The sequence below is a fragment of the uncultured Sphingomonas sp. genome (assembly GCF_913777625.1).
Lineage (GTDB): Bacteria > Pseudomonadota > Alphaproteobacteria > Sphingomonadales > Sphingomonadaceae > Sphingomonas.
Map to the genome: position 1 here is coordinate 1 of NZ_CAJYTI010000011.1, position 55,128 is coordinate 55,128.

At 68.5% G+C, this 55,128-nt stretch carries 60 protein-coding genes and 1 tRNA gene (1 of these 61 only partly in view); 40 read left to right on the top strand and 21 right to left on the bottom strand.

Going from position 1 to position 55,128, the window contains the following annotated elements:
• Positions 1-1,728 (top strand): phosphoribosylformylglycinamidine synthase subunit PurL (purL, locus tag QZ814_RS07305; RefSeq protein ID WP_294330500.1); only part of this gene is annotated, 1,728 nt, incomplete at its 5' end.
• 248 nt (positions 1,729-1,976) lie between these two features.
• A complete protein-coding gene (locus QZ814_RS07310; RefSeq protein ID WP_294330501.1) occupies positions 1,977-3,545 on the top strand; it encodes a PAS domain-containing sensor histidine kinase in 1,569 nt (522 codons plus the stop codon).
• Between the two features lie 43 nt (positions 3,546-3,588).
• Here the strand turns inward: QZ814_RS07310 and QZ814_RS07315 are convergent, their stop codons facing one another.
• The 3 genes from QZ814_RS07315 to QZ814_RS07325 form a co-directional block, all read right to left on the bottom strand.
• A complete protein-coding gene (locus tag QZ814_RS07315) occupies positions 3,589-3,924 on the bottom strand; it encodes a response regulator (RefSeq protein ID WP_294330502.1) in 336 nt (111 codons plus the stop codon).
• A gap of 120 nt (positions 3,925-4,044) precedes the next feature.
• The gene (locus tag QZ814_RS07320) at positions 4,045-4,689 is read right to left on the bottom strand and encodes a response regulator (RefSeq protein ID WP_294330503.1); all 645 of its coding nucleotides are present in this window, start codon (positions 4,687-4,689) and stop codon (positions 4,045-4,047) included.
• 92 nt (positions 4,690-4,781) lie between these two features.
• Positions 4,782-6,335, bottom strand: a complete 1,554-nt coding sequence (locus tag QZ814_RS07325) for a hypothetical protein (RefSeq protein WP_294330504.1) — start codon at positions 6,333-6,335, stop codon at positions 4,782-4,784.
• 177 nt (positions 6,336-6,512) lie between these two features.
• Here QZ814_RS07325 and QZ814_RS07330 point away from each other — a divergent pair, with 177 nt between their 5' ends.
• From QZ814_RS07330 to QZ814_RS07340, 3 genes are all read left to right on the top strand, one after another.
• Complete coding sequence (locus tag QZ814_RS07330) at positions 6,513-9,218, top strand: transferrin-binding protein-like solute binding protein (RefSeq protein ID WP_294330505.1); 2,706 nt, start codon at positions 6,513-6,515, stop codon at positions 9,216-9,218.
• Positions 9,215-10,528: a surface lipoprotein assembly modifier gene (locus tag QZ814_RS07335; RefSeq protein ID WP_294330506.1), complete on the top strand. Its 1,314-nt coding sequence runs from the start codon at positions 9,215-9,217 to the stop codon at positions 10,526-10,528. The genes QZ814_RS07330 and QZ814_RS07335 overlap by 4 nt, the downstream gene beginning before the upstream one ends.
• 125 nt (positions 10,529-10,653) lie before the next feature.
• Positions 10,654-12,030 carry a globin-coupled sensor protein gene (locus QZ814_RS07340; RefSeq protein ID WP_294330507.1) on the top strand — a complete coding sequence of 459 codons (1,377 nt, stop codon included), beginning with the start codon at positions 10,654-10,656 and terminating at the stop codon, positions 12,028-12,030.
• Positions 12,031-12,215: 185 nt separating this feature from the next.
• Here the strand turns inward: QZ814_RS07340 and QZ814_RS07345 are convergent, their stop codons facing one another.
• Positions 12,216-12,443, bottom strand: coding sequence for a hypothetical protein (locus QZ814_RS07345; protein WP_294330508.1), 228 nt, complete (start codon positions 12,441-12,443; stop codon positions 12,216-12,218).
• Positions 12,444-12,685: 242 nt separating this feature from the next.
• Between QZ814_RS07345 and uvrA the strand changes: the two genes are divergently transcribed.
• The 8 genes from uvrA (at position 12,686) to QZ814_RS07385 (ending at position 21,281) form a co-directional block, all read left to right on the top strand.
• Positions 12,686-15,682, top strand: coding sequence for an excinuclease ABC subunit UvrA (gene uvrA, locus QZ814_RS07350; protein WP_294330509.1), 2,997 nt, complete (start codon positions 12,686-12,688; stop codon positions 15,680-15,682).
• 37 nt (positions 15,683-15,719) lie between these two features.
• Positions 15,720-16,820 carry a hypothetical protein gene (locus QZ814_RS07355; protein ID WP_294330510.1) on the top strand — a complete coding sequence of 367 codons (1,101 nt, stop codon included), beginning with the start codon at positions 15,720-15,722 and terminating at the stop codon, positions 16,818-16,820.
• A 451-nt stretch (positions 16,821-17,271) separates the two neighbouring features.
• A complete protein-coding gene (locus tag QZ814_RS07360; RefSeq protein ID WP_294330511.1) occupies positions 17,272-17,454 on the top strand; it encodes a stability determinant in 183 nt (60 codons plus the stop codon).
• Positions 17,455-17,637: 183 nt separating this feature from the next.
• Positions 17,638-17,856, top strand: a complete 219-nt coding sequence (locus QZ814_RS19190) for a hypothetical protein (protein ID WP_365898298.1) — start codon at positions 17,638-17,640, stop codon at positions 17,854-17,856.
• A 254-nt stretch (positions 17,857-18,110) separates the two neighbouring features.
• On the top strand, positions 18,111-19,445 hold the full coding sequence (locus QZ814_RS07370) for a hypothetical protein (protein ID WP_294330512.1): 1,335 nt from the start codon (positions 18,111-18,113) through the stop codon (positions 19,443-19,445).
• A 205-nt stretch (positions 19,446-19,650) separates the two neighbouring features.
• Positions 19,651-20,607 carry a right-handed parallel beta-helix repeat-containing protein gene (locus QZ814_RS07375; protein WP_294330513.1) on the top strand — a complete coding sequence of 319 codons (957 nt, stop codon included), beginning with the start codon at positions 19,651-19,653 and terminating at the stop codon, positions 20,605-20,607.
• 188 nt (positions 20,608-20,795) lie between these two features.
• Entirely contained in the window at positions 20,796-21,008 is a 213-nt protein-coding gene (locus QZ814_RS07380; protein WP_010544313.1) for a cold-shock protein, read from the top strand.
• Positions 21,009-21,083: 75 nt separating this feature from the next.
• The gene (locus QZ814_RS07385; RefSeq protein WP_121074401.1) at positions 21,084-21,281 is read left to right on the top strand and encodes a hypothetical protein; all 198 of its coding nucleotides are present in this window, start codon (positions 21,084-21,086) and stop codon (positions 21,279-21,281) included.
• On the opposite strand, the gene QZ814_RS07390 is transcribed toward QZ814_RS07385, so the two are convergent.
• The 4 genes from QZ814_RS07390 to QZ814_RS07405 form a co-directional block, all read right to left on the bottom strand.
• Positions 21,282-21,725 carry a DUF1003 domain-containing protein gene (locus tag QZ814_RS07390; RefSeq protein WP_294330516.1) on the bottom strand — a complete coding sequence of 148 codons (444 nt, stop codon included), beginning with the start codon at positions 21,723-21,725 and terminating at the stop codon, positions 21,282-21,284.
• A 254-nt stretch (positions 21,726-21,979) separates the two neighbouring features.
• Positions 21,980-22,537 carry a nucleotide exchange factor GrpE gene (gene grpE, locus QZ814_RS07395; protein WP_294330518.1) on the bottom strand — a complete coding sequence of 186 codons (558 nt, stop codon included), beginning with the start codon at positions 22,535-22,537 and terminating at the stop codon, positions 21,980-21,982.
• A 15-nt stretch (positions 22,538-22,552) separates the two neighbouring features.
• Positions 22,553-23,596, bottom strand: a complete 1,044-nt coding sequence (hrcA, locus tag QZ814_RS07400) for a heat-inducible transcriptional repressor HrcA (RefSeq protein WP_294330520.1) — start codon at positions 23,594-23,596, stop codon at positions 22,553-22,555.
• Positions 23,597-23,631: 35 nt separating this feature from the next.
• The gene (locus tag QZ814_RS07405) at positions 23,632-24,084 is read right to left on the bottom strand and encodes a DUF6438 domain-containing protein (protein WP_294330521.1); all 453 of its coding nucleotides are present in this window, start codon (positions 24,082-24,084) and stop codon (positions 23,632-23,634) included.
• A 213-nt stretch (positions 24,085-24,297) separates the two neighbouring features.
• On the opposite strand from QZ814_RS07405, the gene rph reads away from it, so the two are divergent.
• From rph to QZ814_RS07425, 4 genes are all read left to right on the top strand, one after another.
• Positions 24,298-25,011: a ribonuclease PH gene (gene rph / locus QZ814_RS07410; protein WP_294330523.1), complete on the top strand. Its 714-nt coding sequence runs from the start codon at positions 24,298-24,300 to the stop codon at positions 25,009-25,011.
• Positions 25,008-25,679 carry an RdgB/HAM1 family non-canonical purine NTP pyrophosphatase gene (rdgB, locus tag QZ814_RS07415; protein ID WP_294330525.1) on the top strand — a complete coding sequence of 224 codons (672 nt, stop codon included), beginning with the start codon at positions 25,008-25,010 and terminating at the stop codon, positions 25,677-25,679. Before rph ends, rdgB begins: the two co-directional genes overlap by 4 nt.
• A gap of 109 nt (positions 25,680-25,788) precedes the next feature.
• The gene (locus QZ814_RS07420; protein ID WP_294330527.1) at positions 25,789-26,280 is read left to right on the top strand and encodes a transcriptional regulator; all 492 of its coding nucleotides are present in this window, start codon (positions 25,789-25,791) and stop codon (positions 26,278-26,280) included.
• 322 nt (positions 26,281-26,602) lie between these two features.
• Entirely contained in the window at positions 26,603-26,806 is a 204-nt protein-coding gene (locus QZ814_RS07425; RefSeq protein WP_294330529.1) for a hypothetical protein, read from the top strand.
• A 134-nt stretch (positions 26,807-26,940) separates the two neighbouring features.
• Here the strand turns inward: QZ814_RS07425 and QZ814_RS07430 are convergent.
• Positions 26,941-27,027, bottom strand: a tRNA-Tyr gene (locus QZ814_RS07430).
• Between the two features lie 120 nt (positions 27,028-27,147).
• On the opposite strand from QZ814_RS07430, the gene QZ814_RS07435 reads away from it, so the two are divergent.
• From QZ814_RS07435 to QZ814_RS07445, 3 genes are read left to right on the top strand one after another with little or no spacing between them, the layout of a single operon-like run.
• On the top strand, positions 27,148-28,755 hold the full coding sequence (locus tag QZ814_RS07435; RefSeq protein ID WP_294330530.1) for a M20/M25/M40 family metallo-hydrolase: 1,608 nt from the start codon (positions 27,148-27,150) through the stop codon (positions 28,753-28,755).
• Entirely contained in the window at positions 28,755-29,501 is a 747-nt protein-coding gene (gene rlmB / locus QZ814_RS07440) for a 23S rRNA (guanosine(2251)-2'-O)-methyltransferase RlmB (RefSeq protein ID WP_294330532.1), read from the top strand. The genes QZ814_RS07435 and rlmB overlap by 1 nt, the downstream gene beginning before the upstream one ends.
• Before the next feature lie 19 nt (positions 29,502-29,520).
• Complete coding sequence (locus QZ814_RS07445) at positions 29,521-30,294, top strand: hypothetical protein (protein WP_294330533.1); 774 nt, start codon at positions 29,521-29,523, stop codon at positions 30,292-30,294.
• A 192-nt stretch (positions 30,295-30,486) separates the two neighbouring features.
• On the opposite strand, the gene QZ814_RS07450 is transcribed toward QZ814_RS07445, so the two are convergent.
• Together QZ814_RS07450 and QZ814_RS07455 are read right to left on the bottom strand one after the other, a co-directional pair.
• A complete protein-coding gene (locus QZ814_RS07450; RefSeq protein ID WP_294330535.1) occupies positions 30,487-30,870 on the bottom strand; it encodes a VOC family protein in 384 nt (127 codons plus the stop codon).
• Between the two features lie 14 nt (positions 30,871-30,884).
• A complete protein-coding gene (locus tag QZ814_RS07455) occupies positions 30,885-33,632 on the bottom strand; it encodes a [protein-PII] uridylyltransferase (RefSeq protein WP_294330537.1) in 2,748 nt (915 codons plus the stop codon).
• Positions 33,633-33,791: 159 nt separating this feature from the next.
• Here QZ814_RS07455 and QZ814_RS07460 point away from each other — a divergent pair, with 159 nt between their 5' ends.
• The 4 genes from QZ814_RS07460 (at position 33,792) to QZ814_RS07475 (ending at position 35,799) form a co-directional block, all read left to right on the top strand.
• The gene (locus QZ814_RS07460) at positions 33,792-34,253 is read left to right on the top strand and encodes a hypothetical protein (protein ID WP_294330539.1); all 462 of its coding nucleotides are present in this window, start codon (positions 33,792-33,794) and stop codon (positions 34,251-34,253) included.
• A 68-nt stretch (positions 34,254-34,321) separates the two neighbouring features.
• Entirely contained in the window at positions 34,322-34,816 is a 495-nt protein-coding gene (locus QZ814_RS07465; protein WP_294330540.1) for a hypothetical protein, read from the top strand.
• Between the two features lie 84 nt (positions 34,817-34,900).
• Entirely contained in the window at positions 34,901-35,317 is a 417-nt protein-coding gene (locus QZ814_RS07470) for a glycine zipper 2TM domain-containing protein (protein WP_294330542.1), read from the top strand.
• A gap of 56 nt (positions 35,318-35,373) precedes the next feature.
• Entirely contained in the window at positions 35,374-35,799 is a 426-nt protein-coding gene (locus QZ814_RS07475) for an OsmC family protein (RefSeq protein WP_294330543.1), read from the top strand.
• A 392-nt stretch (positions 35,800-36,191) separates the two neighbouring features.
• On the opposite strand, the gene QZ814_RS07480 is transcribed toward QZ814_RS07475, so the two are convergent.
• Complete coding sequence (locus tag QZ814_RS07480) at positions 36,192-36,623, bottom strand: cupin domain-containing protein (protein WP_294330544.1); 432 nt, start codon at positions 36,621-36,623, stop codon at positions 36,192-36,194.
• 110 nt (positions 36,624-36,733) lie between these two features.
• On the opposite strand from QZ814_RS07480, the gene QZ814_RS07485 reads away from it, so the two are divergent.
• From QZ814_RS07485 to QZ814_RS07505, 5 genes are all read left to right on the top strand, one after another.
• A complete protein-coding gene (locus tag QZ814_RS07485) occupies positions 36,734-37,102 on the top strand; it encodes a glycine zipper 2TM domain-containing protein (protein WP_294330546.1) in 369 nt (122 codons plus the stop codon).
• Between the two features lie 41 nt (positions 37,103-37,143).
• Complete coding sequence (locus QZ814_RS07490; RefSeq protein WP_294330548.1) at positions 37,144-38,322, top strand: glycosyltransferase; 1,179 nt, start codon at positions 37,144-37,146, stop codon at positions 38,320-38,322.
• A gap of 47 nt (positions 38,323-38,369) precedes the next feature.
• Entirely contained in the window at positions 38,370-38,525 is a 156-nt protein-coding gene (locus QZ814_RS07495) for a hypothetical protein (protein WP_294330550.1), read from the top strand.
• A 72-nt stretch (positions 38,526-38,597) separates the two neighbouring features.
• A complete protein-coding gene (locus QZ814_RS07500) occupies positions 38,598-39,065 on the top strand; it encodes a hypothetical protein (RefSeq protein WP_294330552.1) in 468 nt (155 codons plus the stop codon).
• Positions 39,066-39,107: 42 nt separating this feature from the next.
• Positions 39,108-39,743, top strand: coding sequence for a TMEM175 family protein (locus QZ814_RS07505; protein ID WP_294330554.1), 636 nt, complete (start codon positions 39,108-39,110; stop codon positions 39,741-39,743).
• A gap of 231 nt (positions 39,744-39,974) precedes the next feature.
• Here QZ814_RS07505 and QZ814_RS07510 read toward each other — a convergent pair whose 3' ends face one another.
• From QZ814_RS07510 to QZ814_RS07520, 3 genes are all read right to left on the bottom strand, one after another.
• Positions 39,975-40,304, bottom strand: a complete 330-nt coding sequence (locus QZ814_RS07510; protein WP_294330556.1) for a hypothetical protein — start codon at positions 40,302-40,304, stop codon at positions 39,975-39,977.
• Positions 40,305-40,436: 132 nt separating this feature from the next.
• Positions 40,437-42,098: a DNA repair protein RecN gene (gene recN, locus QZ814_RS07515; protein WP_294330558.1), complete on the bottom strand. Its 1,662-nt coding sequence runs from the start codon at positions 42,096-42,098 to the stop codon at positions 40,437-40,439.
• A 44-nt stretch (positions 42,099-42,142) separates the two neighbouring features.
• Positions 42,143-42,967: an outer membrane protein assembly factor BamD gene (locus QZ814_RS07520; RefSeq protein WP_294330560.1), complete on the bottom strand. Its 825-nt coding sequence runs from the start codon at positions 42,965-42,967 to the stop codon at positions 42,143-42,145.
• A 124-nt stretch (positions 42,968-43,091) separates the two neighbouring features.
• On the opposite strand from QZ814_RS07520, the gene QZ814_RS07525 reads away from it, so the two are divergent.
• Both QZ814_RS07525 and QZ814_RS07530 read left to right on the top strand, forming a co-directional pair.
• Positions 43,092-43,934: a class I mannose-6-phosphate isomerase gene (locus QZ814_RS07525; RefSeq protein WP_294330561.1), complete on the top strand. Its 843-nt coding sequence runs from the start codon at positions 43,092-43,094 to the stop codon at positions 43,932-43,934.
• Between the two features lie 82 nt (positions 43,935-44,016).
• Positions 44,017-44,529 carry a glycine zipper 2TM domain-containing protein gene (locus QZ814_RS07530; RefSeq protein ID WP_294330563.1) on the top strand — a complete coding sequence of 171 codons (513 nt, stop codon included), beginning with the start codon at positions 44,017-44,019 and terminating at the stop codon, positions 44,527-44,529.
• Between the two features lie 233 nt (positions 44,530-44,762).
• Here QZ814_RS07530 and QZ814_RS07535 read toward each other — a convergent pair whose 3' ends face one another.
• Positions 44,763-44,990 carry a hypothetical protein gene (locus tag QZ814_RS07535; protein WP_121079160.1) on the bottom strand — a complete coding sequence of 76 codons (228 nt, stop codon included), beginning with the start codon at positions 44,988-44,990 and terminating at the stop codon, positions 44,763-44,765.
• 174 nt (positions 44,991-45,164) lie between these two features.
• Between QZ814_RS07535 and QZ814_RS07540 the strand changes: the two genes are divergently transcribed.
• Positions 45,165-45,458 carry a hypothetical protein gene (locus QZ814_RS07540; protein ID WP_294330567.1) on the top strand — a complete coding sequence of 98 codons (294 nt, stop codon included), beginning with the start codon at positions 45,165-45,167 and terminating at the stop codon, positions 45,456-45,458.
• Between the two features lie 30 nt (positions 45,459-45,488).
• Here the strand turns inward: QZ814_RS07540 and QZ814_RS07545 are convergent, their stop codons facing one another.
• Entirely contained in the window at positions 45,489-45,998 is a 510-nt protein-coding gene (locus tag QZ814_RS07545; protein WP_294330569.1) for a hypothetical protein, read from the bottom strand.
• 442 nt (positions 45,999-46,440) lie between these two features.
• On the opposite strand from QZ814_RS07545, the gene crcB reads away from it, so the two are divergent.
• The 5 genes from crcB (at position 46,441) to QZ814_RS07570 (ending at position 49,618) form a co-directional block, all read left to right on the top strand.
• On the top strand, positions 46,441-46,821 hold the full coding sequence (crcB, locus tag QZ814_RS07550; RefSeq protein WP_294330570.1) for a fluoride efflux transporter CrcB: 381 nt from the start codon (positions 46,441-46,443) through the stop codon (positions 46,819-46,821).
• A complete protein-coding gene (locus tag QZ814_RS07555; RefSeq protein WP_294330572.1) occupies positions 46,818-47,924 on the top strand; it encodes an RluA family pseudouridine synthase in 1,107 nt (368 codons plus the stop codon). Before crcB ends, QZ814_RS07555 begins: the two co-directional genes overlap by 4 nt.
• A 142-nt stretch (positions 47,925-48,066) precedes the next feature.
• Entirely contained in the window at positions 48,067-48,726 is a 660-nt protein-coding gene (locus QZ814_RS07560) for an HAD-IA family hydrolase (protein ID WP_294330573.1), read from the top strand.
• Positions 48,723-48,944 (top strand): hypothetical protein, encoded by a 222-nt coding sequence (locus QZ814_RS07565; RefSeq protein ID WP_294330575.1) that lies wholly within the window; start codon positions 48,723-48,725, stop codon positions 48,942-48,944. The genes QZ814_RS07560 and QZ814_RS07565 overlap by 4 nt, the downstream gene beginning before the upstream one ends.
• Positions 48,941-49,618, top strand: a complete 678-nt coding sequence (locus tag QZ814_RS07570; protein ID WP_294330577.1) for an ATP12 family protein — start codon at positions 48,941-48,943, stop codon at positions 49,616-49,618. The genes QZ814_RS07565 and QZ814_RS07570 overlap by 4 nt, the downstream gene beginning before the upstream one ends.
• A gap of 6 nt (positions 49,619-49,624) precedes the next feature.
• Here the strand turns inward: QZ814_RS07570 and gmk are convergent, their stop codons facing one another.
• The 3 genes from gmk to fumC form a co-directional block, all read right to left on the bottom strand.
• On the bottom strand, positions 49,625-50,308 hold the full coding sequence (gmk, locus tag QZ814_RS07575; RefSeq protein WP_294330578.1) for a guanylate kinase: 684 nt from the start codon (positions 50,306-50,308) through the stop codon (positions 49,625-49,627).
• Positions 50,309-50,362: 54 nt separating this feature from the next.
• Positions 50,363-50,581, bottom strand: a complete 219-nt coding sequence (locus tag QZ814_RS07580; RefSeq protein ID WP_294330580.1) for a hypothetical protein — start codon at positions 50,579-50,581, stop codon at positions 50,363-50,365.
• Between the two features lie 65 nt (positions 50,582-50,646).
• Positions 50,647-52,038, bottom strand: a complete 1,392-nt coding sequence (gene fumC, locus QZ814_RS07585; RefSeq protein ID WP_294330582.1) for a class II fumarate hydratase — start codon at positions 52,036-52,038, stop codon at positions 50,647-50,649.
• 191 nt (positions 52,039-52,229) lie between these two features.
• Between fumC and QZ814_RS07590 the strand changes: the two genes are divergently transcribed.
• Together QZ814_RS07590 and QZ814_RS07595 are read left to right on the top strand one after the other, a co-directional pair.
• Positions 52,230-52,652 carry a hypothetical protein gene (locus QZ814_RS07590; RefSeq protein ID WP_294330583.1) on the top strand — a complete coding sequence of 141 codons (423 nt, stop codon included), beginning with the start codon at positions 52,230-52,232 and terminating at the stop codon, positions 52,650-52,652.
• Positions 52,652-53,392 (top strand): TorF family putative porin, encoded by a 741-nt coding sequence (locus tag QZ814_RS07595; protein WP_294330586.1) that lies wholly within the window; start codon positions 52,652-52,654, stop codon positions 53,390-53,392. The genes QZ814_RS07590 and QZ814_RS07595 overlap by 1 nt, the downstream gene beginning before the upstream one ends.
• Positions 53,393-53,554: 162 nt before the next feature.
• Here the strand turns inward: QZ814_RS07595 and QZ814_RS07600 are convergent, their stop codons facing one another.
• Positions 53,555-53,992: a copper chaperone PCu(A)C gene (locus QZ814_RS07600; protein WP_294330587.1), complete on the bottom strand. Its 438-nt coding sequence runs from the start codon at positions 53,990-53,992 to the stop codon at positions 53,555-53,557.
• A 177-nt stretch (positions 53,993-54,169) separates the two neighbouring features.
• Between QZ814_RS07600 and dnaK the strand changes: the two genes are divergently transcribed.
• A protein-coding gene (gene dnaK, locus QZ814_RS07605; protein ID WP_294330589.1) for a molecular chaperone DnaK crosses the window boundary here: on the top strand, positions 54,170-55,128 show its 5' portion. 955 nt of this gene lie beyond the right edge of the window; only the first 959 of its 1,914 coding nucleotides appear in the window; the start codon lies at positions 54,170-54,172; its stop codon lies beyond the right edge, outside the window.

The following is a 55,128-nucleotide window of genomic DNA, read 5'->3' on the forward strand; positions in this document are numbered from 1 at the left end:
GAGGTGAACTTCCACCCGGCCTATGACGGCAACATCCTGGTCAACGCGATGACCGTCGGCATCGCCGATACCGACAAGATCTTCTATTCGGCGGCCTCGGGCGTCGGCAACCCGATCGTCTATGTCGGCTCGAAGACCGGCCGCGACGGCATCCACGGCGCGACCATGGCGAGCGCCGATTTCGGCGAGGATTCGGAGGAGAAGCGCCCCACCGTCCAGGTCGGCGATCCGTTCACCGAGAAGCTGCTGATCGAAGCCTGCCTCGAGCTGATGGCCTCGGACGCGATCGTCGCGATCCAGGACATGGGCGCCGCCGGCCTCACCTCGTCGAGCGTCGAGATGGCGTCCAAGGGCGGCGTCGGCATCGAGCTGATCATGGACGACGTGCCCCAGCGCGAAACCGGCATGACGCCGTACGAGATGATGCTCTCCGAAAGCCAGGAGCGCATGCTGATGGTGCTCAAGCCCGGCCGCGAGGATTTCGCGGAAGCGATCTTCCGCAAGTGGGAGCTTGATTTCGCGGTGATCGGCCATGTCACCGACACCGGCCGCATGGTGCTCAAGTGGAAGGGCGATGTGGTGTGCGACATCCCGCTCGCCCCGCTCGCCGACGACGCCCCCCTCTACGATCGCCCGCACGTCCCCACGCCCAAGCAGCCCGAGCTGCAGAACGTGCCGGAATGCACCGATCCCGCCGCGGACCTCGTCAAGCTGATGGGTTCGCCGGACATCGCCAGCCGCCGCTGGATCTGGGAGCAGTATGACCACATGGTCGGCGGCGACACCGTGCAGCGCCCGGGCGGCGACGCCGCGGTCGTCCGCGTCCACGGCACCGACAAGGGCTTGGCGATCACCACCGACTGCACCCCGCGCTACTGCTTCGCGGACCCGGTCGAGGGCGGCAAGCAGGCCATCGCGGAAGCATGGCGCAACCTCTCCGCGGTGGGCGCCACTCCGCTGGCGGTGACCAACTGCCTCAACTTCGCCAACCCGCAGCGCCCCGAGATCATGGGCCAGATCGTCGGCGCGCTCGAAGGCATGAGCGAGGCGTGCCGCGCGCTCGACTTCCCGATCGTCTCGGGCAATGTCAGCCTCTACAACGAGAGCAAGGCGACCGGCGGCGGCTCGGCGATCCTGCCGACGCCGGCGATCGGCGCGATCGGCCTGCTCAAGGACTGGCAGAAGAACTGCACCATCGCCTTCAAGGGCACCGGCGACGTGATCATCGCGGTCGGCGAGCGCGGCGGCCATCTCGGCCAGTCGATCTGGCTGCGCGAGATCTGCGGCCGCGAGGAAGGCCCGCCCCCGCCCGTCGACCTGATGATGGAGCGCCGCACCGGCGCGTTCATCCGCTCGGCGATCTGCGGCGGCGCGGTCACCGCCTGCCATGACGTGTCGGACGGCGGCCTTGCGGTGGCGGTGGCCGAGATGGCGCTGGCGTCGAACATCGGCGCGATCCTCGACCAGCCCCAGCCCTTTGGGGTGGCGGGAAGCTGGTTCGGCGAGGACCAGGGCCTGTACGTGGTGACCGTCAAGGACGAGGCGCTGGCCGACTTCCTGGTCGCCGCCGACAAGGCCGGCCTCGCCGCCGATCCGATCGGCCGCACCATCGCCAACCGCATCATCTTCGAGATGGAAGAAGGCGATTTCTGCGTGAGCCTGGATGACCTGCGCACCGCGCATGAGGGCTTCTTCCCCGCGCTGATGGGATCGGCCGAGGCGGTCTGAGCGGTACCGGGTCGACAGGGGCCCGGCACCACCCCGCCAACCGTCATCCCCGCGAAGGCGGGGATCCGTTGGCGCAGGTGGCACGGCTCTATCCCCAGCGTCCTGGCAAATGGATTCCCGCCTTCGCGGGAATGATGTCTGTAGTGGGACGCGCGCCCCTCTCCCGCCCCTACAACCCCCAAATGGGGGGTAGCCTGCGGCTCGCCTTGGGCTGGTGACATCACTGTCTCCGCGCCATCCTGCCCCCCATGTCGAGGTTCGGGGATGGGGTCGGCGGCGGGGCGATGGCCTGGCCGCGCGGCGTGGCGCTGGGCCAGCTGCCGGGGAGCGCCCAGCTGCGCCTGCTCGCCGCCGGACTGCTCGCCACCGCCGTCTTCGCCGCCGATACCTTCACCCGCTTCCACAGTGCGATCGCCACGCTCTACGTGCTCGTCCTGCTGATCGCCGGACGCTGGGCGGCGCGCGGCAATCTGATCGGCTGGTCGCTGGCATGCGCTGTCCTGACCACGGGCAGCTTCTGGATCGCGCATGGTGCCGCGCCCAGCCTCGACTCGGCGCTCCGCCTGTTGGTCAGCCTCGCCGCCAACGCGGTCACCACCGCGCTGCTGCTCCACCGCGCCGCGCTCGACACGCGCATGGTGCGGGAGGAGCGCCGCTACCAGACCATGACCGACACGCTGGCGATCGCGATCTGGGAACATGACTTCCGCCCCGTGGCGGACGCCCTGGCAGAGCTGAGAGCGCGCGGCGTGACCGACCTGCCCGGCTATCTGCGCGCCCATCCCGACTTCGTCGCCGATATCCGCCGCCAGGTGCGCATCACCGACGTCAACCGGACCGCGCTCGACATGATGGGCGTGGCCAGCAAGGCGGCGTTCTTCCGCCACCTCGGCGACTTCCTGCCGGAAACCGACGCAAGCTTTGCCGACTGCATCCTCGCGATCGACGAACGGCGCCCGATGTTCCAGGCCGAGACCCAGGTGATCGCCGCCGACGGCACGCCGATCGACATCCTCGTCGCGTTCGGCCTGGGGCCCGATGCGTGCCTTGCCCACGTGCCCGGCAGCATCCTCGACATCCGCCAGCGCAAGCGGCTGGAGGGCACGATCGAGCGCACCCGGATCGAGCTGGAGCGGGTGCAGCGCACCGCCGCGATCGGCGCCATGTCCGCCTCGATCGCGCACGAGATCAACCAGCCTATCTCCGCCGTGCAGAGCTATGCCGACGCCGCAGAACGCTGGCTGGCCCGGCCGGAACCGGATCTGGGCGAAGTGCGGTCCGCGCTGGCCGGGCTCCACCAGGCGGTGGCGAACGTCCATGCGGTGATCCGGCGGGTGCGCGCGCTCGTCGGCGGCGCGCAGGGCGAGCTGGTGAAGCTGGGCCTGGGCACGCTGGTGCGCGACACGCTCGCCCTTGCCGCACGCGATCTGGATGCGCACGACACCCGGCTCCACTTCACCGGCGACGGCGACCCGGCGGTGCTCGGCGACGGCATCCTCCTCCAGCACCTGCTGCTCAACCTGATCACCAATGCGCTGCAGGCGATGGAAGATGCCGGCGTCCGCGATCGGCGGATCGACCTCACGCTGACCAGCGATACGGTGCAGGCGACGCTGGCGCTGCGCGACCATGGCCCCGGCCTCGATCCCGGGCTCGACCAGCCGTTCGAGACCTTCGCCACCACCAAGCCCGGCGGCATGGGGCTCGGCCTGTCGATCTGCCGCTCGATCCTCGATCTGCATGGCGGGCGGATCGGGTTGAGCAACCATCCCGAAGGCGGCGCGCTCGCCACGATCGAGGTGCCGCTGGCGGCGTGATGTCGCCCGCTATCGGTCCCGCCCGCACAGGCGCCGGCGCGCCTTAGCCCAGCGCAGCGGCAATGGCGTCGCTCAGCAATGCCGGATCCACCGGCTTGTCGAGCAGCGCGACGAGCCCCAGCGCGGCGGCGCGGGCGCGCAGTTCGTCGGTGGGATAGGCGGTCATCAGGATCACCGGCACCTGCGATCCCCGTTCGCGCAGCGCCGCACGCAGCTCCAGCCCGGACCGTCCGGGCATCTGCAGGTCGGTCAGCACGCAGCCCACCGCTTCTGCCGACGCCAGATAGGCATCGGCGGACGCATAGGTGGTCGTGCGATAGCCGAACGACCGGATCAGGCTGGCAGCGGCGTCACGGACCAGCGCATCGTCATCGATCACGGCTATCAGGCAATCGCGCACGCTCGGCTGCTCCCTGGCTGCCGGGAGGTCCGGTTGCCTGTCGGGAAGCTAGGCGCGGGGCGCCGTCGCGGTAAGCTATACGCCTGTTTATGCGGAGAACTACGCAGTCACCGGCGCAGGGGCCAGCGCCTCCGCGGCGCGCACCAGATCGGGAACGGTGCGCAGCCCCAACTTGCGCATCAGGCTGGCGCGGTGGAGTTTCACGGTGATTTCGGCAATGCCCAGGTCGCCGGCGATCTGCTTGTTGAGCAGGCCGCGCACCACGCCGTCCATCACCTGCCGCTCGCGGGCGGTGAGTGTGGCGAAGCGCGCCCGCAGCGCCGCCGTTCCTTCCGCCGCGCTGCGGCGCTCGGCCGCCCGCGCGATCCCGGCATTGACCGCGTCGAGCATGTCCTGGTCGCGGAACGGCTTGGTCAGGAAATCGATGGCCCCGCCCTTCATCGCCTTGACCGACATCGGGATGTCGCCATGCCCGGTGAGGAAGATCACCGGCAGGTCGATGCCGCGCTCGGCCAGCCGGTCGCGGCACTCGAAGCCGCCGATCTGCGGCATGCGCACGTCGACGACCAGGCAGCAGGGCGATTCGGGCAGCGCCGCGTCGAGCAGTTCCTGCGCCGAGCCATAGTTGCGCACCGCGAAGTCCACCGAGCGAAACAGCGAATCGAGCGACCCGCGCACCAGCGGATCGTCGTCGACGACCAGGACGACGGGCTGCGCATCGCGCACCGGGGCGGGACTGGGCATGGCGGGTTCCTTTCCCGCGGACTCTGGCGGACGCACCGCCCACCGCCAAGCCCGGTAGGGGGTACCGCGCCTCCCCCATTTGGAGGGAGGCCCTAGCGCTTGTCGGGCCCGACCCGTGCTTCCTGGCGCTCGCGGCCGACCGTCGCAGGCTGGTGATGCTCGGGGGGCGGCGATGCCGGCCGGGCAGCCGCCGGGGGCGGTGGCGGCGGCGGTGCCGGGCGCGGCGCCGGGGGCGGCGTGAAGCTCGGGCGACCGGGCGCAGGGCTCCCTTCCGGCCGGGCGACGGGTGGACGGAAGCTCGGCCGCGGCGTCTCGCCGCCGGCATCGGGACGGGCCGGACGCGCCCAGCCCGGCGACATCCAGCCGCCGCCGCGGCCCTCGCCGGGATTGCGGACGGGCGCCGCAGGGGCGGGCTGCGCCGGGGCCGGCGCGGCTGCCGGTGGCGTCGAGGGCGCGGATGCGGGCGGCGTGGGCCTGGCGGGACGATCCCCGCCCCAGCCGCCGGGACGCGACCAGCCGGGGCGGCCACCATCGCCGTCGGGGCGCGATCCCTGCCAGCCGGGGCGGCCGTTCCCGTCGGGGCGCGGCGGACGCGCGCCATCGCCATCGCCGTCGGGTCGCGGCGGACGCGGGCGTGCCGGATCGCCGGGTCGTCCGCCCTGCCAGCCGGGAGTCGTGTTCACCGGCGGCATGCCGGCGCCGGGCGGCGGCGGCGACGTCACCGTGCCGGGGCCCTGGCCGGGCCGCACATCGCCGTTCGACGGCCGGTTGGGGCGGACGCCGCCATTGCTGCCAGGTACCCCACCCCACATCCAGGGGCGCCCCGGGCGGCCGGTGCCTGGCTGCTGCGGCGGGACCGGCGGACGGCCAGGCTGGCCGGTGACCGGCGGCTGGCCCGGCCGCGGCGGGCGGGCGTTCCAATGGCCGCCCAGCCCCGGGGGCGGCGGTCCCTGGAAACCGCCGCTGCGCCAGCGCGCGAACATCGCCGCCATTGCCGCGCGCCGCGCCCGCTCCTCGGCCCAGCGCTGCTGCTCGGCATAGGCGAAGCTGTCGTTCCGCGCGCGCCAGCCGCTGTCCCAGCGCTCGTCGATCCCGACGAAGAACAGGTTGAGGTTGACCCAGTTGCCGGTGTCCACCGGCTCCCACTGCCGATCGAGCAGCGCGTCGCGCAGGCGCCGGCCGCGCCGGTACAGCGCCTCGCCCGCGTCGAGCCAGCGCGCGCCGAGATAGCGCGGCTGCAGTGCGCCGCCGCCGTCATAGACCGCGGCGACATGCCCTTCCTGATAGCCGAAGCTGCGATCGGTCTCGCGGATCAGGAACGGCCCGCGCTCGCCGGGGGCGAAGAAATAGGTGCGGGCGCCCTCGGCGCGATCCTCCACCACCACCCAATAGCCGTCGCGCATCTCCCAGGCGACGGGGTTGCCGCCGTCGAAGGCGAAGCCGTAATCGGGCGGCGAGTCGCCCACCGCATCCCACAGCGCGCGCGCGCGATCGATCCAGCGATAATCGTCGTGCGCGGCGGCATCGTCGGCGAGCGTCCCCGCCGTCACCACCTGCGCGTTCTGCGCGAAGCCGATCTCGGTGCAGCCGCCGAGCAAGGTCGCGCCCGCCGCTGCCCCGACGAGATATCGATTGAACCGCGCCATTCCCGTCACCCCGTTCCTCTGTTGTTGCCGCGAGCATCCGCCTGCGCGGGTGAACAAAGCATGACGAAGCATTTCCGCCTCATAAATGCGGCAGGACGACTGCGGCTTTAACCAAACCTTATTGCCCCGCCCTGCATAGCCACCGGCGATGGTTAATGCGTTTTTTGGGATGTTGGTATGAAGCGCTCGCTCGTGCTCCCGACGATGGTTTCGCTCCTCGCGCTGGTCGCTGCGTGCAGCGGCGGCGGTGGTGGCGGCAGCGGCGTTTCCAGCCCCTCGGGCAGCCCCAATCCTGCCCCCGCACCCAGCCCGACACCGGCCCCGACGCCTACCCCGACGCCGGTGCCCACGCCGACGCCGACGCCGACGCCAACGCCCACACCGACACCGGCACCGGCGCCGACACCCACCCCGACGCCGACGCCGACACCGACGCCAACGCCGACACCCACCCCGACGCCGACACCGACGCCGACACCGACACCCACACCAACGCCCACACCGACGCCGACGCCAACGCCGACGCCAACGCCGACGCCCACCCCCACACCGACGCCGACGCCGACGCCGACGCCGACATCGACGCCGGCATCGCCGCAGATCAACGCGTCGCTGCTGTCGCTGACCAAGACGGAAAGCTTCGACAACAACGCCGCCGGCTTTGCCGGGACCTTCTATCCCGACGCGCGCTCGTGCGGCTGCCTCGCCAGCACGCTCGGGCTGACGATCCGCTATGACGCGACGACCAGCGGCTACACGGTCAGCGACGGCGTCAACACCGAGACCTTCCTGCCCGCGGACGTCGATTCGGCGCAGTCGAATTCGGTGCTGCGCGTCTATCGCCACACCGGCGCGAACAGCGAGTACACGCTGTCGCTCACCCTGCCCGGCACCAGCGGCACGCTGACCTATCAATATGTCGGCGCCGGCTTCTGGCAGCGCGCCGACTTCGACAGCAGCGGCAACGGCGCCTTCCGCTTCAATGCCTTCGCCTATGGCGTGGAGACGCCCGACGCATCGCTGCCGCGCACCGGCAACGGCGCCTATGCGGTCGATCTGGTCGGCTCGCTCGGCTACGGCGTGCTGGAAAGCCTGGTCGGCAGCGGCACGCTGCAGGTCAATTTCGCCACCGGCGCGATCGTCACCAGCGGCACGGTGCGCGAGGTTTCGACCAGCACCGGCGCCACCATCACCACGTCCGCCTTCACCGGCCTCGCCCAGATCGCGTCGACCAGCAACCTGTTCGCCGGCATCTTCGCCTTTTCGGGCGGCGAACTCGCCGGTCAGCTCAACGGCCGCTTCTACGGCCCGGGAGCCCAGGAAGTCGGCGCGTCGTGGACCGCCGCCAATGCCGACGGCCGCGCCGCCGCCGGCGTGCTGATCGGCCGCCAGTCCGGCGCGCAGACCGGCAACGCCAGCCTCGCCAGCCTCACCGCCAGCCAGATCTTCGCCGGCGACACGACGACGCTGGCCGCCGGGTACGACGAGACCAGCGGCGCACTGAGCAGCGCGACGACCACGGCCCAGCAGGTGATCGTCAGCTACGACGCGGCGTCGGACAGCTACACCGTGATCGCCGGCGCACGCAGCGGCGTGTTCCCGGCGAGCGGCTCGACCGCCGGCGCGACCGACCAGTTCACGCTCGATGCGCTGAACGGCCTGCGCTATGTCCGCGCCGGCCGCTGGGCGACGACGACCAGCAGCAACGGCGTGGCGACCAGCACGATCGACGCCTTCACCTTCGGCATGCCCACCGCGGCCACGGCCGTGCCGCGCACCGGCTCCGCCAGCTATGCGGTGACGCTGGCGGGCGCGGTCGCCGACGGCAGCAAGCCGGGGCCGTTCGCGCTGACCGGCAGCGGCACGCTGACCGCGAACTTCGCCACCGGCGCGATCGCCACCAACGGCACCGCGACGGCCAGCTATACCGACCCCACCAACCTGACGACGACGGCCAACGGCACCTTCATCGGCACGGCGACGCTGTCGAGCAGCGCCAACAGCCTCGCGGGCAATTTCAACCTGGCGCTGTTCGCCGGCTATAATGGCGCGCTGACCGGCCGCTTCTACGGCCCGGCGGCCGAGGAAGTCGGCGCCAGCGCCGCGCTGACCGACGCCGCGGGCGAGGCCGCCGCGATCACGCTCACCGGCGCGAAGGCGGCGAGCGGCAGCGCGGCCGGCAGCACCCTCGCCGCGCCGGACTTCTCGGGCGATGCGGCGAACGGCTATGCGGTCGCCGGCCTGCCCGGCCTGTCCGAGACGCTGACCCTGCTCACCGCCGCCGATCGCGAAGCGATCACCAGCGATGTCGGCTTCGACGTCTATCGCAAGGCGATCGCCGCCGGCACCGTGCAGGCGCGCATCTACAATGCCGCCGGCGGCCCGCTGGCGCTCAGCTATGCGAGCTTCGCCGAGCTGAGCTACCTCGCCAACAACGCCGCGGCCGGCAGCGATCCGCAGCGCTGGTACCTGCCCTTCGGCCAGCGCACCACCGCCGACCAGCTGCCGCGCACCGGCACGGCGAGCTATACCGGCCTGGTGTTCGGCACCGGCACCGCCGGCGGCGCCAGCTACACGCTGGGCGGCAGCAGCAGCTTCGCGGTCGATTTCGCGGCGGCGAGCGCCACCGGCAGCCTGGCGATCACCGGCACCGGCACGGCGGGCACCCGCGACTTCGGCAGCTTCGGCTTCCAGGCGGCGGGCCTCTCCGCCAACGGCTTCACCGGCACGCTGAGCGCAAGCGGCGGATCGGGCAGCCTCACCGGCTGGTTCTTCGGCCCCCAGGCGCAGGAGATCGGCGCCAGGTTCGATGCCGTGCGCACGCTGGCGAACGGCGACAAGGCGGTTCTCACCGGCGCGACGGTCGCTAAGAAGGGCCAGTGACCCAGACGATGCTGATCGCCCTGGCGCTGGCCCTGCCCGCGCCGACCCCCGCCCTTGCCCAGACGACCGAGCAGCGCCAGGTTTCGGCGGTCGAGCTGTTCGCGCTCGCAGCCAAGGCCGAGGCGGGCGGGCGGCCCGCAGATGCCGAGACGATGTACCGCGCGCTCGCCAGGGATCCCGACATCGAGATCCGTGCCGAATCGCGCTTCCGCCTCGCCCAGCTGCTCGAGCGGCTGGGGCGCAAGCGCGAAGCGGCGACCACCTACCGCGCGCTGCTCGACGAAAAGCCCGATGCCGCGCGCGTCCGCCTCGAACTCGCCCGGCTGCTCACCCAGCTGGGCGACGACGGCGCGGCACGGCGCGAGCTGCGCCAGGCCCAGGCCGGCGGGCTGCCGCCGCAGGTCGCGCAGATCATCGACCAGTTCGCCGCGGCGCTCCGCTCGCGCAAGCCCTGGGGCGCCAGCCTCGAAGTCGCGCTGGTGCCGGACAGCAACGTCAACCGCGCGACCGACGCCGCGACGCTCGACACCGTGCTCGCCCCCCTCCAGCTCTCGCGCGATGCCCGCGAGCAATCGGGAATCGGCGCGCGGATCGGCAGCCAGATCTATGCCCGCGTGCCGGTGGCGACCAACCTGTCGCTGGTTCCCCGCGTTTCCGGCCAGGGCGATTTCTATCGCCAGGGCCGCTTCGACGACGTCTCCGCCTCGGCGCTGGTCGGCCTCGAATGGAGTCTCGGCCGCGATCGCCTCCGCCCCTCGATCGGCGGCACCCAGCGCTGGTATGGCGGCAGCCCCTATGCCCGCACCGCCACCGCCGCGATCGACTGGCAGCATCCGCTCGGCACCAAGGCACAGCTCACCACCAGCGCGACGATCGCCGACACAAGCTATCGCGGCAACCCTCTGCAGGACGGCCTGCTGCTCAACGGCGCGGTCGCCTATGAGCGCGCCTTCAGCGCCCGCACCGGCGGCAGCCTCACCCTCTCCGCCACCCGCCAGACGGCGAAGGACCCGGGCTATGCCACCGCCTCGGGCGCGGGGACGCTGCTCGCCTGGCACGAATTCGGCCGCACCACCGTCTATGCGACCGCCGGCCTGCGCCGGCTGGAGGGCGACGCCCGGCTGTCCCTGTTTCCCGAACGCCGCAAGGACTGGAATTACAGCCTCGGCTTCGGCGCCACCTTCCGGCGCCTCCAGCTCCACGGCTTCGCCCCGATCGTCCGGCTCGACTGGGAGCGCAACCAGTCGACCGTCGGCATCTACGACTATACCCGCAAGGCGGCGACGATCGGGCTGACCCGGGCGTTCTGAGGGGGGAAGCTCGGCACGGCCCCGGAATGTCCCAAGGTACAGGATGGTGGCCCGGGGGCCGGCAGGTCGCCCCCCCTATAATGCACGAAAGGGTCCTGAGGGACGAGACACGAGAGGAGATGCCCGTGCACCCGGAACTCGCCACGCGCCTGGATTTCGTCGGCTATACCGCCGACAAGCGCGCGATCCTCTCCGCGGCGCGCGACACCATCCAACAGGCCCTGGGCCCGGCGCTCGACCGCCTCTACACCCAGATCGCCGCGCACCCCGAAACGGCGAAGATGTTCTCCGGCCCCACGCACATCGCCAAGGCCAAGCAGCTCCAGTCCGACCATTGGGCACACCTCTCCGGCGCGGCCTTCGATGCAGACTATGTCGAACGCGTGAAGCGCATCGGCGCCCGCCACGCGCAGATCGGCCTGACCCCGCAATGGTATATCGGCTCCTACGCGATCATTCTCGATTCGATGATCGAGAGCCTCGCGGCGCTGGACAGCGGCGCGCGCCTGCGCTTCGGCCGCCGCAAGGCCGACAAGCGCTTTGACCAGCTCCGCGCGATCGTCACGGCCGCGCTGATCGACCTCGAAATGTCGGTCTCGATCTATTTCGAGCAGGAGCAGGCCGGCCGCGCCGAAGCGATGAACGCCCTACAGGAGCGCGAAAATTCGCTCGCCGGCCTGCTCGTCGCGATCAACGAGACGGTGGACGCGATCAAGACCGGCTCGCAGGAAATCGCCCAGGCCTCGGGCGATCTAGCCCGCCGCACCGAAGCCAATGCCGCCAGCCTCGCCGAAACCGCCGCCTCGGTGCAGGAGATGGACCAGCGGCTCAAGGCTACCGCGGCCAGCGCCCGCCGGACCGTGGAACGTGCCGACGGCGCCAAGGCGACGGTCGATACCGGCCGCACGATCACCGAACAGGCAGTGTCGGCGATGGAGCGCGTGTCGGACAGCGCCAAGGGCATCGACAGCGTGATCGAGGGTCTCGACAAGATCGCCTTCCAGACCCGGGTGCTCGCAATGAACGCCGCCGTGGAAGCGGGCCGTGCCGGCGAGGCGGGCCGCGGCTTCGCGGTGGTGGCGGACCTCGTCTCGGCGCTGGCGATGCGCGCGGAGGAAGAAGCCGGTCGCGCACGGGATCAGCTGACCGCCACCCAGGCCGACATCGTGACCGCCGTTGGCATGGTCGAGAAGGTCGACGGCGCGCTCGCCAACATCTCGGGCGACGTGGCGACGGTGAACGAGTTGCTGAGCGAGATGGCGCGCGACAACCAGGCCCAGGCCGGTGCGATCACCGAGGTCTCGGCGACGATCGGCGAGATGGACCGGGCGACCCAGCAGAACGCCGCGATGGTGGAGGAAACCTCGGCCGCCGCGCAGAACCTGGCCCGCGAGGTCGACCGGCTCGCCCGCCAGGCCAGCGGGTTCAACGAAGCCGGCCGCGCGGGTCCGAGCAGCGGTGCACGGGCTACGGTAAAGGCGCTGGGCATGATGGCGGCCTAGCCGGTTGCCGCACAGGGAGCGGGCGAGCATGTCCAGCCCCCCCGGTCTGAACATGCTCGCCCGAGCTGATGCCACATTCCCCCGAATGCGGCACCATGGGAGACCTGTCGCGCCGAGGACCGCTGGGCAGTTCCGGCGCTGCGTCTCTCCTGCCATGCCGCGCAGCCAGGCGCGCGTGACGCCGATCACGTCCCCGTAAGGATCCTGCGCGGGTCCGCCGCCGTTGGGATCGAATCGATGCGCGGGGCCGGGCATTGCCGCACTTCCTGCGTGCGGGTGGTCCACAGATCGCCGACGAACCACGGATCGACCACCGAGCAATGGCAGGCGCGGAAGCGCAGATCGCACAGGCCGTGCGCCAGCGTCTCGATAACCGGCGATCGCGGCGAGCAGATCGCACTGGGTCCGGCCATGCTCGATCGCGACGAACAGCGAGATGATCGAGATGCTGATCGCGCACACCGACAGGATGATGTCGAACAGGCGGTGGCCGATCCGGCGCGGCGCGGGCGTGATCCGGCCCCCAGTCCGGTCGATCCTGGAACACGCCGAACCGCCACAGGCCCATGGCGGAAGAGGCAGGTGGCGGATCGCCTCGGCGCTTCCTATCTCCGGCTCTGGAAAACCATTCAGAACAAAGCTAGAACCCTCCCCTATGGCACTCACCACGATCTCCGTCCGCGGCGCGCGCGAGCATAATCTCAAGGGCGTCGACATCGACATTCCCCGCGACACGCTGACGGTGATCACCGGGCTGTCGGGTTCGGGCAAGTCGAGCCTCGCGTTCGACACCATCTATGCCGAGGGGCAGCGCCGCTATGTCGAGTCGCTCTCCGCCTATGCGCGCCAGTTCCTCGAGCTGATGCAGAAGCCCAATGTCGAGCATATCGAGGGCCTCTCGCCCGCCATCTCGATCGAGCAGAAGACCACCAGCCGCAACCCGCGCTCGACCGTGGCGACGGTTACCGAGATCTACGATTACATGCGGCTCCTGTGGGCCCGCGTGGGCGTGCCCTATTCGCCCGCCACCGGCCTGCCGATCGCCGCGCAGACGGTGAGCCAGATGGTCGACCGCGTGCTGGCGCTGCCCGAGGGGACGCGGCTGCTGCTGCTCGCCCCCGTGGTGCGCGGGCGCAAGGGCGAGTATCGCAAGGAGCTCGCCGAATGGCAGAAGGCCGGCTTCAGCCGCGTCCGCATCGACGGCGAGATGTACCTGATCGAGGAAGCCCCGGCGCTCGACAAGAAGTTCAAGCACGACATCGAGGTGGTGGTCGACCGCCTGGTGGTGCGCGACGATATCGGCACGCGGCTGGCCGAAAGCTTCGAGACCGCGCTCAAGCTGGCCGAGGGGCTGGCCTATGTCGACCTGGTGGATACCACGGTCGAGGCGCTGCAGGGCAATGCGGTGCGCGAGGCGCCCCAGGCGTTCCGAGTGGAAGGGGACGCTCCCGCCGCTGAAAGCGAGGCGCCCAAGGCGAAGAAGGGGATGAAGAACACCGGCATCCCCGACAACCGCATCGTCTTCTCCGAGAAGTTCGCCTGCCCGGTCTCCGGCTTCACCATCCCCGAGATCGAGCCGCGGCTGTTCTCGTTCAACGCCCCCCAGGGCGCCTGCCCGGCGTGCGACGGCCTCGGCGAGAAGCTCGAGTTCGACGAGGACCTCGTCGTCCCCAACCATGATCTCAGCATCAAGAAGGGCGCGGTGGTGCCCTGGGCCAAGTCCAACCCGCCCTCGCCCTATTACATGCAGGTGCTGGGCAGCCTCGCCCGCGAGTTCGGCTTCAGCCTCGATACGCCGTGGAAGGACCTGCCCGGCGAGGTGAAGCTGATCATCCTTCACGGCACCGGCGGCAAGGCGGTCACCCTCACCTTTGTCGACGGCCGCAAGAGCTACGACGTCAAGAAGCCGTTCGAAGGCGTGATCGGCAACCTCAACCGCCGCATGCTGCAGACCGAAAGCGCCTGGATGCGCGAGGAGCTGGGCAAGTACCAGGCCAGCCACCCCTGCGAGGTCTGCGGCGGCGCCCGCCTCAAGCCCGAGGCGCTGGCGGTGAAGGTGGCAGGCAAGGACATTTCCTATGCAACGCACCTCTCGGTGGTCGACGCGCTCGGCTTCTTCCAGACCCTGCCCGAGACCTTCACCCCCCAGCAGCGCGAGATCGCCCGCGCGATCCTCAAGGAAATCGACGAGCGGCTCGGCTTCCTCAACAATGTCGGGCTCGATTACCTCAACCTCGATCGCACCTCGGGCACGCTCTCGGGCGGCGAGAGCCAGCGCATCCGCCTCGCCAGCCAGATCGGCAGCGGCCTGTCGGGCGTGCTCTACGTGCTCGACGAGCCCTCGATCGGCCTGCACCAGCGCGACAACGACATGCTGCTCGCCACCCTCAAGCGGCTGCGCGACCTCGGCAACACCGTGCTCGTCGTCGAGCATGACGAGGATGCGATCCGCACCGCCGACTATGTGATCGACATGGGGCCGGGCGCCGGCGTCCATGGCGGCGAGATCGTCGCCAAGGGCACGCTCGAGGAGGTACTGGCCACCGAAGGCAGCGTCACCGCCGATTATCTCAACGGCACCCGCGAGGTCGCCGTGCCGCTCAAGCGCCGCAAGGGCAACGGCAAGAAGATCACGGTGCACAACGCCACCGCCAACAACCTGAAGGGCGTGACGGCGAGCATCCCGCTCGGCACCTTCACCTGCATCACCGGCGTCTCGGGCTCGGGCAAGTCCAGCTTCACGCTCGACACGCTCTACGCCGCCGCCGCGCGCCAGCTCAACGGCGCCCGCCTGCTCGCCGGCAAGCACGACAGGATCACCGGGCTCGAACATTGCGACAAGGTGATCGACATCGACCAGTCGCCGATCGGCCGCACCCCCCGCTCGAACCCGGCGACCTATACCGGCGCCTTCACCAACATCCGCGACTGGTTCGCCGGCCTCCCCGAGGCGCAGGCGCGCGGCTACAAGCCCGGCCGGTTCAGCTTCAACGTCAAGGGCGGCCGGTGCGAGGCCTGCCAGGGCGACGGCGTGCTCAAGATCGAGATGCACTTCCTCCCCGACGTCTATGTCACCTGCGACGTGTGCCACGGCGCGCGCTACAATCGCGAGACGCTGGAGGTGAAGTTCAAGGGCAAGTCGATCGCCGACGTGCTCGACATGACGGTGGAAGACGCGGTCGAGTTCTTCAAGGCCGTGCCGCCGATCCGCGACCGCATGGCGATGCTCGCCGAAGTGGGTCTCGGCTATGTCAAGGTCGGCCAGCAGGCGACGACGCTGTCGGGCGGCGAGGCGCAGCGGGTGAAGCTCGCCAAGGAGCTGGCGCGCCGCGCCACCGGGCAGACGCTGTACATCCTCGACGAACCCACCACGGGCCTGCACTTCGAGGATGTGCGCAAGCTCCTGGAAGTGCTCCACGCGCTGGTGGAACAGGGCAACACGGTGGTGGTGATCGAGCACAATCTCGACGTCATCAAGACCGCCGACTGGATCCTCGACCTGGGCCCCGAAGGCGGCGTGAAGGGCGGCGAGATCGTCGCCGAAGGCACGCCGGAGCAGGTGGCGAAGGTGGCGGGCAGCTATACCGGGCGGTATCTGGCGCCGTTGCTCAAGCCGCGAAAGGCGAAGGCGGCGAAGGTGGCGGCGGAGTGAGGAACGAGGAGCGCAGCACCTTTCGGCGGGATAACTGGTGAAACGCGACATGACTGGATGGATGTTTTACGATAACGGTGGGCTTCTGACTGCGCACGCGGATATTCTGCTAACAAATCGCGTTGGCCCCGATATCTCACTCGAAATTCCTGCACTTGGTATGTTTGCCTCCCCAACAACCGAAAGAGAAGAACCTCAATACGTTCCTTGCAGCTTGTGCCAGAAGCTTGTCATAGTGGACGATAAAGTAGCGTATATTTGGGCAGGATTACTGAAAACTGCAATTGCATTCGACTCAGCCCTTCGCGAAATGGTGCTGAGCGGCGATGCCAATGACATAGAAAAACTAAACAAACTGTTGTTAAGTTTTTCATCACAAGAGCTACAAGTACTAATTTGGACCTCTTATAATTTTCCCGCCACTGTTATTTGCTCTTTGAACGCGTCCAATTTTCACGTTCCATCTTTTGGAAATGTTTTTTACGGCGGTTCGGGAAGTGGTGAATTCTATCATAGAACTTATGATATTTTGCAAAATTTAGATCCTGCACTTGCCCTAGAAAAGTACGAAAAAGGTCTCGTAACAAAAGAATTTTCCGATTCCGTTGTTCGCCAACGACTTATGGATAGCCTGCTTCAATTTTCCGTACTGAACGGGCAGTACAACCATGTTCAAACAGGGGCGTTCCTAGAAACGCTTTCTATAGATGATAATGGAAATTTTCAAAAGGGCGGAATACATCTTTATGTTGTATTCGACGAAGAAATCTTTCCTATCATAGGGTTTAAACCTATTTTCATAGTAAAAAGATTTTACGTCGAAGGATTTTTGGGAATTTCCGTAACGAATTACGGGCTAAAAACTGCGCAGCGAGCTATTGTAGGGTCACCCTTTACATACGGGCAAGATTTTCGAACCAGTTTGGATAATTTCGACCCGTTCAATGGATTAGCTAGTGCTATTACTTGTATATATGTTCGGGAGAGTAATATAGTCAGTCACTTCCCCGAAGATCCAAAGATTTTTTACGAGAATTTCACGTATTGCGAAGAACAATTTTCTGTAAATGTTTCTGAATTTTATAGAAATGACGCTCAACAAAGACGCAGAAAGACAGATGAACGTACCAAGCTATGAGCATTTGTGCGCCAGCCTTTTAGAGCGACCAAAATACGCTACCATTCATTCTTAAATCTTTGGAGGGCCAGCCGATCTTCGCTGGCAACGGGATGCATGTCAGTGACGTACTAGGTGCGCTGGCCGATGGCGTCAGCGAAAACGCCCGCGCCCACCTCGCCTATGCCGCGCGTGCCGTAGACCATGCGGTGGTGCGCACCCCCTGATGCGACGGTCACGGCGAGGACTCCCCCCTCCACCAGCCGTCATCCCGGCGAAAGCCGGGATCCAGTCGCCTCTCGGTCTTAGCAAGCGCTGCTACGGAGCCCCCAATGGATCCCGGCTTTCGCCGGGATGACAGGCTGTTGCGCAGGGCCACACCGCTTGCACGATCCCTTCGCGCCTTCCCTTCTCCGCGCCTCCGCGCGCAAAACCCTTCTGCCGCCCCCGCTTCTGCGCTATATTCCCCAATGTGGCCAAGCTCCCGCCCATCGAGTCCGAGTTCGAATCGACCGAAGCGGCCGAAGCCTATGACGCGTGGTTCCGCGCCAAGATCGAGAAGGCGCTCGCCGACCCCCGACCCAGCATCCCGCACGAAGTCGTCATGGCGCGGGTGCAGGCAATCCTCGACCGACACGAAAAGCCGCAGGACTGAGGCCCCATGCCCCACCTCCCCACCAACCCCGCCCATCTCGGCCGCGCCGCCAGCGCCAGCGTCGAGCCCGACTTCACCGGCCCCGACTGGTTCGAGGCCTAACCCTTCCGCCATGCCGCGGACGGGCAGGAGGGCCGGCTGGTCTCGCAGTTCGCCCTTTCGGAACGCTAGGACTCGTGGGAGATGCACCCGCACGGCGCGGAACGCGTGATCTGCATCCAGGGCGCCTGCACGCTCCACCAGGAACATGCCGACGGCAGCACCGGGAGCGTGACGCTCGCCCCGGGCGACTATGCGATCAACCCGCCGGGGACGTGGCACACCGCCGATGTCGCGCCGGGCGCAACCTGTACCGCGATCTTCATCACTCCCGGCATCGGCACCACCCACCGGCCGCGCTGAGCGGCCCGCACCTGTCCTCCCCCGCCAGGGGGAGGTGGCAGGCCGAAGGCCTGACGGAGGGGGAGGATCCACGGCGGCCGAGAGGGTCTGGCATCCTCCCCCTCCGTTGCGCGTCGCGCGCCACCTCCCCCTGGCGGGGGAGGATATAGGGGGCACCGGGTCGCCCAACAGAACAAACCAGTAACAAATCGCTGTCCTACAGCCCCCGTTCCGGCATATCTGGCAGGTCGCCTTGGCCTTCCAGGAGACGCACGATGCCCGCATCCGCCGATATCCTCCCGCCCGCGCCCGCCGACGCCGATCGCGACACCCCCCGCACCGCCCCGCCCCCCGGCACCCCCGGCACCACCCCCGCCCTCGCCGCCGGCCGCCACGATGGCTGGACGCCGGCGCGGCAGGAGCAGTTCCTGCGCATGCTCGCCGAAGGGCACAGCGTCACCAACAGCTGCGCCGCGCTCGGCATGTCGGTCACCTCGGCCTATGTGCTGCGCCGCTCGGCGCGCGGGGCGGCGTTCGCGCTCGGCTGGCAGGCGGCGCTGCTGCTCGCCCGCGAGCGGCTCGCCGACGCGCTGCTCGAACGCGCGCTCCACGGCACGGTGGAGACGATCACCCGGCCCGACGGCGCCACCCTCACCCGCGAACGCCATGACAATCGGCTGGCGATGCAGCTGCTCGCCCGGCTCGATCGGCTGGCCGAGTCCGCCACCGGCCCCGCCGACCATGCCGCCGCCCGGCTGGTCGCCGCCGAGTTCGAGCCGTTTCTCGACGTGATCGCCCGCGACGGCGGCGCGGCGCGTGCCGGGCTGTTCCTCGCGCGGCGGTCGGCGGACGAGGATGCCGCCGACGAGCTCGGCGCGATCCGCGCGCTCGCCCGCGCCGATGCCTGGCTGCGCACCCGCGACGCGGCGGGCGCCGGGCAAAGCGTCGCCGATCTCGATCCGGCGCAACGGGCGGACTGGACCGCCGACCAATGGGCCCGTGCCGAGGCGGCGGGGCTGGTCGCGCTCGCCCCGCCCCCGCCGCCGCCCGACCCCGTGCAGGCGCCTAAACTTCGTGAACTTCGCCACCCCGACAATCCGGACGGCGATCCGGTGTGGTGGAGCAGCACCCATGATGCATGGCGCACCAGCTTCCCGCCGCCCGACGGCTTTTGCGGCGAGGAAGCGGGGGAATACGGCACGCCGCACTATGCGCGCGAACTCTCGCCGGAGGAGGCCGAGGTGCTCGACGCCCCGCGCCGTGCCGCGCTCGCCGCCCGCCGGGCCGAGGCCGCGCAGGCGCGCGACGCCTTCTTCGCCGACACGTTCGAGGTGGTCGACGTCTATGGCGACGCCGACGATCTCGACCCGGCCGAGGTCGCGGCGGTGGCCGGCGGGGACGGCCGCGGCGCGATCGGCTGGACGGCCGCGATCAGGGGCCCGGCGGATCCCGGCCGGTCCCTGCCCGCGGCGGCGGTGGCGGGCGTGTCGAGCGACGGCGGCCCGCGCGGTGTCCGGCGGACGCCGCGGTCGGCACCGGCGCGATCGGCCGGGCGCACGGCGCGCGGCGGCGGCGGTGGGTCCGCCGCGGCGGGCGGGCCGGCATCCTAGGGCCGCCGGACCGCCCGGCTGCCGCCGGACCCGCATATCGCACGCTTCGTCGGCGACGCCGCGGACCCCGAAAACCCGCACAAGTCACTCGTCTTGTTCGGAAAACGCTCGGCCGCAGTGCAGCATAAAAAGCCCTGCCCGACGCTATGGCGTCCCTAAAAGGAGTTTAGTTCCTCGGGTCACCGCATTTTTGGAGAACAATATCGTGATTGCGACGCTTGCCATGCTGTCGGCCATTACCGTCAGCACAAAAGCACAGCTGGACGCCGCGATCGCGCGCGCGCGTGGGGGCGAGGTCATCCAGCTAGCCAAGGGGAATTACGGCAAGATCGCCATTGCCGGGCGCAACTTCACCAGCCCGGTGACGATCCAGAGTGCCAATGCCGCGACGCCCGCGACGTTCAGCACGCTGCAGATGGCCTCGGTCCGCAACCTCACCTTCAAGGACATCGACATCACCCGCGTGCGCGGCAGCGATCCGGTGTGGGCGAAGATGGTGGAAGTCCACAGTTCGGCCAATGTCGCGTTCGTCGGCGGCTATGTGCACGGCCCGGCCAACGCCAACTGGGCGGACGACATGTACGGCATGTATATCCGCAACTCGTCCAATGTGCGGATCAGCGGGGTGTCGTTCCACGATCTCTGCGTCGCGCTGACCCTCGACGACAGCGACAGCTACACGGTCGAGAACAGCTTCTTCAGCTATATCAGCCGCGACGCGATGAACATCCCGGGCACCCGCAGCGGCCGGATCGACAATAATTCGATGTTCCTGTTCGATACCGCGCCGGACGCGCATCCGGACGGCATCCAGTGCTGGACCTCGGGCAAGAAGACGGGCTGCAAGAACATGCAGATCACCAACAACAAGTTCTTCGGCGCGCCGGGCCATGAATATCAGGGCATCTTCTTCGGCGACGAGGCGAACGTGGGCGGGTTCGACAATATCCAGATCACCGGCAACGTCATGACGAACCTGATGTGGCATGCGATCTATATCGGCGGCCAGGGGCGCGGGGTGACGATCCGCAACAACACGGTGACGGCGGGGCCCACCTATCGGTCGTGGATCCGCACCGTCGGCGCGGCGGTGCTGAGCGGCAATGTCGCCCCGATGTACGTGATCGCCGGCAAGGAAGGGGTCCCGGCGGGCAACCGCTGAGGCGGCGCGCCCCGTCGCATTCGGCGGGGCCGCCATTGCATAAGCGCGCGCCAGGGTCCACATAGGGGGTGCTGAAGTCGCAAATCGTTGGTCTCTGGCGCTTTGCGGCTCCGTTTTCCTTCCTTTTCTGCCCCTGAAGCGCGAGGTCCGCCCGCACGGGGCGCGCCGACAATGCAAGGAAAACGTTCATGAGCATCACTGGCACCGTCAAGTTCTTCAACGCCGACAAGGGCTATGGCTTCATCGCTCCGGACACCGGCGGCAACGACGCCTTCGTCCACATCACCGCGGTGGAGCGCGCCGGCATGATCACGCTGCAGCAGAACCAGCGCGTGACCTACGAACTGGAACAGGATCGCCGCGGCAAGATGGCGGCGGTCAATCTCCAGGCGGCAGACTGACCTGAAGATCAAGACGGCGGCTCCCTCGGGGGCCGCCGTTTTCGCATGTTCCTCTTGCCCCGGGAGACCGCGCCGATGACCGAAATCGAACTGTTCCGCGCCCGCGCCGACGAGGCCGGCAATGCCGCCGCCGGCTGCGATCTCGACAATGTCCGCGAACGCCATCTCCGCTCGCAGGCCGCCTGGGAAGCGATGGCGGTCCGCGCCGAACGCGTCGCCACCCAGCGCGCGCTCAACGAGGCCGAGAAGGAAGCGCGCGCCGTCGCCTTCTGATCAGCGCGGCGTCCGCGCCGCGAGCATCCGCGCGATGTCGGCGTGAAGCGCGTCGATCTTGGCGTGCAGTTCCTCGATCTGCGCCTCGGCGCGCAGGTTGGTCTCATAGTCCAGCCGCGCCTCGAGCCGGTCCTTGGCGGCCTGGCGGTTCTGGCTCATCATGATGATCGGGGCCTGCAACGCCGCGAGCATCGACAGCATCAGGTTGAGGAAGATGAAGGGGAACGGGTCGAACGCCCGCGCCGCGAGCACGACCGTATTCAGCACCGCCCAGACGGCGAGGAACAGGCCGAAGCCGAGGATGAACCCCCAGGAGCCGCCGACCGCCGCGACCCGATCGGCGAGCCGCTCGCCGAAGGTCAGGCGTTCGTCGAACACCGTGTTGAGATCCCGCGACGCACCGATCCGGCGCAGGTCGTACAGGAAGCGAATGGCTGCATTCATGGATACACCTCACTGCCGACCGGCCCGTCCGGGCCGGCGCGTGAGGTGACCAGTAGGATCAGATCAGCGCGGCGGCCCGGACAGGCGCGGTCGGTCTACTGTGATCGTTACTGGGCATGGTTCCTTCTCGGATCCGTTACGAAACAGCCGCACGGAAGCGCGGCCTCTACCCATGTCAACCGGGTGGCCAGACTGCAGAGTGCCGCAACGCGGCACCCGCTGCCCCGCGCCCGGCGGCGCGGGGCAGCGCTCGGTCAGTCGGGCTTCTTGGCGACCGCGACCAGCGCGGGGCGAAGCAGCCGATCCTTGATCATGTAGCCGGACTGGATTTCCTGCACCACGGTGCCGGGCTCCTTGTCGGCCACCGGCATTTCCATCATCGCCTGGTGCTTGTTCGGGTCGAGCGCCTCGCCCAGGGACGCCACCTTGGAGATGCCGTGGCGGCCGAACACCGCCTCCAGTTCGCGGCCGGTGGCTTCGAGCCCGACGACCAGGCCCTTCATCTTCTCGTCGTCGCGCAGCTCGGCGGGGATCGCCTGCAGCGCGCGACCGAGATTGTCCGCCACCGACAGGATGTCGCGGGCGAAGCTGGTCGCGGCATAGGCGCGCGCATCCGCCACTTCCTTCTCGGTGCGGCGGCGGAGATTCTGCATGTCGGCCTGGACGTAGAGATGCGCCTGCCTGGCCTCGGCCAGCTGCGCCTCCAGCTCGGCGACACGGTCGTGCTCCGCCACTTCGGGTGCGGCTTCCGCGGTTTCCTCCCGAAGCGTTTCGCCCTGGGTCGGTTCGGTATTTTCGATGTTCTCGGACATGGTTCCCTGTTTTCTTCAGGCCAGCAAACGGGCCAGTGTGGCCGCCGTGAAATCCACCATGGGCACGACGCGGGCATAGTTCAACCGGGTGGGGCCGATCACCCCGACGACGCCGACGACGCGACCGTCGAGCGCGCGCACCGGCTTGGCGATCACCGACGAGCCGGACAATGCGAACAGCTTGTTCTCGGAGCCGATGAAGATCCGCGCCGCCTCGCCCTCGCGGGCGCTGTCGAGCAGCCGGGCTATTTCCTCCTTGCCCTCCAGTTCGTCGAGCAGCTGGCGGACGCGGTCGAGATCCTCGGTCGCGCCGGTGTCGATCAGCCGAGCCTGGCCGCGGACGATCAGCACGGGGCGACGCCCGCCGTCCTCGCTCCACACGGCAAGCCCGCGCTCGACCAGATCGGCGGAGGCGGCATCGAGTGCGGCCTGTTGCTGGCGCAGCTCGCGGTCGATCCGGGCGCGGGCCTCGGCGAGCGTCAGCCCGGCGAGCGTCGCGCTCATGTAATTGGCAGCGCGCTGAAGCGACATCGGATCGACCCCGCCCGGCAGCTCGACCACCCGGTTCTCGACCGATCCGTCCTCGCCGACCAGCACCGCGAGCGCGCGGTCCCGGCTCAGGGGTACGAAGCCGAACTGGCGCAGCACGGTCTCGGCCTTGGGCACCAGCACCAGCCCCGCGCAGGCGGAGAGGCCCGAGAGCGCCGCCGTCGTTTCGGCGATCGCATCCTCGACGGGGCCGCCGATGCCGGCGCGCGCCTCGATCGCGGCGCGTTCCTCTACCGAGGGCTCGCTGGCCTGCATCATCCCGTCGACGAAGAGGCGCAGCCCGCTTTCGGTGGGCATGCGGCCGGCGCTGGTATGGGGCGCGGCGAGCAGGCCCAGCTCTTCCAGATCCTGCATCACGTTGCGGATCGACGCCGGCGACAGGTTGAGCGCCGAGATGCGCGAAATGGTGCGCGACCCCACCGGCGCGCCGCTGTCGAGATAGGATTCGACCACGATGCGAAACACGTCGCGCGCGCGGTCGGTCAGCTCGTGGATCGGCGGCGTGATCATGGTGACCCGTATCTAGGCGGTGGGGCGCCCCTGCTTCAAGGCCGCGCGCCGATCAGCGCCGCGATCGGCAGCAGATCGGGGGCCGATCCCAGCGCGTCGGCCACGCCGGGGCTCCGCGCGCGATCGCAGCCGAAATAATAGGAGAAGGCCCGGTGCCCCGCCTTGCCGTCCCATTGGACCTCCACGCTCGGCATGTCGGTGGCGTGCTGGCCGCACGCGGGTGTGCCCGGCGCGACACGCACGGTGCCGCTGCGCGGGCGATAGGGCGCAAGGCGGGTGAGAAAGGCATCATATTGGGCGGGCGTTACGCGGAAGTCGCGGGCGCCGGTCACCGCGGTGAAGCGCTGGCCCTCGAAGGTGCCGGTGCCGTCGGGCCGCACCGTCACCGTATAGACCGGGCAGGCGCCGAAGCAGGGGCTGGTCGTGTAGCGGAGCATCTCGCCGCGGACGATCGGCGCCGCGGGTCCGGCCGACGTCCCACTTGCCACCGGAGGCAGTGCCGGCCGCGACGGCGGCGCCGGGACAGGGCGCGCGGGTCGATCGGGCGCCGCGACCTGCGGGATACAGCCCCCGAGCATCGCGCCCGCGGCGACAAGTACGACCATAACCCGCATGCATTGCTCCCCTATTTCGTGCGAGACTGGCGAAACGCGCCGCCAGGGTCTAGGTGCCCGGCTCTACCTGTAGGGAGACTGAATCGCATGCGCCCATCCGGCCGCGCCCCCGACGAGATGCGGGAAATCACCATCACCCCGAACTTCACCCGCCACGCCGAAGGCTCGGTGCTGATCGGCTTCGGCGACACCCGCGTGCTCGTCACCGCCAGCGTCGAGGAGCGCGTGCCGCCGTTCCTGCGCGGCAAGGGCGAAGGCTGGGTGACCGCCGAATATGGCATGCTCCCGCGCGCCACCCATACCCGCGGCCAGCGCGAAGCGGCCAAGGGCAAGCAGTCCGGCCGCACCCAGGAAATCCAGCGGCTGATCGGCCGCTCGCTGCGCGCGGTGACCGACCTCAAGCTGCTCGGCGAGCGCCAGATCACGCTCGACTGTGACGTGCTCCAGGCCGATGGCGGCACCCGCACCGCGGCGATCTCGGGCGCCTGGGTGGCGCTGCGGCTCGCGGTCAACAAGCTGATGGCCGAGGGCGCGATCACCGTCGATCCGATCACCACCCAGGTCGCGGCGGTGAGCTGCGGCATCTACCAGGGCACGCCGGTGCTCGACCTCGACTATCCCGAGGATTCGTCGGCCGATGCGGACGCGAACTTCGTGCTGCTTGCCAACGGCAACATCGCCGAGGCGCAGGCCACCGCCGAGGGCGCGACCTATGACGAGGAAGGTCTGCTGCGCCTGCTCCGCCTCGCCCGCATCGGCTGCACCCGCATCTTCGACGCCCAGTTGAAGGCGGTCGCGTGAGCGGCGAAGGCGATGCCCCCCAGGCGATCCGCAAGCTTGCCCCCGGCAGGCTGGTGATCGCCAGCCACAATGCAGGCAAGGTGCGCGAGATCCGCGAGCTGCTCGGTCCCTACGGGATCGAGCCAGTCTCGGCCGCCGAACTCGACCTGCCCGAACCCGAGGAGACCGGCACCAGTTTCGTCGCCAATGCCGAGCTCAAGGCGCTGCAGGCGGCGGACCTGTCGGGCCTCCCCGCGCTGGCCGACGATTCGGGACTGTGCGTCGAGGCCCTAGGTCTTGCGCCCGGCATCTATTCGGCGCGCTGGGGCGTGGCCGCACCCGGCATGGACGGGCTGGAACCGGTCGCCCCGTTCGAGGGGCGTGACTTCGGGCTCGCCATGCAGCGGGTCCAGGACAAGCTCGAGGCCCTGCCGCCGGAAACCAGCCGCGCCGCGCATTTCGTCTGCGCGCTGGCGCTGGCCTGGCCGGACGGCCATGTCGAATGGTTCGAAGGCCGGGTACACGGCACCCTCGTCTGGCCGCCGCGTGGGAAACAGGGCTTCGGCTATGATCCCATGTTCCTGCCGACAGGCAAAATGGAAACGTTTGGCGAAATGGATCCAGTTGCCAAGCATGCGATGAGCCACCGGGCCGATGCGTTTCGCCAGTTGGTCGCTTCCGTATTCTGAGTGGATATACATGCGAACTTGCAGACACGCAGGAACTAGAAGGTTTATACGTCCCTAACGACATCCATATGTTGATCGCACATCATTCGCTGCCTAAGCGTACGCCACGATGAGGGAGAAATTGGGGGTGCCGAGCGCCGAACTATTCCAGGAGGTCGACGCGCGGCTCAGCGAGATCAAGCAGCTGTTCACGCAACTGGCGGGCGAGTCACCTGCGCCCGCCGGACGCGCGGGGCGCGCCGGGCGGTTCGACCGGCTGGAACTCGCCCGGCTGATGTTGTGGACCCGCACGCTGCTGGAACGCGAAGTCGCCACCGACCTGTTCGCGGATCCGGCCTTCAACATCCTGCTTACCCTGTATGTCAGCCGGTGCGAGGGGCAGGATGTCTCCACCTCCACCGCCTGCACGGCGGCGGGCGTGCCGACGACGACGGCGCTGCGCTGGATCAACGCGCTCGCCAAGCGCGGCATGATCCACAAGCGCAGCCTGCCGAACGACCGGCGCTTCACCTATCTGGAACTGAGCGACGACACCGGGGCAGCGCTGGAACGCTTCTTCGATCTCATCCTGGATCGCGCGCTGAACCGGCCGGCTGCATAATTCCATATTTGGAAGCGAGACGCTCGAGCGAGAGCGAAATATTCGCCGCTTCGGCATCTTCGCCCACGCTGTCCAGCAACGCGATCGCATCCCGCAGATGCGCACACGCCGCTGCAACCCCTGAACCCCGTTCGTTCATTATCTATAAAACTCGCGCATCTTTATATCCGTATTGGATTTTTACGCGGACGCGGACAAGTCAGGAGTTATCCCGACGCGGGACAGGACCGATGCACATGTTGATGGCTGCACAAAGTGTTAACCATTGCACAAGCAAGTCCATTTTGGATATGGAGCGCGCTTTGCTTGCAAGGATGGCCAGGTGACGCCGCTCTCTACGCTCCTGGAGCGCGCCGAAGCGATTTATCTCACCCATGGCGCGGGCAGTGCTTCCTATCTGCTGGAGCAGATCGAAGCCGCCATTCGCGAGGGCGCGCCGGTGCAACGCATCCGCGAGATGGACCATCTGCTGCAGCTCATCGAGTATCGCGAACGCACCCTGGCGCTGTACGGCCGGCAATCCTAGCCGGAACCGGCCGAACGCATTTCGTCGCGCAACGCCGGCCCTCCCCGCGTCTGCGGGCGATGATCCGCAGCCGGCCCAATCCTGGTTCCGGTGAGGCGATGCAGCGAGAGCGAGGATTTCGCTCGCAGCGGCGGTGGTGGATAGGGATGGATTCGAACCACCGTAGGGCGAAGCCCGGCAGATTTACAGTCTGCTGCCTTTAACCACTCGGCCACCTATCCATGGAGACCGCCGCTTGCGAGCGAGGGGGCCCAATGCCGAAGCGAAGCGGGCCTGTCAACGCCTTGCGTGCACTCTTTTGCGCGCATAGCGTCCGGCGCACACTTTTTGGGGGAAAACCGATGCGCCGTTCCATGCTCGCCATCACCGCTGCGCTGCTCGCCAGCGCGCCGATCGCGGCCCAGACGATCCAGACCACGCCGACCGACCGCGTGATCGACCAGGGCACCAACCACAGCGAGGTCATGCGAATCGCACAGTATCTCACCGACGTGATCGGCGCGCGCCTCACCAACTCGCCCGGCATCCGCAAGGCCGAGGACTGGACCCAGGCCAAGTTCCGCGAATGGGGCCTGGTGAATGTCCACAAGGAAGGCTTCGAGTTCGGCCGCGGCTGGTGGAACGAGAAGCTCGCCGTGCGCATGGTCGCCCCCCGCCCGCTCCAGCTGGTCGCCGCCCCCCTGCCCTGGACGCCGGGCACCAGCGGCGCGGTCACCGGCGAGGTGGTGCTCGCCCCCCTCGCCGACGAGGCGGCGTTCGCCCAGTTCAAGGGCAAGCTGAAGGGCAAGGTGGTGCTGATCAGCGAGCCGCGCGAGCTCGAGGAAGCGACCGAGGCGCCGTTCAAGCGCTGGACCGACGACGAACTCACCAAGCGCGACCAGTACGACCTGCTCAACGGTGGCGGCGGCAACCGCGCGTTCAACCCCGCCCGCCTCACCTTCGGCGCCAAGCGCGACGCGTTTCTGAAGGAGGAAGGCGCGATCGGCTATGCGATCATGTCGAGCCGCAACGGCAAACTGGTCCACGGCCAGAACAGCCAGTTCCAGGTCGGCCAGTCGGGCCTGCTCCCCGGCATCGAGATCGCCGCCGAGGATTATCGCCGCCTCGCCCGCCTCGCCAAGATGGGCGCCAAGCCGACGCTGGAGATCGACGCGGTCAACCATTTCGACGATAGCGACACCAAGGCCTACAACGTCCTCGCCGACATCCCCGGCACCGACCCCAAGGCCGGCTATGTGATGGCCGGCGCGCATCTCGACAGCTGGGCGATGGGCGACGGCGCGGCGGACAATGGCGCCGGCAGCGCGATGGTGATGGAGGCCGCGCGCATCATCAAGGCATCGGGCATCAAGACCAAGCGCGCGATCCGCTTCGCGCTGTGGGCCGGCGAGGAGCAGGGCCTGCTCGGCTCGATGGCCTATGTCGAGAACCATGTCGCCAAGCGCCCGGTCGATGCCGGCGCCAGCGGCATGGTGCGCTACATGACCTGGAGCCGCGCCTTCCCGATCACGCCGGGGCCGGACCACGGCAAGCTCGCCGCCTATTTCAACCTCGACAACGGATCGGGCAAGATCCGCGGCATCTACGCCCAGGGCAACACCGCGGTGATGCCGATCTTCGAGCAGTGGTTCGCGCCGTTCCGCAGCATGGGCGCGATCGAGGTTTCGGCGCGGCGCACCGGCAGCACCGACCATGTCTTCTTCGACGCGGTCGGCATCCCCGCGTTCCAGTTCATCCAGGACCCCCTCGACTATGGCTCCATGGTGCACCATACGGACGTCGATACGTTCGATCATCTGAAGGCCGACGACATGCGCCAGGGCGCACTGATCCTCGCCGAATTCCTGATCAACGCTGCCAACAGCGATCAGCCGCTGCCGCGCGTGCCGCTTGCGACCGCGCCGACCCCGGCCGATCAGTTCTACCCCTTCCCGGAGTCTGCACACTGATGAAACGTCGAGGCCATCGTCCCAGCCAGGCATCTGCATCGCGACCGCGTTTCTACGGCCGCCACGCGGTGCTCGCGGCACTCGCCAATCCCGAGCGGACGGTGCGCAAGATCTGGGGCACGCGCGAGGCGCTGTCGGCGCTGGACCTGCCCCCGGTCATCCCGATCACCTATGCCGAGGCCGCCGATCTCGGCCGGTTGGTGCCGGCCGACGCACCGCACCAGGGGCTGGTGGCGGAAGTCGATCCGCTCGAGGAGATCTGGCTGGGCGACCTCCTCGAACAGGGTGCCGAGGACAAGCGTCCGTTGCTCGTGCTCGACCAAGTGACCGATCCACACAATGTCGGCGCGATCCTGCGCTCGGCGGCGGCGTTCGACGCGCTCGGCATCGTCACGCAGGACCGGCATGCGCCGCCCGAGACCGGCACGCTTGCCCGCGCGGCGGCGGGGACGCTGGAGGTGGTGCCCTGGGTGCGCGTGGTGAACCTGTCGCGCGCGCTCGACGAGATCGCCGAGGCCGGCTTCTGGCGCGTCGGCCTGACCGGCCATGCCAAGGCGACGCTGGGCGAGGTGATGGGCGAAGGCCGTGTCGCGCTCGTGCTCGGCGCCGAGGGCGAAGGCATGCGCCAGAATACCGAGGCGCATTGCGACGAGTTGGCCCGCCTGCCGATCTCGCCTAAGGTGGAAAGCCTCAACGTGTCGAACGCCGCCGCGGTGGCGCTCTATGCGGTGAACACACGGGGCTGATCTCAAGAGGGGGAATTTCATGTTGAAGATGTTGCGGTCGCTGGCACTCGTGGTGCTGGCGCCCCTGGTGCTGGCCAGCTGCCTGTTCGTGCCCGGCAAGTTCGACTCCGCGCTGACCATTCACCGCGACCGAAGCTTCACCTTCACCTACAAGGGCGAAGTCGCCGCGCTGGACATCAAGGGCCTCGGCGGCAAGCTGATGAAGATGGGCATGGAGTCGGGCGCCAAGGCCAAGAACGGCTCGGCGAAGTCGGCCGCACCCGACATGTCGGCGCTCGAGCTCACCGCCGAGGACAAGGCCAAGCGCGACGAGACCTTCCGCAAGCTCGCCGGCGAGCTTGCCAAGGAAGCCGGCTACAAGACCGTCGAATATCGCGGGGACGGCATTTTCTATGTCGATTTCGCCCTGTCCGGCGTGCTCGATCACAGCTTCGTCTACCCGTACAACCTCGACAACGAGGTCGTCTTCCCCTGGCTCGCGATCGAGCTGCGCGGCAAGGACAGCCTGCGCGTCAAGGCGCCGGGCTTCGCACGGCCCAAGGGCGACCCGACCGGGGCCGGCGGCATGAGCAGCTTCGCCTCGGGCATGGCCTCGGTCCCGATCGGCGGGATCGGCGAGATTTACAGCCGCATGTCCGGCACCTTCACGCTGACCACCGACGCCGAGCTGCTGAGCCAGAACAACGAGGAAGGCGCCGAGACGATCGGCAGCGAAAAGAAGATCGTCTGGAAGATCGACACCAACACCAGCGACGCGCCGATGGCCTCGCTGCGCGTGGCGCCGCTGCGCTGATCGACAGGCCGGCAGGCGCTACGGCGCCTGCCGGATGCCTTACGGGCGGCGACTTGGATGGCGCCCCATCCCGTTACCGTCATGCCAGCGCACGCTGGCATCTCCCGCAGAAGCGCCGGAACGGGCACGCGCAGCCCCCCCCCCGGCGACCCCAGCGTTCGCCGGGCCGACGGCGGGTGGAGATGCGCGACGTTACTCGGCCGGCGCTTCCCACAATTCGATCGGATTGCCTTCCGGATCGTGGATGCGGGCAAAGCGGCCGGTCTCGGGGCTGTCCCACTCCGCCCGCGTCTCGATCGCGATGCCGGCGGCGTTGAGCTGCTCCAGCAGACTGTCCAAGTCAATCACCCGCAGATTGAGCATCACCGGCTTGTCGGCGGCGAAATAGCTGCTGTCTGCCGCGAAGGGCTGGAACACGACGCCGCCCGGCTCGGGATACCAGAACCACGGGCTGGCCTGCCCCTCGGCATCGGTGCCGCAACCGCCGCCGACGCCCAGCATTTCCTGATACCAGGCCTTCAGCCCCTCCGGATCCTTCGCACGGAAGAAATAGCCCCCAAGTCCTACCACCGGCATGCCCGTTCCCCCGATCAGGCGGCCTGGGCGATCTCCTCGCCGGCCGCGGCTTCCAGCAGACGCCGCTCGATCGACTTGAGTCGGGACGTCGCGCTGATCTTATCCCCGATCAGGTCGGTCAGATAGAAGGTATCGACCGCGCGCTCGCCATAGGTCGCGACATGCGCGGAGTGGATCGTCACCTTCGACTGGAACAGTGCATTGGCAAGGCTGTAGAGCAACGCCGGCCGATCGCGCGCATTGACTTCGATGACGGTGAAGCGGTTCGAGGCCTTGTTGTCGATGAACACATTGGGTTCGATCGAAAAGGCATCGGCGCGCAGCCGCACCGGCGCCTTGGTCTTGAGCCGTTCGGAAAGCCGGGCGCGGTTCGCCAGCGCATCGGCGATTCCGGTCTTCAGCCGGTTGAGCCGAGCCTCTTCGTCGAAGGGCTGGCCGAACGGGTCCTGGACCAGGAAATTGTCGAGCGCCATGCCGTCGCGCGTCGTGTGGATGCGCGCGTCGATGATGTTGCCGCCGGCGACATGGATCGCGCCCGCAATGCGGTAGAACAGGCCGGGATGGTCGGCGGCATAGACCGTCACCAGCGTCGCGCCGCGATCGGGATAGACCTGCGCCTCGACATGCAGCGTGGCGTTGCCGGCCTCCGCCACCATCACGGCGTTGCGCGCCAGCACGTCGACGGGCTCGGCGATCCAGTAGCTTTCGGTGAATCGCTTCTTGAACGCTTCCAGCCGTGCGGCGTCCCAGCCGAGCAGCGCCGCCATCTCGTCCTGCTTGGCGGCGATCCGCTCGGTGCGGCCGCGCTGCTTGTGGCCGAGGCGCAGCACTTCTTCCGCCGCCTCGTAGAGATTGCCTAGCAGCTGGCGCTTCCAGCCGTTCCAAACGCCGGGGCCCACCGCACGAATATCGACGACGGTGAGCGCCAGCAGCATGCGAAGGCGTTCGGCGCTCTGCACCTGGGCGGTGAAATCGAGGATCGTCTTGAAGTCGGCCAAGTCGCGCTTGAACGCGGTGGCGGACATCAGCAGGTGCCAGCGCACCAGCCATGCCACCATCTCGGTCTCGCCGGGGCTGAGCCCCAGCCGCGGGCATAGCCGCTCCGCCACTTCGGCGCCGAGGATCGAATGGTCGCCGCTGCGACCCTTGGCGATATCGTGGAGCAGCACCGCGACGTAGAGCGCGCGGCGCGACGCGAGCTGGTGCACGATATCGCTCACCAGCGGGTGGTCGTCCTTCAACTGCCCCTTCTCGATCCGGCTGAGCAGCCCGATCGCGCGGATCGAATGCTCGTCCACCGTGTAGTGATGGTACATGTCGAACTGCATCTGCGCGACGACACGGCCGAAGTCCGGCACGAATCGGCCGAACACGCCCGCCTCGTTCATCCAGCGCAGCACCGTCTCGGGATCGCGTGGCGAGGTCAGCACGTCGAGGAACAGCGCGTTGGCGCGCGGATCGGTGCGGACGTCGTCGACCAGCTTGGCGTCGCGGGCGGCGGCGCGCATCGCCAGCGGGTGGATCTCCAGCTCGTGCTGGTCCGCGAGCGCGAACAGCTCGATCAGGCGGACCGGGTCCTCGCGGAAATAGCTGTCGCGCGGGATCGCCAGCCGGCCCCGCTCGAGCACGAAGCCCTTGAGCTTGCGCCGCCCGCGCCACAGCGCGGGGAAGCCGAAACGGCGCCCGCGCGCGGCGAACTTCTCGTCGAGATGCGCGAGGAACACGCCGGTAAGGTCGCCCACCACTTTCGCCTGGAGGAAGTAGTAGCGCATGAAGCGCTCGACCTTGGACATGCCCGGCCGGTCGGCGAAGCGCATGCGCTCGGCGATCTCGCGCTGGACGTCGAAGGTCAGCCGGTCCTCGGGCCGGTTGGTGATCAGGTGCAGCTGGCAGCGCACCGCCCAGAGGAAGTTCTCCGCGCGGCGGAACTGGCGATATTCGAGGGGGGTCAGCAGCCCGGCCTCGACCAGCTCGGCCGGCTCGCGGACGTTGTAGGCGAACTTGCCGATCCAGAAGAGCGTGTGGAGGTCGCGCAGGCCGCCCTTGCCTTCCTTCACATTGGGTTCGACGACATAGCGGCTGTCGCCCATCTTCTTGTGGCGGGCGTTGCGCTCCTCCAGCTTGGCGGTGATGAAACCGCGGGCGCTGTCCGCCTGCACCTCGGCCTTGAAGCGGCGCGCGGCCTCCTCGTAGAGATCGGTATCGCCCCAGACATAGCGTGCCTCGACCAGCGCGGTGCAGATCGTCACGTCCGCCTTGGCCTGGCGGACCATCTCGTCGAGCGAGCGCGACGAATGCCCCACCTTCAGCCGCATGTCCCACAGCGAATAGAGCATCGATTCGATCACCTGCTCGCTCCAGCCGGTGACCTTCCAGGGGGTGAGGAAGCCGATGTCGATGTCCGAATGCGGCGCCATCTCGCCGCGGCCATAGCCGCCCACCGCGATCAGCGTCATCCGCTCGGCGGTGGTGGGGTTGGCGTTGGGGTGCAGCCGCTCGACCGTGAAGTCCCACAGGAGGCGCAGGATCTGATCGGTGAGGAAGGCGCCCGCCGCCGCCGCTTCCAGCCCGCGCGACGGATGTTCGGCGAGCCGCCGGGCGATCTCGGCCTGCCCGGCATCGAGCGCCGCCTTGAGCGCGGTGGCACCCGCCTGGCGCAGCGCCGCGGTGTCGCGCGCCTCCAGGGCGGCGAGGCGTTCGGCGACGGCACGGCGGTCGATCAGGGCGCGCCGATGGGGGACGGAGGCGAAGCGGGAGGGCATGGGGAGTCAGATAGGAGGATTTGGCGCCAAGTTCACCTCAGAAGGCAGCACGCGCGCGATTTCCCGCCTTTTCCGGTCGCTGCCACGCATCGGGCCCGCCTCGCGGGAACCAAGGCCGGTGCGGGCGGTACGGGCGGATAGCTTCTCGGGAGAACGTCCTTGCCTTTCACGACCCGCGCCGCCGCCGCCCTGCTGCTCGTGACGCCGCTCGCCGCCTGCAACGGCGCGCCGCCCGATCCGCCCGCAGGCGCCAATGCCCCGTCCACGCCGCCCGCGACGCCCGCTCCCGTGCCCACGCCCCGCAGTACGGCTGCGGCAGACGCCGGCGCCGCCCCGCGATCGGCCACGCGCCAATGCCGGTTCGAGGTGGACGGGAAGCGCCTGGTCGACGGCCCCTGTCAGGTCTTCCCGATGGGCGATGGCGGCTACACGCTCAACACCTGGAGCGCCGGCAAACCCGCCCACTCGCACTTCGCCGTGGTCAGCGTGCGCGGCGACGGCAAGGCCGACGCCAGCTGGAATGCGGACCCGGACGACGACAAGGCGATGGACCCGCTCGGCATCGTCGCGCTGCAGGACGGATGCTGGGTCAACCCGCGCACCCGCATCTGCGCGCGCTGATCGGGCCGCCCTTCGGAACACCCCCGCGCCCGACCCGTTGACCGTGCCGTAACCGAAAGGAGATTTCGATGGCCACTGCCAGCAAGACCCCGAAGTCCACGACGCCGCGCAAGCGCACGCCCAAGGCTGCATCCGCTGCCGCCCCCGAGACGACGGTAGACCCCGCTGCCGCGAAGCCCGCACCCAAGCCGCGCCCGAAGCGCGCGCCCAAGGCTGCCACGCCCGCGACCAAGGTGCAGAAGAAGAAGTCGGGCATCGGCAAGGCCGGGATCGCCGCCATCGCCGCGACCGGCCTCGGTGCGGTCGGCGCGCTCGCCTTCGGGCTGCTGCGCAACCGCAAGCCGGCCGACGCGGCACCGGGCACCGTGCCGACCGACCTGCTGGGCGACAGCCATTCCGATGGCAGCAAGCGCGCGATCGAGGACTTCCGGCCCGATCCCTCGGCTCCGGTTCCGGAAAGCGAGCGCGACGCGCTGCGTCCCGCGCTGGCCGGCGGATCGGCCCCCACCCTCGTCGCCGGCCAGGCCGACGAACTGCGCCGATTCGACGCCGCACCCTCCTGAACCACCCGGTTCGGTGCAGTCGCGCAACCTTCCGCGCGGCTGCGCATTGCCTCAGCATTCCCAACAAGGATCAGGAGAGACACGATGCGCATCTTCGCTCTCGGCATGGTCGCCGCGGCCACCCTGCTGTCCGGCTGCGCCGAAGACGGCTTCGGCACCAACTCGGCGGGCTATAACGGCTATCGCTCCTACGACTATAACCGGCCGGACCCCGCCTATAACGGCTATTATGCCGACCGCTATTATCGCGACGACCAAAGCTATCGCGAGCGCCGCCTGTCGCGCAACGACCGCGTCTATCGCGGCCAGGACGGCCGCTATTATTGCCGCCGCAACGACGGCACCACCGGCCTGATCGTCGGCGGCGTCGCGGGCGGCCTGCTCGGCAACATCATCGCGCCGGGCGGCTCGCAGACGCTGGGCACGCTGCTCGGCGCGGCGGCGGGCGCGGCGGCCGGTCGCTCGATCGACCGCAACAACAACAACGTCACCTGCCGCTGATAGGATCGGGCCGGGGCCGAGTCCCCGGCCCGATCTTCGTTTCCAGGAGCCCTGCCATGACGACGCGCACCGCCACTGCCCGCTACACCGGCTTCGGCAAGACCGGCAAAGGCCAGCTCACCAGCCCCTCGGGCGTGCTGGAAGCGACGCCCTACAGCTTCAACACCCGCTTCGGCGACGAGAAGGGCACCAACCCGGAAGAGCTGATCGCCGCCGCCCATGCCGGCTGCTTCACCATGGCGCTCAGCTTCGCGCTCGCCCAGGCCGGGTTCAGCGACGGCACGCTGGAGACGATCGCCGCGGTGAAGCTCGACCAGGAGGGCGACGGCTTCAAGATCAGCCGCTCCGACCTCAAGCTGCGCGCCGAAGTTCCCGGCATCAGCGAGGCGCAGTTCGAGGCGCTGGCCAAGGGTGCCGAGGCGAACTGCCCGGTCTCCAAGCTGCTCAAGGCCGAGATCGCGCTCGAGTGGGAACTCGCCTGACCTCCGTCGGCGGGTTCTACCGCAGAACGTGTGCGCGCTAAAAGGGGCTGGCGTTGCCGCCAGCCCCCATGTCGCCGATCCGCGCGGCTCGCGCCGGAGCGCAACGCTCCTTCGTATCGGCGGCCAGCACCCCCTGCTTCGGCAGGAACGCAAGAGGTGCCGCTGGATCGGACGCGCGCCCAGGAAGACCGCGACGTCCGCCCCTGCCCGCGCCTCGCGCTCCCCGTCGGGAAGGCATCAGCGCGAAGCCGTAAGTGCCTGGAAGCGCGTTGGTTTCCCGCCACCACCTCCGTGTTCTTACAGCACCGATGGTCTCACCCGCGGCGAGTCGCACCAAGTGCAAAGCCGGGGCGCCCCCCTGTGGAACCTGTGGATAACGGGGATAAATCCGGTCACGCCCCCGGCGGCGACCAGTCGGGCGTGGCGAGCTCGAACCCGCCGAAGTCGAAGCCCGGCACGACCGTGCAGCTCACCAGCCCCCAGCCATGGGGCGCTTCCGTCGCCTGCCATTCGCCGGCCGGTACCCGCGCCTGCGGCACCTGGCCGGCAAGCACATCGCCGCCCAGCGTCCACGTCTCCACGATGCCGTCGGCGGCGCTCGCGATGCGGAGGTCGAGCGGCGCCCCGGCGTGCCACAGCCACAGCTCGTCGGCGTCGACACGGTGCCAGTGCGATCGCTGCCCGGCCTCGAGCAGGAACAGGATCGCGGTGCCCCCGGCGCGCGCGCCCGGCGCCGCAGCGGCCCGCCATGTCTCGCGATACCAGCCGCCTTCGGGATGTGGCGCCAGCCCCAGCCGCTCGATGATCGCCCGCGCTTCGTCCATTCGCCTTGCCTCCTGCCTGCCACGCAGCTGAACGCCGTGTAGTATCAGGTTCATGCAACCGCGCCTAAACCCGACACGTTCACTTCATCAGAACCATCGGGGAGTTAGTCATGCGTATTCTGTTTCTCTCGCTCAGCGCCGCGGCGCTTGCCGTTCCCGCCGCGATCGTCCTGCCGACGACCCAGGCCGAAGCCAAGGCCGTGATCGGCCAGGATCGCTACTATCGCGATCATGACGACCGCCGCTACCGCGACGACCGTCGCCGCTATGCCTATCGCGAATGGCGTGGTCGCGACGGCCGCCGCTATTGCCGCAAGCCCGACGGCACCACCGGCCTCGTCGTCGGCGCCGTGGCGGGCGGACTGCTCGGCCGCACCATCGATACCAGCGGCGACCGTACGGCCGGCACGGTGCTGGGCGGCGTCGCCGGCGCGCTGGCCGGCCGCGCCATCGAACGCGGCGGCAACAGCTGCCGCTGACACGCCGAAGCATTAACCCCGGGGCGCTATAGCCCCGGGACATGCTTCGCGTGCTCGTGCTCTCCACCCTGTTCCCGGACGCCTCGCGGCCCAATTTCGGCATTTTCGTCGAGCGCCAGACCCGCGCGCTGGCCGCGCGCGACGGGGTGGAGGTGCAGGTGGTGTCCCCGCGCGGACTGCCACCTTTCCCGCTGGATCGGCACGCGCGCTACGCGGCACTTGCCGCCCAGCCCCTGCAGGAGGACTGGCGCGGCCTTCGCGTCCATCGCCCACCTTTTCTCAATCTTCCCGGCACCGGCGGTCGCCTCCATGCGGCGATGCTGGCGCGCGCCCTGCGCCCGATGCTGGCGCGGCTGCGACGGGACTTCCCCTTCGACGTGATCAGCACCGAGTTCTTCTTTCCGGACGGCCCCGCCGCGATTGCGCTCGGCAAGGCGTTCGACGTGCCGGTGTCGATCAAGGCGCGCGGATCGGACATCCACCAATGGACCCGCCGCCCCGCCATCGCCCGCCAGATCGTCCGCGCCGGCCAGGCTGCCGACGGGCTGCTCTCCGTCTCCTTGGCACTGCGCGACGACATGATCGCGCTCGGCATGCCCGCCGAGCGGATCGACTGCATCGTCACCGGCGTCGACCTGACCCGCTTCGCCCCGCGCGACCGGCAGGCGGCCAAGCAGGCGCTCGGCATCGCCGGGCCGCTGGTCGCCTCGGTCGGCGCGCTGATCCCGCTCAAGGGGCATGACCTGCTGATCGACGCCGTCGCGGCGCTGCCCGGCGTGCAGCTTGCCATTGCCGGCCAGGGGCCCGAAGCGCCGCGCCTTGCCGCCAAGATCGCGGCGATGGGGCTCGCCGATCGCGTCCGGCTGCTCGGCGCGATCCCGCCCGAGCGGATCGCCGATCTGCTCGCCGCCGCCGATGTGATGGCGCTGGCCTCGGCCTCCGAAGGGCTGGCCAATGCGTGGCTGGAGGCGCTGGCCAGCGGCACGCCGATCGTCATCCCCGATGTCGGGGGCGCCCGGCAGGTGGTGACGGTGCCCGCCGCCGGCCACATCGTCGCGCGCAACCCGGCCGCCTTCGCCACCGCGATCGCCGCGCTCCTGGCCGATCCGCCCGCAGCGGCCGCGGTGCGCCGGGTTGCGGAGCCGTTCACCTGGGCCGCCAACAGCGAACGATTGTACCGCTTCCTCGCACAGCTGATGGCGCGGCATCGCGGAACCTGAGGGTTCGCGCAGGGTTTCCGGAAGTAGATACGCTGAAGGAACGTTCGATGCAGAAGCCCAAGCCCTATCGCGCGCCGCGCCGCCAGCCGGCGCGACCAACGCTCCCGCCGCGGCGTCTGCGCCGCGTGGCGGCCGAGACCCGCCAGGACACCGACTTCGACATCGTGTTCGAATGGGAAGCAGACGAGCCTACCCAACACTGATCGCTCGCGCGATTGACAGCGCGAATCGCTTGGCGGAAGCTGATCGCTTCAACCCGGTACGGGAGACGCGCAATGGCCGAGAAGAAGGCGAAGAAGGCGAAGAAGGACGGCAAGACGCCGTCGCTGCTGCCCAAGGTGATCGGCGGCATCAAGCTGCCCAAGGACACCCGCCGCCAGTTGACCGCGCTCGCCAAGCATCCGGTGGTCGCCGATCTGCTCGCCGCCGGGCTGGTCGCGCTCGCCAATCGCATCAAGGGCGAACCGCCGCAATCGGACGCAGACCCGGCGCCCGCAGCTATCGCCGTGCCGACGCCCGCCGCCGAGCCGGCCGCATCGGCCTCGGCAGCCTCGGCCCCGGAAGCCTCGGCAAAGCCGGTGGTGAAGCGCGTCCGCAAACCCGCTGCCGCGGCGGCCGAGCCCGGCGCGGACGCCGCCCCGGCCAAAGCCGCGAAGGCGCCGCCGCCCCGCCGCATCCGCAAGGCCGATACGGCAGCCGCGAAGCCGCGCACCCGCCGCACGCCCCCCAAGACGGACGGCTGATCGCCTGCTAGAAAGGCGGTCGGGGAAACGGGGGAGGACCGCATGCAAAGCACGCACGCACCGGAATCGCATGGCCCCGGCCATGCGCTGGAACGACTGATCTTCTTTTCGGACGCGGTGTTCGCGATCGCGATCACGCTGCTGATCATCGAGATCCACGTGCCGGAGGTCCACGCGCCGTTCACCGATGCCGCCTTCCTGTGGGCGCTCGCCGGGCTCTGGGTCAAATTCCTCAGCTTCTTCGTGTCGTTCTTCGTGATCGGCGCCTTCTGGGCCGGGCATCACCGCGCGTTTGATTGCGCGCGCCACTGGTCGCCCAAGCTGATCCTGCCCAATCTGTGCATGCTGAGCACGGTGGCGTCGATCCCGTTCTTCACCGCCTTCTCGTCCGAATATTACGGGAACCGGGTGCCCTCGGCGCTCTACTGCCTGTGGATGATGCTGATCGCGCTCGCGAACATCTGGGTGCAGCGCGTCGCCACCACCGCCCCGGTGGTGGGCGAACGGATCGCCAAGGCGCATTGCCGGGTAATCCGCCAGCGTGGTTTGGCGACGCTGCTGGGTACGATAACCGCCTTCGCGGTCGCCCTGGTCCTGCCCTGGGCGGCGCAGGCGACGCTGGCGACGATTCCGCTGTGGCGCCTGGTGCTCCAGCGCGTCTCGCCACCGCGGGGGTAAGGCAGGGGTATCGCATTTGGCGTCTCTGGACTGGGACGCACTCAAAAATGATCGTCATCCCGGCGAAAGCCGGGATCCATTCGCATCGAATTGGCGGTTCTTTCCCCCAGCGCAGAGTGCAATGGATCCCGGCTTTCGCCGGGATGACAGCGTACCTCGGCCAAATGCGATAGCCTTGGGGGGTAAGGCGAAGGCCCCCGCCTCCGAAGAAGCAGGGGCCCCTCGGTTGGATCAGCGACGGTGATCGTTGCGATCGTGCTTTTCGTAGCGGATCTTCGCCGAAAGCGCGTCGTAGCGACGATCGAGGTCGCGGCGCTCCTGCGGAGTCAGGCCGGGACGCGAGGCGCGATAGCGGGCCTCCAGGCGGACCAGGCCGCGATATTCGTTGCGGATCTGGGTGGCCTCGCGGCGGCTGAGCGCGCCCGAGCGGATTCCCTGGTTGATGCGCTGTTCGATGCGATCCTGGCGGGCATTGATGTTCTGCCAGCCCGGCTGGGCCGATGCGGGAACGGCGGCGGCAGCGACGCCAAGACCTGCGATCAGCAGCATGAACTTTTTCATCGGATACTCCTCACTTCGACTGGACCGCCCCTGCGGTCGAGAACCCTTGTGGAACGCCGATGTCGCCACTTTGTCCCATAACCCCCGGTTTTGCGTCGCCAATTGTCGCAAGCCGGCGGGCTTCGTTCAGGTTCAGGCGGCGAGCAGCCGCTCCGCCTGGGCGCGCGCCTCGGGGGTGATCTCGGCGCCGGAGAGCATCCGCGCGATTTCCTCGCGGCGCTGCTCGGGGGTGAGCGGGGTCACGCCGGTGCGGGTGACGATGCCGTCGTGGCTCTTGGCGATCAGCAGATGCCGCGCGCCGCGCGCCGCGACCTGCGGGCTGTGCGTCACCACCAGCAGCTGCGATCCCTGGGCAAGGCGGGCCAGCCGCTCGCCGATCGCGTCGGCCACCGCGCCGCCGACGCCGCGGTCGATCTCGTCGAAGATCAGCGTCCGGGCGCCGCCCTCTTCGGCCAGCGCCACCTTCATTGCGAGGATGAAGCGCGACAGCTCGCCGCCGCTGGCGATCTTCATCAGCGGCGCGAACGGCGCGCCGGGATTGGTCGAGACCTCGAACTCCACCCGGTCCATGCCGGCGGCGCTCCACTGATGCTCTTCCAGCGGCTCGACCACGGTGCGGAAGCGCGCCGCATCGAGCTTGAGCGGCTTGAGCTCGGACGCCACCGCCGCATCGAGCCGCGCCGCCGCCAGGGTACGTACGGCCGAGAGCGTCTGCGCCGCCTCGCGATAGGCCGCGTGCGCCGCCGCCGCCGCCTTTTCCAGCCGGGCGATGCCCGCGCCGCCGCTGGTGACGCGGTCCAGTCGGCCGGACAGGTCGGCGAGCAGCGCCGGCAGTTCGTCCGGCTGCACCCGGTGCTTGCGGGCGACCGCACGCAGCTCGAACAGCCGCGCCTCGTCCGCCTCCAGCGCGGCGGGATCGAACGCCAGCGCCTCGGCGGCGGTATCGACCTGCGCCTGCGCCTCGCTCCCCTCGGTGATCGCACGGTCGATCGCCGCCAGCGCCTCGGCCAGCGCGGCATGGTCATCCGACACCCGCTCCAGGATCCGCGCCGCCTGGCGCAGCCGGGCAAGCCCGCCATCCGAGCCTTCGAGCAGATCGGCGATCCCCTGCAGGTCGGTAGCGATCTTCTCGCCGCGCTGCATCGACGCCCGGCGCTCGGCGAGCCGTTCCTCCTCGCCCTCCTCGGGTGCGAGCGCGGACAGCTCGGTGACGGCATGTTCCAGCCATTCGCGGTCGCGCTCGGCGCTGTCCTGCTCGGCGCGGGCCACCGCCAGCGCATCCTCGGCCGCGCGCCAGGCGCGGTGCGCGATCGCCACCGGCCCCGCATCGCACCGCCCGAAGGCATCGAGCAGCAGCCGGTGCCCGCGTGGATTGAGCAGCCCGCGATCGTCGTGCTGGCCGTGGATCTCGACGAGATGCGGCGCCAGTTCGCGGAGCAACCCCGCCGAGGCCGGCTGGTCGTTGACGAACGCGCGGCTGCCGCCATCGGCCTTGACCAGCCGGCGGATCAGCAGCGGCTCGCCCGGCTCCAGTTCCATGCCGTTCTGGGCGAAGAGATTCGCGATCTCGCTGTCGGCCGCGGGCGGGAGAAAGCTCGCCACGACCACCGCCTGCCCCGCGCCGCTGCGCACCAGCCCGCTATCGGCACGGGCCCCCAGCGCCAGCCCCAGCGCGTCGAGCAGGATCGACTTGCCCGCGCCGGTCTCGCCGGTCAGCACGCCCAGCCCTTCGCCGAACTCCAGGTCCAGCGCCTCGATCAGCACCACGTCGCGAATGGATAGCGCGGTCAGCATCGGGGCCCCCTATCGCAGGAACAGAGGAAGAACGGAAGCGGTTTTTAGCTCGCCGGCTTGGGCGGCGGGCTGGCCTTGGCGGCGGCTTCCAGCTTGTCCTGATTGTCCTGCATCAGCTGATAGGCATGCTTGTACCAGTCGGTACCCGGATAGTTGGCACCGAGCACCGCCGCCGCCTTCTTGGCTTCCTCCGGCACGCCGAGCGCCAGATAGGCCTCGGTCAGGCGCATCAGCGCTTCCGGCACATGGGTGGTCATCTGGTAGTTGTCGACCACGGTGCGGAAGCGCAGCACCGCCGCGAGCCACTGGCCGCGCTTCTCGTAGAAGCGGCCGACTTCCATTTCCTTGCCGCCCAGGTGATCGCGCACCAGGTCCAGCTTCAGCCGGGCATCGGCGGCGTATTTCGAATTGGGATAGCGGCGGATCAGCTCGCCCAGCGAATCGAGCGCCTGCTGGGTGATCTTCTGGTCGCGGGTGACGTCGCTGATCTGCTCGTAATAGGAAATGCCGACGAGATAATAGGCATAGGGCGCATCGCGGTTGCCCGGGTGCACCGCCAGGAAGCGCTGCGCCGAGGCGATGGCCTCGGCATAGTCGCGGTTCAGATAATAGCTGAACGCGCCCATCAGCTGCGCGCGGCGCGCCCACACCGAATAGGGGTGCTGGCGCTCGACCTCGTCGAACAGCGCGGCGGCGAGCTTGTACTGGTGCTGGTCCAGCTTCTGCTTGGCCGTGCTGTACAAGGTGCCGACGTCGCGCGCGACATAGGGCAGATCCTTCACCCCGCCGCGCTTGGCGCAGCCGGCGACGGAAAGGGCGAACACCGGGAGAAGCGCGAACGCAAGCGCGCGAGGCAGAGGACTACGCATATGGCGGGGTTCTTAGACCGGGGCCGTGGCTGCAAACAATCCTTTTCGGGGCGGGATTGCGGCGGAACCCGCATCGCGCCACATGCGCTGGCGTTTCCGTGACCATATTCGAAGGGGATCTTCCGTGCCCGCCACGCTTCTCGCCACCCACCGCGTCGAAAAACCCTGGGGCCGCCACACCCTCTATCCGGGCTTCGCCGATCCCGCCGCCGACGGCGAGCCGGTGGGCGAGGTGTGGTTCCAGACGCCGGGCAACTCGACCCCGGACCTGCTGATCAAGTATCTGTTCACCAGCGAGAAATTGTCGGTCCAGGTCCATCCGAACGACGAGCAGGCCCAGGCCGTGGGCCTGCCGCGGGGCAAGGACGAATGCTGGATCATCCTCGATGCCGAGCCCGATTCGACGATCGCGCTCGGCACCAAGCAGCCCACCACTCGCGAGGCACTGCGCGCCGGTGCGCTCGACGGCTCGATCGAGGACATGCTCGACTGGAAGCCGGTCAAGGCCGGCGACTTTTTCTACTCCGCCTCGGGCACGGTGCACGCGATCGGCGCGGGCATCACGCTGATCGAGGTGCAACAGAACAGCGAGACCACCTACCGCCTCTATGATTATGGCCGCCCGCGCGAACTGCACCTCGACGCCGGCATCGCGGTCGCCGAGCCGGTGCCGTTCGTGCCGCACCCGATGCCGGGCGCGGTGTCGCCGACCCGCACCATCCTGGTCGAGGGCCCCAAGTTCGTGCTCGAGCGCTGGGAAGGCGGGCATCGCCGCTTCACCCTGCCCGAAGGCACCACCGGCTGGCTGATCCCGGTGAAGGGCGAAGGCGTGGTCGACGGTGTTGCCTTCAAGGCCGGCGAGTGCCTGACGCTGGAAGGGCATGTCGAGCTCGAAGCGGCGGTCGGCAGCGACCTGCTGTTCGCCTATCCCGGCGACGCGCGTGTCCCGGCGATGGACGCTGCGTGAACGCAGCGTAGTTTCATGTTCACGCAACCTGCCGCCGCCCCGGCACGTTCGGCACGCATCGATAACGAGTAGGAGTTGCTCGATGCGCATGTTGTTCGTTGCCGCTGCGGCGGCGGCCCTGACCCTGCCGACGGTACCGGCGATGGCGCAGGGCTATAGCCACTGGCAGGACCGCGACGCCCATTGGCAGGATCGCGACCATGGCCGCGACCGCGACGGCCGCTGGGACGATCGGGGCCTGGGCCGTGGCAATGGCCCCGATCGCGGCGATTGGCGCCGCTGGCGGAACTATGACTATAACCGCCTGCCACCGGGCCAGCGCCGCTATTATGCGGAAAACTATTACCGCGACGGCCGCTATTACCAGGAGCGCCGCCTGACCCGGAACGACCGCATCTATCGCGGGCGCGACGGCCGCTATTACTGCCGCCGCACCGACGGCACGACCGGCCTGATCGTCGGCGGCGTCGCCGGCGGCCTGCTCGGCAACGCGCTGTCCTCGGGCGGCAATGCGACGCTCGGCACGCTGCTCGGCGCGGTGGCGGGCGGCGCGCTCGGCCGGTCGGTCGACCGCGGCAACGTCCGCTGCCGCTGAGCTCCTGGGGCTTGCAGAAAGAGGGGCTCGGTTCGCCGGGCCCCTTTTTCGTGTGCGAGGGGAGTGCGCCAGAACGCACGCGTGCGGCGCCACATGCCGTCCTTCCGGCGAACGCCGGAATCCATTGGCCCGCCGTCGCAGCAAGAGCGGAAACATGGAGGCGAATGGATCCCGGCTTTCGCCGGGATGACGACGAAGTATGGGTCAGCAAATCGACGCGGAGCGCACAGCTTTCAAATGAACCCGCCGGTCAGCATCAGCCGCACGCCGCTGACGATCAGGATCAGCAGGTTGAGGTTCCGCCCCGCCGTCCCGCGCGAAAGCATGCCGACCACCGTGCCGGTGACCGCGATCGGAAAGGCGATCCAGTTGACCAGCGGCACGAAGGGGAACGGGATGATCCCCACCAGCGCGAAGGGCAGCGCCACCAGCCCGATCAGCAGCGAGAGTGCGTTGAACATGGGGAGGATGTGGGATGGTCGAGGTGTGTTATCAAGATAGGTCAGCACGAGGCATTGGGTATGCCGGCAATCCGCCGGTCTTCGAGTGTAGGGTCAAGGAAGGTCGGCGGTTTGCGCCCCAGTTGCAGGCATTGCGAGCCTCCGCCATGATTGCCGCTGAATGGAGGCACGGACGTGATCGATCAGCAGCTGAGCCGTGCGATGGCTAAGGCGATAAGTGAGCTTGAGCGCGACGGTGAGATTGTCGTCACTTCGCCAAGTATTCAACCTCTGGCAGATCGGCTAGCCGAAGCGGCGCTCGATGTAGTCCCGAGCTCCGATTTGTCATTCCGCGAGCTTGTGGGTGTCCGCAGCCTGATCCTTCACGCCATATCCAACAAGCAGTTCTTCGATTGGGAAATGCCGACGTTGACCGGCTTCACAGCGACTGAGTTCGAGCGCATCGCTGAGAAGCTACCGCGCGACTGATAGGAAAGGCGGCTTCCCACCCACTTGCGGTCATTCAGCCCAGCAGTTTCGGCCAACCAGTTCGGACCAGAACGGAATGTGGCGGACTGGACCGACTGGTTGCGATCTACCAATCTCATTGGCGATGTAATCGGTAAAGTTTGCTCCGTGGTAGATTACATCCGATTGCATGACCGAGAAAACGGGGTTCCCCGCTTCCTGCGGCGTCTCGGGAATATACCGGTGCGAGTATAACGGAATGAGACGAGGCGCCGCATCCACAATCGAAGTCAAAATAGCGGTGCGATCCGCGGCAGAATTAGGCCTCTCACCCCATTCGGGCCACCATAGATCATTGTTTTCTAGATCGAACAGAAGGCCTTCTAAGGGCTGCTTGAGTGCGCTGCGGATGCCTTGGTCGTCTGACCGCCAGTCCCACCAATCGACGGGGCGTCGGTCGAGCAACAAGTCAATCAGGTCTAGCGGAAAGCAGAGGCCATAACGCTCTTGCGCCTCCGCAAGTTCGTCCGCCTTGTATCCGCCGGCCCACAAGTCTCGCATCACCCGAGCATGGCATCGGTGATGTCCGATTTCCACCCTGGTTCGGACATGTGCGGCGGAAGCAACAACACCGCAGGATATCGCAGCCCGCACCTTGCCCTTCACCCAGACGTTTCCCATATGTTCCGGTCAGCCGCAACGCGACCATCGCTCTTTGATACGGTCCAGCCTTCTTCCACGCGTGCCTCGACAGGCGCCCGGCGGGGGTACCATGCGCCCTGCCCCGCGCTCTAAGCGCAACGCGATGCTTCGCGCGCCTAAACTTCCTAAACTTCGACCTGCCCTCGCCCCATCGACCGGGCCCATGTTGCATGCTGCAGCGGCCTAAACTTCCTAAACTTCGCCGCCCCCCGGCAAGCGCGCCGCAGCGCCCTCCCGCAGGCCAAGACGCGCCGAAACCCCGAAACTTCCCCTTTCCCCCGATTCGCGCTAGGGGCGCAGCATGCCCAATCTTTTTCTCGTGATGCTCGGCGGGGCCATCGGCTCCGCGGCCCGCTACGGCGTTGGCCGGTTAGGCGTCGCCCTGCTCGGCCCGGCCTTCCCCTGGGGAACCCTTGCCGTGAACATCGTCGGCGGTTTCCTGATGGGGCTGCTCGGCGCCGGACTGATGCGTTTCGGTGACGAGGCCGAACAGGCGCGGCTGCTGCTCGGCGTGGGCGTGCTCGGTGGCTTCACCACCTTCTCCTCCTTCTCACTCGAGACCTTCGCGATGATCGAGCGCGGCGATGTGCTCGTGGCGCTCGGCTATGTCCTCGCCTCGGTGATCGGCGCGATCGCCGCGCTCGCCATCGGCATGCACCTTGCCCGGGCGGTGACGGCATGAGCGGCCCCGAGGATGGCGTCCGCCAGTTCGTCGTCGGCTATGACGATGACGGCATCCGGCTCGACCGCTGGTTCAAGCGGCATTTGCCCGATGTGAGCTTCAACATCGTCTCGCGCTGGGCCCGCACCGGCCAGCTCCGCGTCGACGGCGCGCGGGCCACGCCGGGCGACCGGATCGCCGCCGGCCAGCAGATCCGCGTCCCCCCGGCCGAGGCGCCCAAGCCCGCCGCGGCGGCACGGCCCAAATCCAACCGCCCGCCGCTCAGCGACGAGCAGGTCGCGCTGGCCCAGTCCATGGTCATCCACCGCGATGCCTCGGCGATCGTGCTCAACAAGCCGCCGGGCCTCGCCACCCAGGGCGGCACCAAGACGTTCGAGCATGTCGACGGCCTTCTCGACGCGCTGCAGTTCGAATCGGAAGGCCGGCCCAAGCTGGTCCACCGGCTCGACAAGGACACCTCCGGCGCGCTGCTGATCGCCCGCTCGGCGCGCGCGGCGGCGTTCTTCGCCAAGAGCTTCTCCGGCCGCACCGCGCGCAAGATCTACTGGGCGCTGGTGATGGGCGTGCCGGACATCGAGGACGGCTTCATCGAGCTGCCGATCGGCAAGCAGCCGGGCACCGGCGGCGAGAAGATGCAGGTCGACATGGAGGAGGGCTCGCCCGCCCGCACGCGCTACCGGGTGATCGAGCAGGCCGGCAATCGCTGCGCCTGGGTCGAGCTCCAGCCGTTCACCGGCCGCACCCACCAGCTGCGCGTCCACATGGCGGCGATCGGCCACCCGATCGTCGGCGACGGCAAATACGGGCTGCAGGAGGCGTTCCTCACCGGCGGCATCAGCCGCAAGATGCACCTCCACGCCCGCCGCATCCGCATCGACCATCCCGATGGGGGCCGGATCGACGTGCGGGCGGAACTGCCCCACCATTTCGCCGAATCGATGCACACGCTCGGCTTCGATCTGGCGGTGGGCAACGCGATCGAGATCGACGACGGCCCGCCGCCGATGAGCAAGGAACTGCTCAAGCAGAAGGCCAAGGCGCACGCCAAGACCTACCGCAAGGAACGCCGCGGCGAACGGCGGGGCCGCGGGGAGAAGAAGTAGGCATGCGCCTGTCTCCACTACCGTCGTCATCCCGGCGAAAGCCGGGATCCATTGAGGTCGCCGTTGCAGCGTCTGCTTCGACGGCGTGGCGAATGGATCCCGGCTTCCGCCGGGATGACGGTCCTGTGGTGTGCGCCTCCGCATGAACCGCCTCGCGCTCTTCGATTGCGACGGGACTTTGGTCGACAGCCAGGCGAGCATCTGCCTGGCGATGGAGCATTGCTTCGCCGGCCAGAAGCTGGAGCCCCCGGCCCGCGAGGCGATCCGTCGCATCGTCGGCTTGAGCCTGGTCGAGGCGATCGCCCAGCTGCTGCCGGCGGCGGAGGACGATCTCCACCGCCATCTGGCCGAGGAATATAAGCGCGCCTATTTCGGCTTGCGCACCGCCGGCCATATCGAGGACGAGCCGCTCTACGACGGCATCCGCGAAGCGATCGAGACGCTGGACGCGGGCGGCTGGCTGCTCGGCGTCGCCACCGGCAAGTCCGACCGCGGGCTGATCCGGGTGCTGGAGGCGCATGGCCTGCGCCGGCGATTCGTCACCTTGCAGACCGCCGACCGCCACCCCTCCAAGCCGCATCCCTCGATGATCGAGACCGCGATCGCCGAAGCCGGCGCCGCGCCGGAGACGACGGTGATGATCGGCGACACCAGCTTCGACATGGCGATGGCCGTCGCCGCCCGCGCGCACCCCTTGGGTGTTGCATGGGGCTACCACACCCCCCATGATCTGCACGCGGCCGGCGCGGTGCGGGTCGTGGAGCATGCGTCGGCGATTCCGGCGCATCTGGAGGCCCTGTGACCGACGCAGACCGCGTAGCACGCAACCGCTATTTCCTGATGATGGGCGCCAATCTGGTGGGCGTCGCCGGCGCGGTGCTGGCGCTGCTCATCCTCGGCCGCTCGCACACCACCGAACTGACGATGCTGGGCGTGGCACTGATGCTCGCCTCGTTCTGGGTCATGGCGGCGATCCCCAAGATGCTCGCCCGCCGCTGGAGGACACCCCCCGACGCATGAAACGTTTCTGGAAGACCGTGACGATCGCCGATGGCGCGATCGAACTGGACGGCCGCCCCGTCCGCACCCCTGCCCGCGCGCTGCTGACGCTGCCGACGCCCCCGCTGGCCGAGGCGGTGGCCGAGGAATGGCGCGGCATCGGCGAGGAGATCGACCCGCGCGCCATGCCGCTCACCGGCTTCGCCAACGCCGCGATCGACCAGATCGCGCCGAACCCCGCTCCCTTCGCGGCCGACCTCGCCCGCTATGGCGAGAGCGACCTGCTCTGCTACCGCGCGGAGCTGCCCGAGCCGCTGGTCGAGCGCCAGGCCGCGCACTGGGACCCGCTGCTCGACTGGGCGCGCACCCGCTACGACGTGCATTTCGAGACGACCGCCGGGATCATGCACCGCCCCCAGCCGCCCGCGACGGTCGCGCGGCTGCAGGAGGTGGTGGCCGCACTCGACCCGTTCCGCCTCGCGGCACTGAGCCCGCTGGTGACGATCAGCGGCTCGCTGGTCGCGGCGCTGGCGCTGCTCGAAGGCGCGGCGACCAGCGAGACGGTATGGCGCGCCGCCCAGCTCGACGAGGACTGGCAGGCCGAGCAATGGGGCGACGACGACCTCGCGACGCGGGCCCGCAACGTCCGCCGCGCCGATTTTGATGCAGCGGTGCGGTTCCTCAGCCTGCTCTGAGACCCCTCAGAGAACGTCCGATTCCCCCGTCGGGTCGCCGCGCTTCATCAGGCCGCGGATGAAGCCGATCAGGCCGGTCTGGCGCGAGCGCTTGAGCCGCTCTGCCTTGAGGATGGTGTGGACCGCCTCGAAGCACTTGTCGGCATCGTCATTGACCAGGACATAGTCATAGCCGTCCCAGTGGCTCACCTCGTTCGAGGCGCGGGCCATGCGGTGGGCGATCACCTCGGGCGTGTCGGTCTGGCGGCCTTCGAGGCGGCGGTGCAGCTCGGCCATCGACGGCGGCAGGATGAACACGCGGACCACGTCGCCGCCCATCGTCTGGTGGAGCTGCTGCGCGCCCTGCCAGTCGATGTCGAACAGCATGTCGCGGCCGGTGGCGAGCACTGCGTCGACCGGGCCCTTGGGCGTGCCGTAGCGATGCTTGAAGACGTGCGCCCATTCGATGAAGTGATGCTGCGAGACCATCTCGCGGAACCGCTCGACATCGACGAACGTATAGTCGACCCCGTTCACTTCGCCCGGCCGCGGCTCGCGCGTGGTCACCGAAACGGAGACGGCGAGATCGGGTTCGGCCGCCAGCAGCTTGCGGGCGATGGTCGACTTGCCGGCGCCCGAGGGCGAGGACAGGACAAACAAAACCCCGCGGCGATGGAATCCATGCGGGTCGTTCTGGTGCGTATGGGCCATGCGGGCCTTTGGCGTAGCGGCACCCGGGCCGTCAAGCCCGAGCGCCGCAGTGCGTCACGCGCCGAGACCCGTATCGGGACCATGTTCGGTGGTCAGCTTGCGCTTGAGATAGGCCGCGCCCACCGCGCCGGCGCCGAGCACGACCGCCGCCGGCACCACGCGCTTGGCGACTTCCCAGGTCGCGACGCCGACGACCGCACCCAAGGTGCCGCCCTCGCCGTCCCGCTGGTCGATCTTGCTGCCGATCCACCCTGCAATCAACTTGCCGATCATCGTCTTCTCCTTCGCCGGAACAACGGCGATGCGGCGGCGGCGTTCCCGCCGCTCGCCGCAGCCCGTCAACGGCCGATCATCGTCTCGGGCCGGACGAACTTGTCGAACGTCGCTTCGTCGACGAGCCCGAGGGCCAGCCCAGACTCTTTTAGCGTAAGCCCCTTCTCATGCGCGTTCTTGGCGATCTTTGCGGCGTTGTCGTAGCCGATCGCCGGCGCCAGCGCGGTCACCAGCATCAGCGAGCGATCGACCAGTTCCTTGATCCGCGCCTCGTTCGCCACCGCGCCATCGACCGCGCGCTCGGCGAAGTTGGTCATGCCGATCGCCATGAGGGTGATCGAGCGCAGCACATTGGCGCCGATCAGCGGCTTGAACACGTTGAGCTCGAAATGGCCCTGCATGCCGCCCACCGTGACGGCGGTGTGGTTGCCGATCACCTGGGCGGCGACCATCGTCAGCGATTCGCTCTGGGTGGGATTGACCTTGCCCGGCATGATCGAGCTGCCCGGCTCGTTCGCCGGCAGCTCCAGCTCGCCGAGCCCCGAACGCGGGCCGGAGCCCAGCAGGCGGATGTCGTTGGCGATCTTGGTGAGCGACACCGCCAGCGTGTTGCAGACGCCCGAAAGGTTCACCAGCTGGTCCTTGGTCGCCAGCATCTCGAACTTGTTGGACGCCGAGACGAAGGGGAGCCCGGTGATCCTGGCGATCTCCGCCGCCACGTCCTCGGCATAATGGGGCGGCGAATTGAGGCCCGTCCCCACCGCCGTGCCGCCCAGCGCCAGCTTGAAGATGTCGAGCTCCAGCACGCTCTGGAACCGCGCCCGCGCCGAGGCGAGCATCGCCGCATAGCCCGAGAATTCCTGGCCCAGCGTCAGCGGGGTCGCGTCCTGGAGATGGGTGCGGCCGATCTTGACGATATGATCCCAGTCCTGCGCCTTGCGGTCGAGCGACGCGTGCAGCCGCTCCAGCGCCGGGAATAGGTCGAGCGTCACCGCACGCGCCGCGGCGATGTGCAGCGCGGTCGGGAAGCTGTCGTTCGACGACTGCGCCATGTTGACATGATCATTGGGGTGGATCGGGCGCTTGCCGCCGCGCGTGCCGGTGAGGATCTCGTTGGCGCGGCCGGCGATCACCTCGTTGACGTTCATGTTGGTCTGGGTGCCGCTGCCGGTCTGCCAGATCACCAGCGGGAACTGGTCGTCGAGCTTGCCGTCGATCACTTCCTGCGCGACCTGGTCGATCACTTCCGCGATCTTGGGATCGAGGCCGTGCTTCACGTTCACCCGCGCCGCCGCCTGCTTCACGATCGCCTGGGCATGGACGATGCCGATCGGCATCCGCTCCTCCGGCCCGAACGGGAAGTTCTGGATCGATCGCTGGGTCTGGGCGCCCCAATAGGCGTCGGCGGGAACTTCGATCGCGCCGATCGAATCGGTTTCGGTGCGCGTGGTCGTCACTGCATTTCTCCGCTTGTTTGTGCGCGATGTAGGCCCCCGGCGGCTCCCCACAACCCGCCCGACGGTCGGTTCGCGAGCGATCGCCGCCAAGCAACCGGAAACACTTGGTAACTTGCCCTGCCCGCAAGGCGGCGGGCAAAGACCGGCCAGCCACCGGCGGCAACGGCCGGGGCCATCGCAGGAGAAGCGCCATGATCGTCATGCTGGGGCTGCTGCTCGCCGCCCCCCTTTCGGAAATCGTGCACAGCGTGCGCATCGAACATCCCACCGGCCCCGCCCATGCCGAGTATCGGATGCGCGTCGACGTCCGGCACCAGCAGCTGGGCGTGGCCGCGCCGGGCAGCCATGCCGCCACGCTGCGCTGCCGCTGGCGGGCCGACCTGGTGGTCGACCGCCAGGCCCGCCATGCCACGGGCACGCTCCGCCGCGCGCTCCGGCAGGACGGGGTCGCCGCCGGCAGTCGTCCCGGCTGGTGCACCGCCAGCCGCGCGGTGATCGCGAAGGACGTTGCGCGAGCGACGACGGACATGCGAGGCGCAGTGGCAGCGCTTGCCGGCCGGGATGCCGAGCTGCTGCGCGCCGAACTCGATCAGATAGGAACTGGTACCCGTTGATGCGTATCCCGCTTTCCCTCGCCGCGCTCGCGGCCTTCGCCTTGCCCGTCGCCGCCCAGGCACAGGTGCTGCCCAAGGTTTCCGGCGGGGTGGAGCTCTCCACCGACGAGAGCCGTCGCGGCCTGAGCTGGAGCGAGAACCAGCTCAGCGCCTCGGCCGATGCCTCGGCCGGCATCCTCGGCTTCGATGCCTCGGCGCGGGTGGCGATGGTCCGCCAGTCGAGCCGCCAGGCCGGCGCCGACACGGTGTTCGACCTGGAAGCCGGCCGCCGCTTCGGCATCGGCGCGTTCAACCTGCGCGGGTTCGTCACCGGCCATGTCTTCACCGGCGCGACGCGGGCCATGGACTATGTCGAGGTCGGCGCGGACGGCAATTTCTCGTTCGGCCCGCTGCGGCTGGCCGGCGGCGCGGTCTATGCCCCCGACCAGGGGCCGATCGGCGGCGACAATCTCTATGTGCATGCCGGCGCCTCGGTCGGCATCCCGTCGACGCCGTTCACCGTCTCCGGATCGGTCGGCCACACCACGGGCAGCACCGATGACGCCCGCGCCGCCCGGCTGCGCCCGGCGGGAGACTATACCGACTGGCGGATCGGCGTGGAGCACGTCACCGGCCCGCTGACCCTCGGGGTCGACTATGTCGGCACGGACATCGACACCAACCGCCTGGTAACCTCGCCCTATGCGGACCTGCGGCACAGCGGCAACCGCGTGCTGGGGCGCGCGCGGCTGTCGTTCTGATCCTCTCCCGCGTTACCTCCCTCCCGCCTGCGGGAGGGGATGGGGGAGGGTGCGACGTGGAGGCTCCTTCTGAACCGGCGTCGCCCGCTACCCTCACACACCCTCCCCTAGCCCCTCCCGCAAGCGGGAGGGGGATCTAGAAGAAGGTAGGGGTTCAAGCCGCTATCGCGCTTCCGCGCCCGGCACGGCGACGTCGGCCACCGCCGTCACCTCGTGCCCGCTGGCGAAACGCAGCGTCAGCGGCACCTTCTCGCCGGCATGGACGTTCGGCACCACCCCGAACAGCATCACATGCTTGCCGCCCGGCGCGAACTTCACCTCGCTGCCCACCGGCAGGTCGAGGCTGGCGACCTGGGTCATCTTCGCCATGCCAGCCGGATCCTTGGTGCTGTCGTGCATCTCCGCCCGGTCGGCGGCGCGGGTCGATACGGAGACCAGCGTTTCCGCCTCGCGTCCCCCGTGGAGCGTGAAGTAGGCAGCACCCGGCTGCCCTGCCACCGCCGGCAGACGGATCCAGGCCCCGTCCACCTTCACGCCGTCCGCCTGGGGCGAGCACGCCCCCAGCACCAGAACCGTCAAAAGCCCCGCCAGAGTGCGCATTCGCCATCCTCCCTCTTTGATTTGGGAAATCTTGTAGAAAGGGAGGCGTCTTGCGGCAAGGCACGACGCACCTATATCCCCCCTCGGACATCTGGACGGCGGTCGCCTCTTCTGGGGCCGGAATCCAGATAACGCTTTTAAACCCTTTTGTTTCGATTGTGGGGGCCAACGAGGATCATGGCTAAAGTTATCGGTATCGACCTGGGTACGACCAACAGCTGCGTCGCGGTGATGGAAGGCGGCAAGCCCAAGGTCATCGAGAATGTGGAAGGCGCGCGCACCACGCCGTCGATCGTCGCCTTCGCCAAGGACGGCGAGCGTCTGATCGGCCAGCCGGCCAAGCGCCAGGCGGTGACGAACCCGGACAGCACCATCTTCGCGGTGAAGCGCCTGATCGGCCGCCGCTTCGACGACCCCGTGACCAAGAAGGACACCGAGCTGGTGCCCTACGCGATCGCGCGCGGTCCGAACGGCGACGCCTGGGTCAAGGCCGGCGGCGAGGAATACAGCCCGTCGCAGATCTCGGCCTTCATCCTGCAGAAGATGAAGGAAACCGCTGAGTCGTATCTCGGCGAGAGCGTGACGCAGGCGGTGATCACCGTGCCGGCCTATTTCAACGACGCGCAGCGCCAGGCGACCAAGGACGCCGGCCAGATCGCGGGCCTCGAAGTGCTGCGCATCATCAACGAGCCGACCGCGGCCGCGCTGGCTTACGGCCTGGAGAAGCAGGACGGCAAGACGATCGCGGTCTACGATCTGGGCGGCGGCACGTTCGACGTCTCGATCCTCGAGATCGGCGACGGCGTGTTCGAGGTGAAGGCGACCAACGGCGACACCTTCCTGGGTGGCGAAGACTTTGACAACAAGATCGTCGAGTTCCTGGCATCGGGCTTCCAGAAGGACGAGGGCATCGACCTCACCAAGGACAAGCTTGCGCTGCAGCGCCTGAAGGAAGCCGCGGAGAAGGCGAAGATCGAGCTCAGCTCGGCCGCATCGACCGAGGTCAACCTGCCCTTCATCACCGCCGACCAGAACGGCCCGAAGCACCTGGTGAAGAACATCACCCGCGCCGATCTCGAGCGTCTGGTCGACGACCTGATCAAGCGCACCCTCGAGCCGTGCCGCAAGGCGCTGGC

Excerpts from the sequence above, each read along its gene's own strand:
- rlmB (WP_294330532.1), top strand. The coding sequence starts at position 28,755 with ATGAAACGTCGAGGCCATCGTCCCAGCCAGGCATCTGCATCGCGACCG.
- QZ814_RS07530 (WP_294330563.1), top strand. The coding sequence starts at position 44,017 with ATGCGCATGTTGTTCGTTGCCGCTGCGGCGGCGGCCCTGACCCTGCCG.
- QZ814_RS07570 (WP_294330577.1), top strand. The coding sequence starts at position 48,941 with ATGAAACGTTTCTGGAAGACCGTGACGATCGCCGATGGCGCGATCGAA.
- hrcA (WP_294330520.1), bottom strand. The coding sequence starts at position 23,596 with ATGATCACGCCGCCGATCCACGAGCTGACCGACCGCGCGCGCGACGTG.
- QZ814_RS07380 (WP_010544313.1), top strand. The coding sequence starts at position 20,796 with ATGAGCATCACTGGCACCGTCAAGTTCTTCAACGCCGACAAGGGCTAT.
- QZ814_RS07470 (WP_294330542.1), top strand. The coding sequence starts at position 34,901 with ATGCGCATCTTCGCTCTCGGCATGGTCGCCGCGGCCACCCTGCTGTCC.
- QZ814_RS07520 (WP_294330560.1), bottom strand. The coding sequence starts at position 42,967 with ATGCGTAGTCCTCTGCCTCGCGCGCTTGCGTTCGCGCTTCTCCCGGTG.
- QZ814_RS07475 (WP_294330543.1), top strand. The coding sequence starts at position 35,374 with ATGACGACGCGCACCGCCACTGCCCGCTACACCGGCTTCGGCAAGACC.
- QZ814_RS07480 (WP_294330544.1), bottom strand. The coding sequence starts at position 36,623 with ATGGACGAAGCGCGGGCGATCATCGAGCGGCTGGGGCTGGCGCCACAT.
- grpE (WP_294330518.1), bottom strand. The coding sequence starts at position 22,537 with ATGTCCGAGAACATCGAAAATACCGAACCGACCCAGGGCGAAACGCTT.
- QZ814_RS07320 (WP_294330503.1), bottom strand. The coding sequence starts at position 4,689 with ATGCCCAGTCCCGCCCCGGTGCGCGATGCGCAGCCCGTCGTCCTGGTC.
- QZ814_RS07555 (WP_294330572.1), top strand. The coding sequence starts at position 46,818 with ATGAGCGGCCCCGAGGATGGCGTCCGCCAGTTCGTCGTCGGCTATGAC.
- QZ814_RS07325 (WP_294330504.1), bottom strand. The coding sequence starts at position 6,335 with ATGGCGCGGTTCAATCGATATCTCGTCGGGGCAGCGGCGGGCGCGACC.
- QZ814_RS07420 (WP_294330527.1), top strand. The coding sequence starts at position 25,789 with ATGAGGGAGAAATTGGGGGTGCCGAGCGCCGAACTATTCCAGGAGGTC.
- crcB (WP_294330570.1), top strand. The coding sequence starts at position 46,441 with ATGCCCAATCTTTTTCTCGTGATGCTCGGCGGGGCCATCGGCTCCGCG.
- QZ814_RS07545 (WP_294330569.1), bottom strand. The coding sequence starts at position 45,998 with ATGCGAGACTTGTGGGCCGGCGGATACAAGGCGGACGAACTTGCGGAG.
- QZ814_RS07330 (WP_294330505.1), top strand. The coding sequence starts at position 6,513 with ATGAAGCGCTCGCTCGTGCTCCCGACGATGGTTTCGCTCCTCGCGCTG.
- QZ814_RS07310 (WP_294330501.1), top strand. The coding sequence starts at position 1,977 with ATGTCGAGGTTCGGGGATGGGGTCGGCGGCGGGGCGATGGCCTGGCCG.
- QZ814_RS07450 (WP_294330535.1), bottom strand. The coding sequence starts at position 30,870 with ATGCCGGTGGTAGGACTTGGGGGCTATTTCTTCCGTGCGAAGGATCCG.
- QZ814_RS07580 (WP_294330580.1), bottom strand. The coding sequence starts at position 50,581 with ATGATCGGCAAGTTGATTGCAGGGTGGATCGGCAGCAAGATCGACCAG.
- QZ814_RS07510 (WP_294330556.1), bottom strand. The coding sequence starts at position 40,304 with ATGAAAAAGTTCATGCTGCTGATCGCAGGTCTTGGCGTCGCTGCCGCC.
- rph (WP_294330523.1), top strand. The coding sequence starts at position 24,298 with ATGCGCCCATCCGGCCGCGCCCCCGACGAGATGCGGGAAATCACCATC.
- QZ814_RS07495 (WP_294330550.1), top strand. The coding sequence starts at position 38,370 with ATGCAGAAGCCCAAGCCCTATCGCGCGCCGCGCCGCCAGCCGGCGCGA.
- uvrA (WP_294330509.1), top strand. The coding sequence starts at position 12,686 with ATGGCACTCACCACGATCTCCGTCCGCGGCGCGCGCGAGCATAATCTC.
- QZ814_RS07345 (WP_294330508.1), bottom strand. The coding sequence starts at position 12,443 with ATGGCCGGACCCAGTGCGATCTGCTCGCCGCGATCGCCGGTTATCGAG.
- QZ814_RS07455 (WP_294330537.1), bottom strand. The coding sequence starts at position 33,632 with ATGCCCTCCCGCTTCGCCTCCGTCCCCCATCGGCGCGCCCTGATCGAC.
- QZ814_RS07435 (WP_294330530.1), top strand. The coding sequence starts at position 27,148 with ATGCGCCGTTCCATGCTCGCCATCACCGCTGCGCTGCTCGCCAGCGCG.
- QZ814_RS07385 (WP_121074401.1), top strand. The coding sequence starts at position 21,084 with ATGACCGAAATCGAACTGTTCCGCGCCCGCGCCGACGAGGCCGGCAAT.
- QZ814_RS07485 (WP_294330546.1), top strand. The coding sequence starts at position 36,734 with ATGCGTATTCTGTTTCTCTCGCTCAGCGCCGCGGCGCTTGCCGTTCCC.
- gmk (WP_294330578.1), bottom strand. The coding sequence starts at position 50,308 with ATGGCCCATACGCACCAGAACGACCCGCATGGATTCCATCGCCGCGGG.
- QZ814_RS07505 (WP_294330554.1), top strand. The coding sequence starts at position 39,108 with ATGCAAAGCACGCACGCACCGGAATCGCATGGCCCCGGCCATGCGCTG.
- QZ814_RS07595 (WP_294330586.1), top strand. The coding sequence starts at position 52,652 with ATGCGTATCCCGCTTTCCCTCGCCGCGCTCGCGGCCTTCGCCTTGCCC.
- QZ814_RS07390 (WP_294330516.1), bottom strand. The coding sequence starts at position 21,725 with ATGAATGCAGCCATTCGCTTCCTGTACGACCTGCGCCGGATCGGTGCG.
- QZ814_RS07600 (WP_294330587.1), bottom strand. The coding sequence starts at position 53,992 with ATGCGCACTCTGGCGGGGCTTTTGACGGTTCTGGTGCTGGGGGCGTGC.
- QZ814_RS07370 (WP_294330512.1), top strand. The coding sequence starts at position 18,111 with ATGCCCGCATCCGCCGATATCCTCCCGCCCGCGCCCGCCGACGCCGAT.
- QZ814_RS07535 (WP_121079160.1), bottom strand. The coding sequence starts at position 44,990 with ATGTTCAACGCACTCTCGCTGCTGATCGGGCTGGTGGCGCTGCCCTTC.
- QZ814_RS07490 (WP_294330548.1), top strand. The coding sequence starts at position 37,144 with ATGCTTCGCGTGCTCGTGCTCTCCACCCTGTTCCCGGACGCCTCGCGG.
- QZ814_RS07500 (WP_294330552.1), top strand. The coding sequence starts at position 38,598 with ATGGCCGAGAAGAAGGCGAAGAAGGCGAAGAAGGACGGCAAGACGCCG.
- QZ814_RS07465 (WP_294330540.1), top strand. The coding sequence starts at position 34,322 with ATGGCCACTGCCAGCAAGACCCCGAAGTCCACGACGCCGCGCAAGCGC.
- QZ814_RS07445 (WP_294330533.1), top strand. The coding sequence starts at position 29,521 with ATGTTGAAGATGTTGCGGTCGCTGGCACTCGTGGTGCTGGCGCCCCTG.
- QZ814_RS07560 (WP_294330573.1), top strand. The coding sequence starts at position 48,067 with ATGAACCGCCTCGCGCTCTTCGATTGCGACGGGACTTTGGTCGACAGC.
- recN (WP_294330558.1), bottom strand. The coding sequence starts at position 42,098 with ATGCTGACCGCGCTATCCATTCGCGACGTGGTGCTGATCGAGGCGCTG.
- QZ814_RS07590 (WP_294330583.1), top strand. The coding sequence starts at position 52,230 with ATGATCGTCATGCTGGGGCTGCTGCTCGCCGCCCCCCTTTCGGAAATC.
- QZ814_RS19190 (WP_365898298.1), top strand. The coding sequence starts at position 17,638 with ATGCACCCGCACGGCGCGGAACGCGTGATCTGCATCCAGGGCGCCTGC.